The 43,444-nt window shown below is 69.9% G+C and carries 39 protein-coding genes (1 of these 39 running past the window's edge); 18 read left to right on the top strand and 21 right to left on the bottom strand.

Features of this window, described 5'->3' with window-relative positions:
- Nucleotides 1-40: 40 nt before the first annotated feature.
- The 12 genes from ACQ0O7_RS31460 to ACQ0O7_RS31405 all read right to left on the bottom strand — a co-directional run bounded on the left by ACQ0O7_RS31460 (nt 41) and on the right by ACQ0O7_RS31405 (nt 12,358).
- On the bottom strand, nt 41-1,540 hold the full coding sequence (locus ACQ0O7_RS31460; protein WP_430787377.1) for a gamma-glutamyltransferase: 1,500 nt from the start codon (nt 1,538-1,540) through the stop codon (nt 41-43).
- Nucleotides 1,540-2,175, bottom strand: coding sequence for a cyclase family protein (locus ACQ0O7_RS31455; RefSeq protein WP_430787375.1), 636 nt, complete (start codon nt 2,173-2,175; stop codon nt 1,540-1,542). The genes ACQ0O7_RS31460 and ACQ0O7_RS31455 overlap by 1 nt, the downstream gene beginning before the upstream one ends.
- A gap of 11 nt (nt 2,176-2,186) precedes the next feature.
- Nucleotides 2,187-2,942, bottom strand: a complete 756-nt coding sequence (locus ACQ0O7_RS31450) for a creatininase family protein (RefSeq protein WP_430787373.1) — start codon at nt 2,940-2,942, stop codon at nt 2,187-2,189.
- Between the two features lie 20 nt (nt 2,943-2,962).
- On the bottom strand, nt 2,963-3,364 hold the full coding sequence (locus ACQ0O7_RS31445) for a cytidine deaminase (protein WP_430787371.1): 402 nt from the start codon (nt 3,362-3,364) through the stop codon (nt 2,963-2,965).
- Nucleotides 3,365-3,390: 26 nt separating this feature from the next.
- The gene (locus ACQ0O7_RS31440) at nt 3,391-4,149 is read right to left on the bottom strand and encodes an amidohydrolase family protein (RefSeq protein WP_430787369.1); all 759 of its coding nucleotides are present in this window, start codon (nt 4,147-4,149) and stop codon (nt 3,391-3,393) included.
- A complete protein-coding gene (locus ACQ0O7_RS31435) occupies nt 4,146-5,123 on the bottom strand; it encodes an ABC transporter ATP-binding protein (protein ID WP_430787367.1) in 978 nt (325 codons plus the stop codon). The genes ACQ0O7_RS31440 and ACQ0O7_RS31435 overlap by 4 nt, the downstream gene beginning before the upstream one ends.
- Nucleotides 5,120-6,136: an ABC transporter ATP-binding protein gene (locus ACQ0O7_RS31430; protein ID WP_430787365.1), complete on the bottom strand. Its 1,017-nt coding sequence runs from the start codon at nt 6,134-6,136 to the stop codon at nt 5,120-5,122. The genes ACQ0O7_RS31435 and ACQ0O7_RS31430 overlap by 4 nt, the downstream gene beginning before the upstream one ends.
- Nucleotides 6,133-6,804, bottom strand: coding sequence for an alpha/beta fold hydrolase (locus tag ACQ0O7_RS31425; protein ID WP_430787363.1), 672 nt, complete (start codon nt 6,802-6,804; stop codon nt 6,133-6,135). The genes ACQ0O7_RS31430 and ACQ0O7_RS31425 overlap by 4 nt, the downstream gene beginning before the upstream one ends.
- 1 nt (nt 6,805) lies before the next feature.
- Nucleotides 6,806-7,843, bottom strand: a complete 1,038-nt coding sequence (locus ACQ0O7_RS31420) for an ABC transporter permease (protein WP_430787361.1) — start codon at nt 7,841-7,843, stop codon at nt 6,806-6,808.
- A complete protein-coding gene (locus ACQ0O7_RS31415; RefSeq protein ID WP_430787359.1) occupies nt 7,840-8,703 on the bottom strand; it encodes an ABC transporter permease in 864 nt (287 codons plus the stop codon). The genes ACQ0O7_RS31420 and ACQ0O7_RS31415 overlap by 4 nt, the downstream gene beginning before the upstream one ends.
- Nucleotides 8,696-10,324 (bottom strand): ABC transporter substrate-binding protein, encoded by a 1,629-nt coding sequence (locus ACQ0O7_RS31410; protein ID WP_430787357.1) that lies wholly within the window; start codon nt 10,322-10,324, stop codon nt 8,696-8,698. The genes ACQ0O7_RS31415 and ACQ0O7_RS31410 overlap by 8 nt, the downstream gene beginning before the upstream one ends.
- A gap of 117 nt (nt 10,325-10,441) precedes the next feature.
- Nucleotides 10,442-12,358: a primary-amine oxidase gene (locus ACQ0O7_RS31405; protein WP_430787355.1), complete on the bottom strand. Its 1,917-nt coding sequence runs from the start codon at nt 12,356-12,358 to the stop codon at nt 10,442-10,444.
- Between the two features lie 135 nt (nt 12,359-12,493).
- Between ACQ0O7_RS31405 and ACQ0O7_RS31400 the strand changes: the two genes are divergently transcribed.
- A complete protein-coding gene (locus ACQ0O7_RS31400; RefSeq protein ID WP_430787353.1) occupies nt 12,494-13,180 on the top strand; it encodes a GntR family transcriptional regulator in 687 nt (228 codons plus the stop codon).
- A gap of 286 nt (nt 13,181-13,466) precedes the next feature.
- Here the strand turns inward: ACQ0O7_RS31400 and ACQ0O7_RS31395 are convergent, their stop codons facing one another.
- Genes ACQ0O7_RS31395 through ACQ0O7_RS31380 form a run of 4 tightly spaced genes read right to left on the bottom strand, consistent with a single transcriptional unit; the run spans nt 13,467 to nt 19,990 of the window.
- Nucleotides 13,467-15,743 (bottom strand): aminotransferase class V-fold PLP-dependent enzyme, encoded by a 2,277-nt coding sequence (locus tag ACQ0O7_RS31395; protein ID WP_430787351.1) that lies wholly within the window; start codon nt 15,741-15,743, stop codon nt 13,467-13,469.
- Nucleotides 15,744-15,799: 56 nt separating this feature from the next.
- A complete protein-coding gene (locus tag ACQ0O7_RS31390) occupies nt 15,800-17,224 on the bottom strand; it encodes an aldehyde dehydrogenase family protein (RefSeq protein ID WP_430787349.1) in 1,425 nt (474 codons plus the stop codon).
- 41 nt (nt 17,225-17,265) lie between these two features.
- Nucleotides 17,266-18,684 (bottom strand): glutamine synthetase family protein, encoded by a 1,419-nt coding sequence (locus ACQ0O7_RS31385; protein WP_430787347.1) that lies wholly within the window; start codon nt 18,682-18,684, stop codon nt 17,266-17,268.
- Nucleotides 18,677-19,990 (bottom strand): Rieske 2Fe-2S domain-containing protein, encoded by a 1,314-nt coding sequence (locus tag ACQ0O7_RS31380; RefSeq protein WP_430787345.1) that lies wholly within the window; start codon nt 19,988-19,990, stop codon nt 18,677-18,679. Before ACQ0O7_RS31380 ends, ACQ0O7_RS31385 begins: the two co-directional genes overlap by 8 nt.
- A 165-nt stretch (nt 19,991-20,155) precedes the next feature.
- Between ACQ0O7_RS31380 and ACQ0O7_RS31375 the strand changes: the two genes are divergently transcribed.
- From ACQ0O7_RS31375 to ACQ0O7_RS31365, 3 genes are read left to right on the top strand one after another with little or no spacing between them, the layout of a single operon-like run.
- Complete coding sequence (locus ACQ0O7_RS31375) at nt 20,156-20,626, top strand: hypothetical protein (protein WP_430787343.1); 471 nt, start codon at nt 20,156-20,158, stop codon at nt 20,624-20,626.
- Nucleotides 20,623-20,931, top strand: a complete 309-nt coding sequence (locus ACQ0O7_RS31370; protein ID WP_430787341.1) for a winged helix-turn-helix domain-containing protein — start codon at nt 20,623-20,625, stop codon at nt 20,929-20,931. Before ACQ0O7_RS31375 ends, ACQ0O7_RS31370 begins: the two co-directional genes overlap by 4 nt.
- A 33-nt stretch (nt 20,932-20,964) precedes the next feature.
- Entirely contained in the window at nt 20,965-24,225 is a 3,261-nt protein-coding gene (locus tag ACQ0O7_RS31365) for a DUF4132 domain-containing protein (protein ID WP_430787339.1), read from the top strand.
- Nucleotides 24,226-25,867: 1,642 nt separating this feature from the next.
- Here the strand turns inward: ACQ0O7_RS31365 and ACQ0O7_RS31360 are convergent.
- Complete coding sequence (locus ACQ0O7_RS31360) at nt 25,868-26,884, bottom strand: hypothetical protein (protein ID WP_430787337.1); 1,017 nt, start codon at nt 26,882-26,884, stop codon at nt 25,868-25,870.
- A gap of 103 nt (nt 26,885-26,987) precedes the next feature.
- Between ACQ0O7_RS31360 and ACQ0O7_RS31355 the strand changes: the two genes are divergently transcribed.
- The 9 genes from ACQ0O7_RS31355 (at nt 26,988) to ACQ0O7_RS31315 (ending at nt 37,182) form a co-directional block, all read left to right on the top strand.
- Nucleotides 26,988-27,398, top strand: coding sequence for a helix-turn-helix transcriptional regulator (locus ACQ0O7_RS31355; RefSeq protein ID WP_430787335.1), 411 nt, complete (start codon nt 26,988-26,990; stop codon nt 27,396-27,398).
- Nucleotides 27,395-27,808, top strand: coding sequence for a VOC family protein (locus ACQ0O7_RS31350; protein WP_430787333.1), 414 nt, complete (start codon nt 27,395-27,397; stop codon nt 27,806-27,808). The genes ACQ0O7_RS31355 and ACQ0O7_RS31350 overlap by 4 nt, the downstream gene beginning before the upstream one ends.
- Before the next feature lie 15 nt (nt 27,809-27,823).
- On the top strand, nt 27,824-30,166 hold the full coding sequence (locus tag ACQ0O7_RS31345; protein ID WP_430787331.1) for an ATP-binding cassette domain-containing protein: 2,343 nt from the start codon (nt 27,824-27,826) through the stop codon (nt 30,164-30,166).
- A 200-nt stretch (nt 30,167-30,366) separates the two neighbouring features.
- Nucleotides 30,367-31,650: a hypothetical protein gene (locus ACQ0O7_RS31340; protein ID WP_430787329.1), complete on the top strand. Its 1,284-nt coding sequence runs from the start codon at nt 30,367-30,369 to the stop codon at nt 31,648-31,650.
- A gap of 561 nt (nt 31,651-32,211) precedes the next feature.
- Complete coding sequence (locus ACQ0O7_RS31335; protein ID WP_430787327.1) at nt 32,212-33,657, top strand: APC family permease; 1,446 nt, start codon at nt 32,212-32,214, stop codon at nt 33,655-33,657.
- A 271-nt stretch (nt 33,658-33,928) separates the two neighbouring features.
- Complete coding sequence (locus ACQ0O7_RS31330; RefSeq protein ID WP_430787325.1) at nt 33,929-34,696, top strand: hypothetical protein; 768 nt, start codon at nt 33,929-33,931, stop codon at nt 34,694-34,696.
- Nucleotides 34,697-34,700: 4 nt separating this feature from the next.
- Complete coding sequence (locus ACQ0O7_RS31325) at nt 34,701-35,975, top strand: histidine decarboxylase (RefSeq protein ID WP_430787323.1); 1,275 nt, start codon at nt 34,701-34,703, stop codon at nt 35,973-35,975.
- 40 nt (nt 35,976-36,015) lie between these two features.
- Nucleotides 36,016-36,501, top strand: coding sequence for an AAA family ATPase (locus ACQ0O7_RS31320; RefSeq protein WP_430787321.1), 486 nt, complete (start codon nt 36,016-36,018; stop codon nt 36,499-36,501).
- A 45-nt stretch (nt 36,502-36,546) separates the two neighbouring features.
- Entirely contained in the window at nt 36,547-37,182 is a 636-nt protein-coding gene (locus tag ACQ0O7_RS31315) for a lysophospholipid acyltransferase family protein (RefSeq protein WP_430787319.1), read from the top strand.
- Here the strand turns inward: ACQ0O7_RS31315 and ACQ0O7_RS31310 are convergent.
- Entirely contained in the window at nt 37,172-37,864 is a 693-nt protein-coding gene (locus tag ACQ0O7_RS31310) for a hypothetical protein (RefSeq protein ID WP_430787317.1), read from the bottom strand. The genes ACQ0O7_RS31315 and ACQ0O7_RS31310 overlap by 11 nt on opposite strands.
- A 74-nt stretch (nt 37,865-37,938) precedes the next feature.
- Between ACQ0O7_RS31310 and ACQ0O7_RS31305 the strand changes: the two genes are divergently transcribed.
- Entirely contained in the window at nt 37,939-39,093 is a 1,155-nt protein-coding gene (locus ACQ0O7_RS31305) for an FAD-dependent oxidoreductase (RefSeq protein ID WP_430787315.1), read from the top strand.
- Here the strand turns inward: ACQ0O7_RS31305 and ACQ0O7_RS31300 are convergent.
- Complete coding sequence (locus ACQ0O7_RS31300) at nt 39,086-39,448, bottom strand: nuclear transport factor 2 family protein (RefSeq protein WP_430787313.1); 363 nt, start codon at nt 39,446-39,448, stop codon at nt 39,086-39,088. The two genes, ACQ0O7_RS31305 and ACQ0O7_RS31300, sit on opposite strands and share 8 nt — an antisense overlap.
- A gap of 100 nt (nt 39,449-39,548) precedes the next feature.
- On the opposite strand from ACQ0O7_RS31300, the gene ACQ0O7_RS31295 reads away from it, so the two are divergent.
- Nucleotides 39,549-39,770 (top strand): hypothetical protein, encoded by a 222-nt coding sequence (locus ACQ0O7_RS31295; RefSeq protein WP_430787311.1) that lies wholly within the window; start codon nt 39,549-39,551, stop codon nt 39,768-39,770.
- Between the two features lies 1 nt (nt 39,771).
- On the opposite strand, the gene ACQ0O7_RS31290 is transcribed toward ACQ0O7_RS31295, so the two are convergent.
- Nucleotides 39,772-40,524 carry a MerR family transcriptional regulator gene (locus ACQ0O7_RS31290; RefSeq protein WP_430787309.1) on the bottom strand — a complete coding sequence of 251 codons (753 nt, stop codon included), beginning with the start codon at nt 40,522-40,524 and terminating at the stop codon, nt 39,772-39,774.
- Between the two features lie 70 nt (nt 40,525-40,594).
- Between ACQ0O7_RS31290 and ACQ0O7_RS31285 the strand changes: the two genes are divergently transcribed.
- On the top strand, nt 40,595-41,113 hold the full coding sequence (locus ACQ0O7_RS31285; RefSeq protein ID WP_430787307.1) for a hypothetical protein: 519 nt from the start codon (nt 40,595-40,597) through the stop codon (nt 41,111-41,113).
- Nucleotides 41,114-41,205: 92 nt separating this feature from the next.
- Here ACQ0O7_RS31285 and ACQ0O7_RS31280 read toward each other — a convergent pair whose 3' ends face one another.
- The gene (locus ACQ0O7_RS31280; protein WP_430787305.1) at nt 41,206-42,438 is read right to left on the bottom strand and encodes an MFS transporter; all 1,233 of its coding nucleotides are present in this window, start codon (nt 42,436-42,438) and stop codon (nt 41,206-41,208) included.
- Between the two features lie 267 nt (nt 42,439-42,705).
- Here ACQ0O7_RS31280 and ACQ0O7_RS31275 point away from each other — a divergent pair, with 267 nt between their 5' ends.
- Together ACQ0O7_RS31275 and ACQ0O7_RS31270 are read left to right on the top strand one after the other, a co-directional pair.
- Nucleotides 42,706-43,140 (top strand): Panacea domain-containing protein, encoded by a 435-nt coding sequence (locus ACQ0O7_RS31275; RefSeq protein WP_430787303.1) that lies wholly within the window; start codon nt 42,706-42,708, stop codon nt 43,138-43,140.
- A gap of 11 nt (nt 43,141-43,151) precedes the next feature.
- Nucleotides 43,152-43,444, top strand: partial view of a hypothetical protein gene (locus ACQ0O7_RS31270; RefSeq protein WP_430787301.1) — the 5' portion only. It continues 181 nt past the right edge of the window; only the first 293 of its 474 coding nucleotides appear in the window; the start codon lies at nt 43,152-43,154; the stop codon falls past the right edge of the window.

The following is a 43,444-nucleotide window of genomic DNA, read 5'->3' as shown; positions in this document are numbered from 1 at the left end:
CACGAACGGGGACCGGGGCCGAGTCGGGGCTGGAGGTCGGCTACGTGATGACGGTTGTGCCGTCCGCTCGGGGGTCGCTTGCTGCGGACAACGCGCCGTTGCGTAAGCGGGACACCTGGATGTGGCCGGCGTCGTCGTGCGGGCCCGCTGTGGTGTCCACCGCCAGATCCAGCGACTCGGCGGTGGTGGTCAGGGTGGGGGCTGAGGGGATTCCGGGTTCCATCACCAGGGTGGGGACCGGGCGGTCGATCTCCCGGGCCCCGATGATCCAGCGCGGGCGGGCCAGCAGGGCGGGCAGGTCGGGGGAGGTCAGGGCTTCGGGAGCGACCTGCGCGAGGATCCACGGCTGGGAGCGGCCGCCCTGGCAGCCGAGCGCCACCACCGTGTCCCCGGCGACGGCGACTGTGGGGCAGAGGGTGTGGGGTGGGCGTACCCCGGGGGCGATCCGTCCGGGATGTGACGGGTCCAGGCTGAAGGATGAGCCCCGGTTGTGCAGGACGATGCCGGTGTCCGGTTCGAGCATGCCGGAGCCGAAGCTCTGGAAGACGCTCTGGATCAGGGTCACCGCTGTTCCGGAGGAGTCCACTGCGGTCACCGCCACCGTGTCGCCGGCCGGTTTGACCGGGTCGGACGGGGCGGTGGTCACCGGTGAGGAGCGCAGCAGCAGGCCGTCCAGGTCGATCGGGCCGTTGCGGGGGTCGCCGAGCAGGGCGTCCCGGGCCAGTTGGGCGTGGCGCGCGTCGGTCAGCAGGTCGGCGGAACCGGCGATCGCCAGGAAGGTGGCTCCGTGGACCGGGGGCGGGGCGGCGTACCAGCAAGTGTCGTCGATGACCGTCACCAACGGTGACGTGATCTCGGCCTGGTGGGACGCGAAGTCGGCCACCGACAGGGGACTGCCCAGCTTGGTGAGGCCCGCCACCAGGCGATGGGCGAGGTGACCGCGGTAGAAGGAACGCCAGTTGCGGCCGATCTCGTCCAGGGTGGCGGCCAGGGCCGGCTGACGGAGGGTGGTCACCGGGTTTCCGGCGCCGTCCAGGAGTAGCGCGGTCAGGCCGGGGTCGGTGCGGATGCCGTCGAGCCGGCCGAGGATGGCCCGGTGCAGGCCGGCGCTGACCGGTACGCCGTCCGCGGCCAGCGCCCGCGCGGGGGCCAGCAGGTCGGCGAGCGGCAGGGTGGCGCCGAGACCGTGCAGGGCGGCCCATCCGGCGACCACCCCGGGGACGGTCACGGTCTGCGGGCCGCCGAACGGCATGCGCGGGCCGGCGGCTCGCAGCGCGTCCACGTCGACGGCCGTGGCGGCGGCGCCGATGGAGAGCACGGCTTGCGGTTCGCCGCCGGCCGGGCGCACGACGGCGACCAGGTCACCCCCGGCAGAGCATTGATGGGGGTACGCCACGGTCAGCGCCGCCGCGGCTGCCAGCGCCGCGTCGAGAGCGTTGCCGCCGTGCGCTATCACGGCCTGAGCGGCCTCGATCGCGGCGGGATGCGGTGCGGCGACGGCGACCCGCGAGGCGCCGGGAGAAGAGGCGGGGGACGACATCAGGCGTCCCGCTTGATCAGGACGGTGCGGGCGAACGAACCGTCCGCGTCGACCAGCTTGGCGGGCAGGCAGACCAGCTCGTATTCGCCGGGCGGGACCGCGTCCAGGTCGGCGTTCTCCAGGATGATCAGCCCGGCGCCGAGCAGCACGTGGTGGGCGTCCCAGGTCTCGGTACGGGTGAAGCTCTCGATCGTCAGATAGTCGATCCCGATCAGCTGCACACCCTGGTCGATGATCCACTTCGCGGCCTCGGGGGACAGGCCGACCCACGACGGGGCACGGTCCACCTCTTTCAGCGGCCCGGCCGAGTTGGAGGTCTTGAGCAGCACCCGGGTGTGCCCGGCGACCCCGGCGGCCACCAGGTCGTCGACGCTGATGTCGCCGGTGACCCCGGTCAGGTCGGCGACGATGGCCGGGCCGATCAGCGAGTGCAGGTCGAGCTTGTCGACGGGGGTGGCGCCGTCGACGAAGTGGGCGGGGGCGTCCACGTGGGTGCCGGTGTGGGTGCCGAGCCGCCAGCGGGTCACGTTGGACGGGTCTCCGGCGGCCAGGGACTCGACGATCTCCACTTCGGGTTTGCGGCCCCAGTGCAGCATCTTCGGGTGGATCGGGAGGGTGATGTCGAAGATCTCCACGAGGATTCCTTTCAGCAGGGGCGGTGGGCGGAGGACGGCCACGGCTCGCGGACGGCGGCGGCGACGGCCTCGGCGGTGGTGCGGACGCAGCGTTCGAATTCGGACCTGCCGTGGCCGGCGTCGGCTTCGGCGACGTCACGCCCCCACACGCCGGTCTCGCTGACCTGGTCCATCCGGTAGTCCCAGAACGAGTCGACGTCGAGGTGCGAGGTGGCCTTCTCCATCCGTACCAGGTCGGGCCGCAGGTGCAGCATGACCGAGGTCTCGAAGAAGTTGGCGTGCATCAGCCCGCGGCCGAACTGGACCCGGCCGTTGACCTCCGGCCCGGGGTACATGGTGACGTAGCCGAGGGCGCGGATCCGGGAGTCCTTGTGCCGCACGCGCAGCTTCTCGGCGGACACGTCGAGCGAGCCGTTGTTCCAGATGTGCCCGTTGAGCAGGATGAACTGGCGGACTCCGCTGGCGTGCAGCGAGTCGATCACGTCTTCGACCACGGCGATCAGGGTTTCCGGGCGCAGTGCGATGGTGCCGGCGAAGTCGCCGTGCGAGCCGGATACCCCGTAGCTGAGCGGCGGGATGGTCGGGACGCCGGTGACCCGGGAGACCTCTTCGGCGACGGCCTGGCAGATCACCGTGTCGACGTTGAGCGGCAGGTGCGGGCCGTGCTGTTCGATCGCGCCGACCGGGATGATCACCGCGTCGGTGGTCTCGGTGACGGCGCCCGCGTCCGGCCAGGTCATCTCTTCCCAGCGGTTCGGCTTGCTCATGTCTTCTCCTTCGGTGGTCGTCACCAGAGCCGCCGGGACTTCGAAGGCAGCAGGTCCAGCGCGCGTACGGCGATGACCTCATCGGTGTCGGGCGCGGTCAGCCAGACGGTGGCGTCCGGGCTGTAGTCGCTGATCAGTTCGCGGCAGACGCCGCAGGGTGCGATGACCCGTAAGGTGTCGGCCGGTTTGATCTGCACCGACACGACGGTGGTCACCGACGACAGGGGGACACCGGCGGCGCGGGCGGTGCCGAGAGCGACCCCTTCGGCGCAGATCGAACTACGACGGCAGGACCCTTCGACGTGTACGCCGGTGAAGACGCTCCCGTCAGTGGTCCGCAGTGCGGTGGCGACCTCGTGCCGTCCGTGCACCCACACCCGGCCCAGGATCTCCTCCGCCCGTCGCAGCAGTTCGAGATCCATCGAAGGGGGCGCCGATACCGGGGTGATCACAGGCCCAGAATCCTGGCCATGTTCCCGCCCTCGACCAGAGCACGGTCCGCGTCATCCGGAATCGCCTTGGCGATCTTCATCCGCTCCAGGTCGAAGTCGGAGCCCGGCCATTCGCTGCCGAGCAGGATCTGGGCGGCCCCGATCCGCGCGTACGCCCGCCGGACGTCGGCGATCAGGGTCGCCGACGTCTCCAGGTAGATGTGCGGGTTGCGCTCGGCCACGATGATCGCCTCGGGCACGTTCCAGACGGCTCCCATGTGCGCGATGATCGTCGGCACGGTCGGGTGTCCCTTGGCGATCTCCTCGATGGCCAGCGGCGCGCAGAACGCGTCGTCGAGCGCGTTGATCAGGACCGGCATGCCGAGTTCGGCGCACTTCTCGAACACCGGGTCGAGCAGCCCGTGGTCGGCGACGTGGTAGCCGTGCATGGACGGGTGCAGTTTCAGGCCGGAGATGCCCAGGTCCTTCATCCGGGCGATCTCGTCGAGCGCGTCGTCGGCCTGCGGCATCACCTGGCCGAACCCGATGAACCGGTCCGGGTGCTTCTCGACCAGCCCGGCGATGAAGTCGTTCTCGATGCGCTGGGCGAGCGAGCAGACCATCGCCATGTCGACGCCGGCCGCGTCCATCCGGTCCAGGATGCGGTTGGGGTCGAACGGGGTGTACGGCGGCGGCGCCTGCCCCGGCCGGGCCCCGGTGAGGTAGTCGGAGCGGCCCCGGACGTCCTGGGTGGTGTTGTACGCGTCGATGATCATGCGGCACTGCCTTTCACAGGGATCAACGGCAGGTGGCAGCGGACCTGACGGCCCGGCTGGACCTCCCGGAGGGCGGGAGCCTCGGTGCGGCACACGTCGGTCGCGTACCGGCACCGGGTGTGGAACGTGCATCCGGCCGGAGGATCGGCCGGGTCGGGCAGTTCCCCGGTGAGTTCGATGCGTTCCCGGTGCGGCACCTTCGACAGGGCCGGAACGCTGGAGAGCAGGGCTTCGCCGTACGGGTGGGCGGGGCCGGCGAAGAAGTCGTCCCGGGACGCGATCTCGATGATCTGCCCCAGATACATCACGGCGATCCGGTCGGCGATGTGCCGTACCACGCCCAGGTCGTGCGAGATGAACAGCATGGTCAGCCCGCGGTCCCGGATCAGGTCGGACAGCAGGTTGATCACCTGGGCCTGGATGGACACGTCGAGGGCGGAGACCGGCTCGTCGGCGACCACGAACTTCGGGGACGGCGCGAGCGCGCGGGCGATGCCGATGCGCTGGCGCTGCCCGCCGGAGAACTCGTGCGGTTTGCGGGCGCCCGCCTCGCGGCCGAGCCCGACCTGGTCGAGCAGGTCGTCGACGATCCTCCGGGCCTGGTCGCGCGGGGTGTCCCGGGCGCGCAGCAGCGGCTCGGCCACGATGTCGGCGATCGTCCGGCGCGGGTTGAGCGAGCCGAACGGGTCCTGGAACACCATCTGGAGGTCGGCGCGGGTCTTGCGGAAGACGGTGCCGCGCAGTCTGGTGATGTCCGCGCCGAGGTAGCGGATCGCCCCGCTGGTCGGTTCGGTGACCCGGACCATGGCCCGGCCGAGTGTCGACTTGCCGCAGCCGGACTCGCCGACCAGGCCGAGCGTCTCCCCCTCGTAGATGGTCAGGTCGACGTCGCGGACCGCGCGCACCCGGCGCCCGGCCGAGCCGGCGAACTCCACCCGCAGCGCTTCGATCTCCATCAACGGTGTCGGTTTCACGGCGCCACCTCCTCCAGGGCGCCCCGCGCACGGGCCCGCCCCGCTTCGTCGAGCACACAGGCGTCCAGGTGCGCGGGTCCGCCGTACCGCCGCTCCAGCGCCGGAGTGGCCACACAGTCGGAGTGGGCGAAAGCGCAGCGGGGGGCGAAGGCACAGCCGTCGGGGCGGTGGACGCCGCTGAGCGGGCTGCCGGGAATGGCCGGCAGCCGGGACACGGCCGGGCCGTCGACGCGGGGGACCGAGGAGAGCAGACCCATGGTGTACGGGTGCTGCGGGTCGAACAGCACCTCGTCGCGGGTGCCCTGTTCGATGATGCGGCCCGCGTACATCACCGCGACCCGGTCGGCGACCTCGGCGACCACACCCAGGTCGTGGGTGATCAGCACGATGGTGGTGCCGTGCACGGTCTGCAGCTTCTTCAGCAGCCTCAGCACCTGCGCCTGGATGGTGACGTCGAGCGCGGTGGTCGGTTCGTCGGCGATCAGCACCGACGGGTCGTTGGCCAGCCCGATGGCGATCATCACGCGCTGCCGCATGCCGCCGGAGAGCTGGTGCGGGTAGGCGCGGGCGGCCTGTCCCGGGTTGGCGATGCCGACTTCGCCGAGCAGTTCCACGGCACGTTTCGACGCGTCCCCACGGCTGATCCTGCGGTGCGTGCGGAGCATCTCGGCGACCTGGTCACCGACGCGCTGGGTGGGGTTCAGGGCGGCCAGGGCGTCCTGGAAGACCACGGCGATGTCCTTACCGCGTACCTCCCGCAATTCCTTCTCTCCGGCCTGGACCAGGTCCCGGCCGCTGAACAGGACCTGCCCGCCGATGTGGGTGCGCGGCCCGCGGTTGAGCCCGACCAGGCTCATCGACAGCGCCGACTTGCCGGAGCCGGACTCGCCGACCAGGGCCAGGATCTCGCCCCTGCCGAGGGTCAGGTCGATGCCGGCGACGGCCGGCAGCCGCCCGCCGGGCACGTCGAACCCGACGGTCAGGCCGCGGATCTCCAGGAGCGGCCCGCTCACAGCGCGTCCAGGGCCCGGTCGATCACGGCCAGCACGTCGGCGGGCCGGACCCGCGGGGTGAAGTGGCTGCCGGGCACCTCGCTGGTGATCGCGCCGGCCCGGGCGGCCATGTCCCGCTGGATGCCCGGGGGCAGGGTCTTGTCCTCGGCCGCGACGAGATACCAGGATTTCCTGGTACGCCACGCCGGTACGCCGGTCGCCTCGGCGAAGATCCGGTTGTCGCTCTGCCGGGACTCGCTGTCCCAGATGTGCCGCTGGTCGACGGGCACGTCCCAGCCGATCTCGGTCCAGTACTCCTCGGTGTGCTCGGACCTCCACTCGCCGTTGGGGCCGCGCCGCATGTATTTGGACACCTCGGCCGGGGGATACCGTTCGACGATGCCGTTGACGGTCTCGCCCTCGTCCGGGGCGAACGCCGCCACGTAGACCAGGCCCTTGACCAGGTCGGACCGGCCCACGTTGGTGATCACCGCGCCGCCGTACGAGTGCCCGACCAGCAGCACCGGCCCGCCGATCGACTCCACCACGCCGAGGGTGTGCGCCACGTCGTCGGTGAGCGAGGACATCGGGTTGGTGACCAGGGTGTGCGGCCGGTCGCCGAGCAGCGGGACCAGTTCGGACCAGGTGGTCGGGGTTCCGCCGGCGCCGTGGACGAGGACGATGTGCATGTCAGGCCTTCCTCAGGCGTGGGTCGAGGGCCAGGTACAGCAGGTCGACCGCGACGTTGACCAGGGTGAACAGCAGGGCGATGGCGAGGGCCGCGCCCTGCACGATCGGGTAGTCGCGCTGGAGGATCCCGTTGATCAGCAGGTTGCCGACGCCGGGATAGCTGAACACCGTCTCGGTGATCACCGACCCGCCGAGCAGCGAGCCGAATTGCAGGCCCAGCACGGTGACGATCGGCAGCGACGAGTTGCGCAGCACGTGCCGGCGCAGGATGGCCCCGCCGGACAGGCCCTTCATCCGGGCGGTGCGCACGAAGTCGTCGCCGAGCACCTCCAGCACCGAGGCCCGGACGATCCGGGTGATGAACCCGGCCATCGACAGCGCCAGGGTGGTGGCCGGCAGCAGCAGGTGGGTCAGCCAGGGCATGATCAGCTCGGGCCGGTTCTGGAAGATCGCGTCGAGCAGGATGAAGTTGGTGAACGGCTGATAGTCCAGATGGTTCGGCAGCCGCCCGATCACCGGCAGCCAGCGCAGCCACACCCCGAAGACCACGATGGACAGGACGCCGAGGGCGAACCAGGGCAGCGAGAAGCTGACCGTGCCGACGGCCCGGGTGGTGGTGTCGATCCAGGTGTCCTTGCGAAGCGCCGCCACGATGCCGGTGAGCACCCCGAGCAGGATCGCGATCAGCATGGCCGCGACGGTCAGCTCGATGGTGGCCGGCAGCGAGTCGGCGAGCAGCCCGGTGATCGAGTTGCCGCCGTAGAACGAGCTGCCCAGGTCCAGGGTGAGCAGGTCACCGAGAAAGCTGAAGTACTGCTCGCGCAGCGACTTGTCCAGGCCGAGCGCCTCGTTGATCTTCGCGGCGTTCTCGGTGATCTCGGCGGCCGAGGTGTTCCCGGAGGCGCCACCGGCGGCCAGGGTGGTGGCCGGTGAGCCGGGCAGCATCCGCATCGCGATGAAGACCATGGTGCTCAGACCGAGGAGCACCAGGGGTACGGCGGACAGGCGCTTGACGATGAGCCACGGTGTGCCCCTCATCGGGTGGCCCGCGGGTCGAGCGCGTCACGCAGGTCGTCGCCGACGAAGTTGCAGGCCACCACGAACAGCAGGGTGGCGGCGGCGGGCAGCACCACGAGGCGTGGCGCGGTGTAGAGGAACTCCTGTCCGGCCTGCACCATGTATCCCCAGTCCGGTGTCGGGGGCTGGATGCCCAGCCCGAGGTAGGAGAGGCCGGCGGCGAACCCGGCGGCGACCGACAGGGTCATCACCACCTGGGCCAGCATCGGGCCGGCGATGTTGGGCAGCATCTCCTGCACCAGGATCCGCGGCCCGCGGGTGCCGCCCAGCTTGGCGGCCAGCACGTAGTCCCGGCGGGCCTCCCGGGCGGCCAGGGCCCGGGCCAGGCGGGCCAGGCCGGGGGCCAGCGCCACCCCGATGCCGGCGACCAGGCTGCCGACGCCGGGCGACCACGCCGTGACGATCAGGATGATCAGCAGCATCGACGGGAAGGCCAGGGCCAGGTCCATCAGCCGCATGATCAGCCACTCGACCCAGCCGCCGACGTACCCGGCGATCAGTCCGGCCCCGATGCCGAACACCGCGGCCAGGGCGGTGGACAGGAACGAGACCAGCAGCAGCGGCCGGGCGCCGTGCACCAGCCGGGCCAGCTCGTCGCGGCCCAGGTCGTCGGTGCCGAGCAGGTGCCCGGGGACGCCCATCGGGAACAGCGTGTCGTTGGTGTTGCGGACCGGATCGCCCGGCACCAGCCACGGCCCGACGATCGCGGTGAGCACGAAGACCGCCACCACGATCCACGACCCTGCCGCGAGGGGGCCGCGGCCCAGCCTCCGCCCCGCGAACGCGGAGCGGAGACCGGACGTGGCGGTTGCTTCAGACACTCGCGTTTTCCATGTAGGTGCGGTGCGAGCCGAGCGCCTTCCAGTTCATGTTCTTCACGTTCGCGCCGCTGACCACCGGGTTCGCGGCGTTCACCAGCATCGAGAGGGTCATGTACTTCTCCGCCCACTCGCGCTGGATCTCCGAGTAGCGGGCCTTGCGGGCCGCCGTGTCGGTGATGTTCTTGGCTTCGAACAGCTTGTCGTTGTACGCCTCCGACCCCTCCAGGGTGTTGAAGCCGGAGACGAAGTCGCCGTACACGCCGGACGGCCGGGCCAGCGAGCCGATCATGTCGTCGGCGTCCGGGTAGTAGCCGTTGCGCTCCCAGATCATCAGGTCGTGGAACTTGTCGTCCGGGGCGAGCAGCCGGTTGAAGTAGGCGGCCGGGTCCACCGAGTCGGTCTCCACCTTGAGGCCGATGTCGGTGAGGTTCTGCGCGATGATCTGCGCCGCCTTCGGGTGCCAGGAGTCGCTGGCGGCCATCATCCGGACCGTGCGGCCGGTGGCGCCGGCCGCCTGGATCAGCCGCTTGGCCTCCTCGACGTCGGTCTTGGACAGGTCGGCGAGAGAGGGGTCGTGCGCGTCCTGGCCCGGCGGGATGGTGTAGCCGTCGGGCAGCACCGCCGCGCCGAAGAACGCCTGGGCGATCAGGGCCTGACGGTCGATCGCCAGGTTGATGGCCTTGCGCACCTCCAGCTCCGGGATGCGCCGCACGTCCATCATCACGAACGCGTCGAAGCTCTTCGGGGTGTCGTACACAGTCACCGATTCGTCGCTCTGCAGCTGGCCCAGCGAGGAGTACGGGGTGAACTGTGTGGCCGACACGTCCCCGGACAGCAGCGAGCTGACGATCGTGGACGGGTCGGTGACCTGCTGCAGGACCAGCCGGTCGATCGGCGGCTTGCCGAGCCGGAAGCCGTCGAACGCGGTGAGCGTGACGTTCTGCCCGGAGGTGGCCGAGGCGAACTTGAACGGCCCGGTGCCGACCAGGTTCTTGCCGATGTCCTTGCCGTGTTTCTCCAGCGCCGCCTTGGAGATGATCCGGGCGCCGATGTCGGAGAGCCGGCCGAGCAGGGTACGGTCCGGCTTGAGCAGGGTCATCACGAAGGTGTTCGGGTCCGGGGCGGTCATCTCCTTGAGGTTCTGGCCGACCGAGCGCAGTGGCCGTGACGAACCCTCCGGCAGGGTGGCGTTCTTGTCGTTGAACTGCCGGTCGTAGCTGGCGATCACGTCGGCCGAGGTGAACGTGGTGCCGTCGTGGAAGGTGACGCCCTGGCGCAGCTTGAAGGTGTAGACCAGGCCGTCCTCCGAGACGGTCCAGCTCTCGGCCAGGTCGGGGGAGGGTTCGACACTGTCGTACGAGATGAAGGTCAGGCCGCGGCAGATGCAGTCGACGACCATCCAGTCGCCGAGGGTGGTGTAGAAGGCGGGGTCGTTGACGGCGCTGGTGCCGTCGATGGCGAGGGTGAGGGTGCCGCCGCTCTTGGCGGTTCCGCCGGTGGAACCCTCCTCGGCGGCGATACCGCACGCGGCGAGCAGGCCGGTGAGGCCGGCGCCCATGCCGAGTATCGAGGCGCCGCGCAGAAGTTGACGACGGGAGACTGCCTGGTTGCCGATTTCCATGTGGCACTCCGGGGGGTGTATTAAAGTCTGCCGATTTGGGATGTCATCGAGGGAAGATTGGATCCAATTGTTGGGTCCGCTTGTCGCGGGCGCGTATCCCGAATATGAACGTGATGTTTACGAGCAGCAGTCGTCGCCGCGGGCCGCGGCCGGGTCCGGGATGTCCATGGCCGGATTGCGGTCGAAGAAGCCGTCCGGCTCCAGGACCAGGTGGATCGCCTCCACCGGCATCACCGGCCACTGCTCCGGGCGCGGCAGGTGATGCACCCCGAGGACCGGCCAGACCACCAGCGGCACCCCGTCGATCGAGCGCTGCTGCTCCTGCCAGACGTGCACCCCGTCGTCACCCGGCTCGGCATGGTTCGGGTACTGGCCACCGATGAACTGCTCACCGGAGTCGTACGGGGTGGCCCACACGTGCTGGTGGATGAACGGCGCACGGCGGGCCATCACCGACTCGGGGAGGCCGAAACTGCGCGTGGTGTTCGGGATGGCCAGGCGGTACGCGGTCGGCTCGCCGTACCGGTTCGTCTTGTCGGCGCTCTCGATCCGCCAGTGCCGGGCGATGCTCGGGTCGTTGCGCTGCGCGCCCTCCACGGTCATCGGCTCCCGGACGTACCGGACCGCGTTGCCGTACGGGTTGAGCGCCGGATCCGGCTCGGTCTCGGCGTGCTCCTCGACCAGCCGGTTGTTCACCCCGTCGATCGCGGTGTCCAGGCGGATGCCGAAGTAGTGCTGGTGGATCGGGGTCTGCACGTTCTTGGCGACGATCCGGCCGTACGGCGCCTCGTCGCCCTCGTTGATCCCCGAAGCCGACAGGATCCCGGTCAGCTTCACCTCCAGCTCGATCCGGCCGTCCTGATAGAGCGACCAGTAGAAGCCGTAGTCGTAGTTCGCCACCGTCTGGAAGTTCGAGATGATCAGCCGGCGGCTGCGGCGCACCTCGGACACCCCGCGGCGCAGGTCGTTGTGCTTCCAGAGGATGCTGTCGTCCTCCTCGTGCATGCAGATGGCGTTGTCGATGTTGACCGGTTCGCCGTAGCCGCCGAGGTGGATGCCGTTGAAGTAGTGGATGACGCCGAGACAGTCACAGCCCAGGGCCAGGCTGTTGGTCAGCGGGCCGGCGCCGTACTCGCCCCAGTCGAAGAAGTTCTTCCGGTACTGGGTGGAGTTGGAGTCGAGGTAGGGCACGTACATCTCGTTGCACGCCGCCCGCTTGAGCACCGACCGGCCGAGGAACTCCAGGTCGTAGAGGACCAGGCCCTCCCGGTGGGTGAAGCCGACCCGGAACGTCCAGCCCTGCCAGTCCACCTTCCAGCCGTCCACCGAGAAGCTCGGCCCCTCCGGCTGCTGCACGTCGAGCGTCTTGAGACCCGGGCGGTCCGGGCCGAAACCGCCGGTGGTCAGCGGGCCGGCCTCCTCGGACACCGGGATCACCCCGTGGTCCTCGACCTCCAGGACCTCCATGGTGTTCATGTCGATGATCGGGACGACGCCCTGCACCGGGCGGGCGTAGCCGTTGTCCTCGACCTCGGTGCGGTGCCAGACGGTGCCCCAGGTGACCCGGCGGCCGGCGTACTCGCCCTCGAACCCGCCCATCGACTCGGCGTCGATCATCACGAGCGAGACGTCGTGGATGCCGCGGCGGGCCATCACCTCACGGAACAGCTCGCTGTCCCGGCAGGCCTGGGCGGCGGCGCGGGCCTCGTCGGAGGTGATGCCGGGGCGGCGCGGGTCGACCGGGCGCCAGTCGGCGGCCTCGGCCTTGTCCCCGGTGACCAGGACGTCGATCTCCCACGCGGAGGTGCCACCGGTCGCGATGGCGACCAGAGTGAGCAGCACGCCGGTGGCCTGGCCGACGACGACCCGGCGGGCGTGCTCCTCGTCGAGGGTGGCGCCCCAGAACCGGGGCCGTTCACCGAGCCGGCCGTCCGTGCGAGCCGCGTCGACCGCCAGGTTGATCTCGATGGTGGTGGGCGGGTCCAGCGGGTGTGAGCGCAGGACCGGTGAGGCCGTGGTGTGGCACACGCTCATCGGTGGCTCCTTTCGTGGTATGACCATAGGTGATTTCGGGATACGAAGATAGAGTGATTGGATCCAGAATGCGGACCGTTGCGGTTGCTAGAGTGACGGCCGCTTCCCCCCGACTCCGCTTCAGACGAGGCCACCATGGACCCCGCACTTACCAGCGCATCGAGCGCGCTGGTCGACGAGACCGCCGCCGCCATCCGCGCCCGGATCATGTCCGGTGAGATCCCGATCGGTGCCCAGCTCCGGCAGGCCGAGTTGGCCAAGACGCTCGGCGTCAGCCGCACCCCGGTCCGTGAGGCGCTGCGCCAGCTGCAGACCGGCGGCCTGATCGAGGTGGTACCCAACCGCGGCGCGGTGGTCCGGGTGCCGGCGCCGTGGGAGGTGCGCGAGGCGTACGAGGTGCGCGCCGAGCTGGAGGGCCTGTCCTGCGCCCGCGCGGTCCGCCGGATCACCCGGGACGGGCTGGCCGAACTGCGCGCCACCAACGAGCTGCTGCGCCCCGGCGACACCCCGCCGGACGCCGCCTCGCACGCCGCCAACGACCGCTTCCACACGCTGATCCACGACATCGCCGGCAACGAGCGCCTGGCCCGGGTGATCAAGGAGATCAACGAGGCGTTCCCGCGCAACGTGTCCGCGCTGGTGCTGCAGGAGCACCCCCGGCACCGCGACGACAACTTCGCCGAGCACGAGCGGATCCTGGCGGCGCTGGCCGCCGAGGACGTGGAGACCGCCCGCCGCGAGATGCAGGCCCACGTGATCGAGGCCGGCGAACAACTGGCCCGCTGGTACGAACGCCGTTCCGCAACGGTCTTCCGCGGCTGACCCCACCCCGCGTGCCACATTGCGGCGCGCTCCGCCCCAAAAGTAACCACGAGGTTCGGCCCGGCGCCGGTGTGCCGCGTTGTGGTGCGTTCCGCGCCGGAAGTTGGCACGCGGTCTGGCCCGGCGCCCGTGTGCCGCGTTGTGGTGCGTTCCGCGCCGGAAGTTGGCACGCGGTTCGGCCCGGCGCCGGTGTGCCGCGTTGTGGTGCGTTCCGCGCCGGAAGTTGGCACGCGGTTTGGGCTGGGGCTTGTGTGTCGCGTTGTGGTGCGATTCGTGCCGGAAGTCGTCACGCGGGGTGGCCCAGCGCGCCGGGGGACAGGAAGTCCAGGTCGGGACGCTGCTTGCCGAGGGCCAGGTCGGCGAGGGCGGCGCCGATCGCCGGGCCGAACTTGAAGCCGTGCCCGGAGCAGGCCGCCGCCACCAGCACCTGCGGCGTGTCGGGCAGGGCTCCGACCGCGAACCGGTTCCGCGGCGCCATGGTGTACCGGCACGCCACCGAGTCGACCACGTCCCCGTCCGCCGCGGGCAGGAATCGGCGGGCCAGGGCCAGCAGATCACCCGCCTCGGCCGCGGTCACCGGCGTCTGCGGGCCGAGCCCGTCGGCCGGCCCGTGATCGAGGCCGATCTTCACCGGGCTGCCGTCGAACGCGGGCAGCCCGTACAGCAGGCCGACCCCGGGCGCCTCGACCGAGAACGGCCCGAGAGCCGGCGGTGCGAGCTTCGCCGGATCGGAGGCCCCGATGAAGATGTTGACGATCCGGACGACCTTCAAAAGATCAGCGAGCGCCGGTACGAGGGAGCCGGTCCACGGCCCGGCCGCGATGATCAGGCGATCGGCCCGCAGCACACCCTCGGAGGTCCGGACCGTGACTCCGTCACCGTCGGGGTCCCAGCTCCGCACGGTGACGCCGGCCCGCCGGTCCACCCCGTGCGCCAGGCCGAGTTCCCGCAGCGAGCCCATCGCGGCGGCGGCGTCCAGCACCCCGGCGGCCGGGTCGAAGACGGCGGTGAACTCGGGTCCCAGTGACAGCCCGGCGAACCGGGAGGACGGAACGTTCTGTACGCCGGGACCGCGCAGACCGGGGGTGCCGTCCGAGGCGGGCCGGGCGTACAGGCCACCGGTGGTGGTCAGCAGCTTCCGCCCGGCCGCCGCGGACAGCTCGGACCAGGCCAGATACGCCCGGTCGACCAGGTCGTCCCAGACCGGGTCGGGGTAGGCGCGCCGGATCATCCGGGTGTGCCCGTGGGAGGAGCCTTCGACGTGCCCGTCCGGGAACCGGTCCAGGTGCACCACGCTCACCCCGCGCTGGGCCAGGTGCCAGGCGGCCGACGAGCCGTGCACCCCGGCGCCGACCACGATGGTGTCGGCGCGTGCCCCGGAGGAGATCAGCGCGGGCGCGCCCTTGCGCACCGGCAGCGCCCCGGCCAGTGCGTCCACATCGCTGTCGTCGTTGTAGACGTGCACCGACGCGCGGACCACCGCGTCCAGGCCGCGGCGTTCCAGGTCCCAGCGGCCGTGGCTGGCCGGCACTGACACCAGGTGCACCCCGGCCGCGCGCAGCCGGCGGACCGTGTCGACGGGTTTCTCGCCGTCGATGACGAACGTGACGATCGCGCCGCCGCTCGCGAGCGGGTCGGTCAGGCGTACCCCGGCAATTGAGGTGAGCTCGGACCGCAACCGGTCCGCCAGCGTCGTGGTCCGCCGGTGGATCTCCTCGATCGTCAGATCGAGGGCCTCGCGCAGCGCGGTGCCCAGGCCGAGACGCAGCGCGTGCGCGGACTCCCAGGATTCGAAGCGGCGGGCGCCGGCGGCCAGTTCGAAGTCGTCGCCGCTCTGCCAGACCGCGCCGCGCACGTCCGGGTGGGCCGGCCGCATGATCTCGCGCATCGCGGGGGAGACGTAGAGCAGGCCGGTGCCGCGCGGGCCGCGCAGGAATTTGCGGCCGGTGCCGACCACGATGTCGACACCTGCCACGTCCAGGGGGATCTGGCCGAGTGACTGGGTGGCGTCCAGCAGCAGCGGCACCCCGGCGGCCCGGGTCGTCGCGGCGATCTCGGCGACCGGTTCGATCAGCCCGGACGAGGTCGGCACGTGCGCCACGGTGACCAGGGCGGCGGGGCGGCGCAGCGCGTCGGCGAGGGCGTCGGAGTCGACGGTGCCGTCCGGGGCGCAGGGCAGCACCTCCACCTCGATGCCCCGGGACCGGCGCAGTTCGAACAGGTGCAGGGCGGAGCTGACGTAGCTGGAGGCGGCGGCCAGGATCCGGTCGCCGGGTTTCAGCGGCAGCGCGTCGAGGGCCTTGTGCCAGGCGACGGTGGCGCTCTCCATCAGGGCGATGTCGGCGGGTTCGGCGCTGAGCAGCCGGGCGGCCAGGGCGTAGACCTCTTCGGAGCGTTCCTTGGCGGCCTCGGCGGCCTCGTAGCCACCGATCCGGGCCTCCAGGCGCAGGTGGTCGATGACGGTGCCGAGGACGGCTTCGCTGGGCAGGGCGGATCCGGCGGCGTTGAAGTGCCGGGCGTGCCGGGCGCCGGGGGTGGCGGCGCGCGGGGCGGACGGATTCATCGCGCCGTCTTGGATGTCAAGTTCACGGAATTGGATCCCATCATGCGAAGTGGTGCTCATAGCGCGATCACGACGCCCTTGCGCTCGCAGTACGAGTACAGAGCCTCGTCGCCGAGGTCGCGGCCGAGCCCGGAGTCGCCGACACCGCCGAAGGACAGCGCCGGGTCGAAGATGTTGTAGGTGTTCACCCACACCGTTCCGGCACGCAGCGCGGACGCCATCCGGTGCGCGCGGGACAGGTCCCGGGTCCAGACACCGGCGGCCAGGCCGTATGAGGTGTCGTTGGCGATCGCGACCGCCTCCGCCTCGTCCTCGAACGCGATCACCCCGGCGACCGGCCCGAAGATCTCCTCGCGGGCGATGGTCATGCTGTTGGTGACCCCGGTGAACAGCGTCGGCTCGACGAAATACCCCGGCCGGTCCGGCACGGTGCCACCGGTCGCGAGCGTGGCGCCTTCGGCGAGACCTTGATTGATGTACGCCAGGACGATGCCCCGCTGCTCCTCGGAGACCAGTGGCCCCACCGACACGCCACCGTCCAGCCCGTTGCCGACCGGCACGTTACGGGTCGCCGCGGTGAGCCGCTCGACCATCTCGTCCAGGATCGAGCGCTGCACCAGGATCCGGCTGCCGGCCGTGCACATCTGCCCGGAGTGCCCGAAACTCGCGCGCATCGCGGTCACCGTGGCGGCGTCCAGATCCGCGTCGGCGAAGATGATGTTCGGGCTCTTGCCGCCCAGCTCCAGGGTGATCCGCTTGGTGGTGGCCGCCGCCGACACCATCACCTTGCGGCCCACCTCGGTGGACCCGGTGAACGACACCTTCGCCACGCCCGGGTGCGCGACCAGCGCGGCCCCGGTGCGCCCGTCGCCGGTGAGCACGTTCAGCACCCCGGCCGGAAGTCCGGCCTGTTCACACAGTTCGGCCAGCCGGAGCATGGTCATCGGGGTCTGCTCGGCCGGTTTCACCACCACCGGGCAGCCGGCCGCCAGGGCCGGGGCCAGCTTGTGGGCGGCCGTCATGATCGGGAAGTTCCACGGCAGGATCAGCGCGGCCACCCCGACCGGCTCCAGCACCGAATAGACGTGGTGTGCGCCGCCGTCGATCGGCACCACGGTCCCGGTCAGCCGGCCCGGGGCGCCGGCGAAGTGCCGGAAGTCCTTGGCGGCGAACGCGGTGTCGGCGCGGGAGCGTTCGATCGGCTTGCCGTTGTCCCGGGTCTCCAGGACGGCCAGCTCCTCCAGGTTCGCCTCGATCAGGTCGGCGATCCGGGTCAGGATCCGGGTGCGTTCCAGTGGGGCGAGACCGGACCAGCGGCGGTCGGCGTGGGCTCGCTGTGCCGCCCGTACCGCCAGGTCGACGTCCTCGCCGGTGGCCTGGGCGATGGTGGCGATCAGCTCGCCGGAGGACGGGTCCAGGACCGGGATGGTCTCCCGGTCGCCGAGCCCGATCCAGTCGCCGTCGATGAGTAAGCTACGCATGTCTGAAATATCCTCTCAGAAGGGGCTTCGGAAAACGGGCTTCAGAAGAGGTCGAAGTATTCGCGCTGCTCCCAGTCGGAGACGTGCGCCAGATAGCGGGCGAACTCCTCGCGCTTGATCCGGGCGTACCAATCAATCGTTTTCTGACCTAGAGCCGCGGCGAAGACCGGATCGGCCTCCAGCGCGGTGATCGCCTCGCCCAGGGACTGCGGGAGCAGGACCGCCTCGGTGGTGTACGGGTTCTCGGTCGGCGGGCCCGGATCCAGGGCCTTCGCCAGACCGTCCAGGCCGCTGACCACCTGCGAGGCGATATAGAGGTACGGGTTGGCGGCCGGCTCACCGGACCGGTTCTCCAGCCGGCCACTCACCGCCCGGACCATCGCGCCCTTGTTGTCCGCGCCCCACAACACCCGGTCCGGAGCCAGCGAATATGGCAGGTAGCGCTTGTATCCGTTCACCGTCGGCGTGGTGAACGCGGCCGCTGCCGGAGCGTGTCTCAGCAGGCCACCCAGCCAGTGCTTGGCCGTGCTGGACATCAGTGTCTCGTCGGCGGACGGCTCGAACGCGGCCCGGCCGGTGGCCCGCTCGCGCAGCGACTGGTGCAGGTGCCAGCCGGTGGAGGCGGTCTTCGCGCCGGCCGGGCGGGACATGAACGTGGCGTGATAGCCCCGGCGGCGGCACATCTGCCGGATCGCCGAACGCAGCAGGGTGACGTGATCGGCGGACTCGGTGGCGCTGCCGGCCTGGAGGGTGATCTCCAGTTGGTCGGCGCCGAACTCCAGCTCGATCGACCGGAGTGGCAGGTCGAGGCTGCGCAGGCCGCGTTGCAGCAGTTGCACGATGTCGTCGTAGTCGTCCAGCCCCTCTTCGAGGAGTAGTTGGCCGCCGGTCCTGGATTTATCGGTGTAGACGTGGAATTCGAGTTCCACGCCGACTGTCATGTCGTACCCAAATTGGGTCAGTTGTTTGATTTGTTCCTTCAGCATGGTGCGAGTGCAGTAGGGGACCGGCTCGCCGGTGGGAAACCGCAGGTCACAGAGCACCCAGCCGGTCTTCTCCGCCCACGGCAGCACCCGGAAGGTGGCCGGATCCGGCACCAGCACCACGTCACCGGCACCGGCGAAACCCGGCTCGGCGTCAGCGGTGAACACCGGCAGCACCGACCGGCCGGACGAGTCCTTCAGCAGCAGCGAACTCGGCGCGGTCAGCCCGTCCCGCAGCGCCCCCGGCACCGCCGCCCTGGTCAGGGTCTTGCCGTGCAGGATCCCGTGCTGGTCGGCGAAGGAGAACCGGATCAGCTCCAGGCCCAGCTCGTCGATCACCCGGCGGATCTGGCCGGCCGCCGCGTACTGCTCGTTGCTCCACAGACCGTGCCGGTCGATGAACCCGCCACGCTCCGCCGCCAGCATCGGCCGGGCGTCCCAGCCGCCACCACCCTCGGCGACCGGCCGCTCATCCACGCTGCGCAACGCTCTGCCTTCCGGCCCACGGAGACGCGTCCCGGCGCTCCTGCTCCCGGCGGCGCCAGGTCGCCTCCCAGTCCGCGGTCGGCGCGATCGTGTCCACCGCCAGCGGCCCGGAGAGATCGGTGCCGCGGGCCGGCAGCGCCCCACCGTCCTCGAACGACTCGATCGCCCGCAGCAGCATCCGGCGGTTGGCGGTCACCGCCCGATCCGACACCCCGAGCCGCTCCACGGTGCGATCCTGGACGCGGCCCATGCTCTCCACCGCCCACTGGTCGTGGACGTTGATGTCCAAACCCATGCCGGTGTACGTCAGATCACGCTGCTCGGCCGGGTCGTACCCCCAGTTGTTCTCCCGATTGCGCAGTGGGCGGTAGTCGGGCAGCGACACCTCCTTGAGCCGCTGCTCCAGAAGCGTCGCCTTGTCGGTCTCCTCGGCGAAGTCGTAGAAGATCATGTACCAGTAATGGCTGAAGTCGTCGACCGGCACATGCCACTGGATGAACACCTTGCTGTTGCCGAACGGCACCACGAACGCGTTCGGGAACACCAGATTCGTGATGCGCACGTGCTTCACCTCCTCGGTGAGCTGGCGCAGCGCGTACACCCGAAGCCCGTGCTCGGCCTCCTCCACCTCGATGTCCGGCCGGTACGAGTCACCCACCAGCTTCGACAGCTTCTGCCCGGTGCCCTCGACGATCTCGCTGAACTGCTGGCCGTACACCTCACGCGGGTCCTCGTCGATGAACCGGTGCAGGAAACTCACGTGGCTCGGGTCGATGCCACCCTCCAGGCCCTGCAACCAGTTGCACTCCCACATGCCCTTGAAGGCGAACGTGTACTCGTCCGGAGCGTCGAACGCGTCGTAACCCGGCAGTGGCGGGGGATCACCCTCACCCAGGTAGGCGAAGACGATGCCGTTGCGCTCCACACACGGGTAGCTCGGAATCCGCACCTTGTCGGCGAACCGGCTGTGCGCGGGCTCGGCCGGCTGCTCCTTGCAGCGGCCGTCCGCCCCGTACAGCCAGCCGTGGTAGAGGCAGCGCAGGCCACCCTCCTCGTGGCGGGCATAGGCCAGGTCGACGCCGCGGTGCGCGCAGAACCGGCCGACCAGACCCCAGGTCTTGTCCGGTTTGCGGAACAGCACCAGATCCTCGCCGAGCAGTCGTACCGGTTTGACCTGCCGCTCCGGGCTCATCTCGGAAACCAGGGCGGCGGGCTGCCAGTAGGCGCGCATCAGCCGGCCGAGCGGCGTGCCCGGCCCGCTGCGGGTGATGCGTTCGTTCTCCTCGCGCTTGAGCACAGGCCCTCCCATCGTTGTTGGCATACGATCCCAGCAAGATTGGATCCAATCCTGGCATGGTTTGGATCACGGCGGAAGGGCCGACCCGTCCTGGAAACTACTTGCCTACCAGGAAAGTGCTCGTATACTTTCCTGGTAGGCAAGTACATTCCTAAGGGGGAAGCCATGACCATTCCACCGGCCGACGCCGCCCGCGCCCTCGCCGAGATGCAGGCCCGCCGCGAGCAGGTCGTCGACTCCAACCTGGTGCCCGGCTGGTTCTGGCCCTCCGTCGGCGGCCTGATGATCCTGTTCACCGCCGCGATCGAGAGCGCGACACCGTGGCTGATCGCAGCCGGCACTCTGACGTACGTGATCGGTCTCGGTCTGGTGATCTTCGGGGTGGTCCGTCACTCCACAGTGCAGGTCCGGCTCGACCTGATCGGCCCGCGTGGCATCCTGACCATCCTGGGCTTCTCCGCGGTCCTGATCGTCATCGGTCTGGCCCTCGGGTTCACATTGGAGGCGATGACCGTGCCGTTCCCGGCGACCCTGGCCATGCTCCCGGTCGCCGCCGGGATGGCGTTCGGCGGCCCGCGCCTGATGACCCACCTGCGCGGCCTGATGACGTCACGCCCGCTGGCGGGCCCCCGGTGACCGGATTCGACGACCTGATCCACGCGCCGACCAGGCTGTCCCTGGTGAGCCTGCTGGCCGCCACCGAATGGGCCGACTTCAAGTTCCTGCGGGACAGCCTGGCGATGTCCGACTCGGCGCTCTCCAAACAGCTGACCACCCTGGAGGAGGCCGGCTACCTGGAGATCCGCAAATCCTTCGTGGCCAAACGCCCCCGCACCTCGGCCCGCCTGACCACCCGCGGACACGAGGCGTTCGCCGGCCACGTGGCGGCGTTGCAGCAGATCGTCGCGCGGGCCGGACTTTCTGTCGTACCACCCTCCTAGACTTCCGGCATCGAGACCGATGGAGGTTGGTTGATGTCGGATTGGGTGGTCCCCGACCAGTGGCGGCGCACGGTCATCCCACGCCGGGGTGGGATGACCGTCCCGTGGCCCGCGCCACCCGCCGACGCCGTCGAGCAGTTGAGCGGCCGGCTCGCCGACCCATCGTTCGGCACCGTCGAGGACGCCGAGTTCAACCCCGGCCCGCGTGCTGAGGGTCTGGACTTCGCGGCCGCCTGGATCCGGGGCGGCCAGGTCACCCCTCGTGGGGCGGCGGTCGCCGCCCTCCTGGCCGGTGACTACAACGGCACCCTCACCGCCGAGGCCTGGGTGGCCCGCTGCGGGGTGGCGTTCGCGGCCCGCGCGGTCGCCGAGATGATCACGCTGACCTTCCACCCGGACCACCGGGACGAGACGGTCTACGCCCGTTCCCTGGAGACGTTCGACCCCTCCGAGTGGAACCATCCCGAAACGCGGCGGACGAACGAGGACGTGCAGACCGTCTTCACCTGCGCCACGGTCGTCCGGGCCAGTCTCGCGACCGCCACCGACGATGATCACGCCGCGGCCCTCACCGCCCTCGGCGAGTTCCGTGCCGGACCGCTTCCGCAGCGGGTCGTCACGTCGTTCCTGGCGCCGGCCCGGTCCGAGTGGATCGACGCCGACATCGCCGCGCTGGCCGAGGGCCCCTGCCGCGGGCTGGCCGGCAAACTGCTCACGCTCCTCGTGCTCGCCGCCGGCACGCCCGCCCAGTTCCGTGCCCTCGGCGAGAGCCAGGCCGACGTCTACTCCTACTGGCTCCCCCCGGACCGGATGCTCGGCACCCTGGCCGACGTGCTCGGGTCCGGCCTGATGGAGATCCTGGAGCGGCGGTGGTACCGGGATCTGGCCGGCATCCGCTCCAGCTACACGTCCGGCCTGACCGACGAGGCCCTCGCCACCCTCGGCGTGATCCCCGCCGACCGGGCGGTGCGGGTGATCGTCGCGGAGTCCTTCGGCACCCACATCGCCGGTTTCGTGCGCAGCGGTGTGCTGACCCGGGACCCGGCACGGACTCTGCGCGTGCTGGCCCAGGACCATCGGCCACCCCAGCCGGAGGGAGAGCCGTGGCTCGCCCCGATCCACCGGGACGTCATCGCCACGGTGCCCGCCGCCGTCCTGGACGGTCTGCCGGTCGAGGACCGTGCCCTGGTCGACGAGGTGCTCGGCGACGGTGCGGGCCTCGGCCGCGGCTTGGCGGACCGGCTGGACAAGGGCGAGCGGTATACGACGGTCTTCTCCCATGCCGCCGACCGCAAACAGGCGATCACCTGGCTGGCCGCGATCCGCACCGACGAGGCGCTGGGGCTGCTGGCCGAGCGGGCCGACCGGAAGAACGTGATGCCCGCCCTGCTGAAACTGACGAAGAAGGACCCGGCCCGGGCTCTCCGTGTGCTCGCGTCATGGGAAGCCGAGGACGATCATCGGCGCGGGGTCGTGGCCGGCGTGCTGCGCAACCACGTGCTCGCCCACCCGGAGACGGCGGCGGCCGCCCTTGCACCGCCCTCGCCCACCTCTCCCGCGTCCACCTCTTCTTCACCTGCTTCCTCCTCGCCCGCCTCGTCCTCACCCATCTCTCCCGCGCCCACCCCTTCTTCACCTGCTTCCTCTTCTCCCGCCTCGCCCTCACCCGCCTCGCCCACGCCCTCGCCTGCCTCTCCCGCATCCGCCTCTTCGTCGGCCGCTTCCTCCTTGCCCGCCTCCCTCTCGCCCTCTTTTTCCTTGCCCGATTTGTCCTTCTCGGGGGTCGGTGTTCTCGGGGCGGCCGCGCGGGAGCGGGTGGAGCGGATTCTCGCCGAGACCGCCTCGTCCGCACCGATCGCCGACCTGGCGGACGTGCCCGCGGCACTGCGTACCGGGGTGAAGGCCAAGCGGCTGCCCGGCTGGCTGGTCGTCGGCGCGCTGCCCGGGGTGGCGCTACGCGACGGGACCGTGCTGCCCGAGCCGGCCGTGCGGGAACTGATCGACCTGATCGCGCGATCCACCTTCACCGCGCCGCAGCCCGGTCTGGCCGAGGTGCGGGAGGCGTGTGACCGGGCGAGCCTGGCCGCCTTCGCCTGGGGGCTGTTCACCCAGTGGCGGGCCGCCGACCATCCGAGCGCCGACAAACAGGCCATGCTGGCGCTCGGCCTGCTCGGCGACGACAGCACCGTGCCGGCGGTGTCCGCGCTGTTCGGTGAGTGGGCGTTCGGCGCCGCAGCCCGGGTCCGCACCGGCATCGAGGTGCTCGGTGCGATCGGCTCCGACGTGGCGCTCACCCATCTGCGGCGGGTGTCGCGCAAGGCGAAGCAGAAGGGTTTCCGCAAGCTCGCCGAGGACAAACTGGACCGGATCGCCGAGGCGCGCGGCTTCACCCCCATCGAACTGGCCGACCGGATCGTCCCCGACCTGGACCTGGGCGCCGACGGCCGGCTGCTGCTCGACTACGGTCCACGCCGGTTCGTGGTCACCTTCGACTCGTGGCTCACCCCGCAGATCCGCGAGGAGAACGGCCGGGCGCTCACCCGGCTGCCGCGCCCGGCCGCCACCGACGACGCCGCGCGGGCCGCCGAGGCGCAGGAGGCGTACAAGACGGTGAAGCGGGAGGTGAAGGACATCGCCGCCGAACGGTTGCGCACCCTGGAGGAGGCGATGCTGACCGAACGCTCCTGGACGGCCGCTGACTTCCGCACCCTGATCCGGGACCACCCACTGGTCCGGCACATCGCCCGTGGCCTGATCTGGCGGGTGGTCGGCGGCCCGGCGTTCCGGATCGCCGAGGACCGGACGGCGGCCGGTGTCGAGGACGACGAACTGGTGCTGGACGAGACCGCCAGGATCGGGCTGTACCATCCGGCCACCGGCGACCCCGCGCTCACTCAGGCCTGGGCGGCGATCCTGGACGACTACGACCAGTCGCAGCCGTTCCCGCAGCTCAGACGGGAGGTGTTCACGCTGTCGCCGGAGCAGGCGGCGGCCGTCCGGATCGACGATTTCGCCGGATCCAAGGCGGCCACCGGACTGCTCTACGCGATGGCGTCCCGGGGCTGGCGTTTCACCGAGGGGCACGGCGCCCTGTCCCGGGACTGGCCGTCCGGCCACACCGTGACGATCGAGTTCTTCCCGTGGTACGACCCGATGTCCTACGACACGGACGAACCCCGCGAGCTGGGTGCCGCGATCATCTCCGGCCCACCGGACACCCCGTTCGGTGCCCTGGGTCCGGTAGCCGCCTCAGAAACCCTACGAACCCTGCACCGCCTGGCCGCCGGAGACTGAACCGCCCGTTTCCGCCCGCTGCCGGTCATGCGCCGTCTTGGTCGCACCGGCGCGGGCGGCGACCGGAACTGGTGACGTTGCTCCGAACGCGGCTGGTCCGGCCGTTCCCAGCGGATGATCACGCGTGCGGCAACCGGTCCCGGTAGGTCTTGCCGGTCTCCGGTAAGGCTGGTCGGTTTCCGGCAGGCGGTCGGTCGCGGTGGGTGGCCGATTCGGCGGATCCGGACCCGGATCACGGTTGTCGGGCCTGTTTCGGCAGGTGGTTGATCGCGATGGGTGGCCGATTCGGCGGATCCGGACCCGGATCGCGGTTGTCGGGCCTGTTTCGGCAGGTGGTTGATCGCGATGGGTGGCCGATTCGGCGGATCCGGACCCGGATCGCGGTTGTCGCGCCCGTTTCGGCAGGTGGTTGGTCGCGGTGGGTATCCATGGCGGAGTGGGTGGTGCTCGGTATCCGCGCGCCGCTGCGGGTGGGCCGGGCACGAGGTTTACTGCCGGTGCCGGGTGGCTTCATGGTCACCGTTGTGGTCTGACGCCGGTTCGGGCATATGCACGCCGAACGTGTGCTTGCGTCGGTGCCCAGGAGTCTTCCTCTGGGCTGCTGGCCCATCCGCGGTCAATTCCCGCGCGAGTGTCCGCCTTCCGGCCCCGCCCTTGCCGATCTTGGCGGCTTTTTCACCGGATAGAGCCTTGCTCTCGGCCGCCTGATCGCTTGCGGTCAATCCCTCGCGCGGGCGACTCGCTCAGCAGAGATCTTGGGGGATTTACCACCGAAAACGGTGGTAAATCCCCCAAGATCGGCCGGGGCGGGGCCGAAAGGCGGACACTCGCGCGAGGAATCGACCGCGAGCGGGCCAACAGCTGAGAAGAAGGCTCGATAAGGTGGTGAATCCGCCAAGATCTCGGCTGGATGGGTTACCCGCGCGAGGGATTGACCGCGAGTGATCGGGCAGCCGAGAACCAGACTCCCAGGGCCCGCCAAGGCGCCGCAGTCCAGACAGCATGTGGCCGCGAGGGTGCGTCGGCCCCGGTGGGAGCGTGTGTTCTCTTGGCCCCGGCGGGAGGTCTCGGTCGGACCGTGCGTGTTTCCGCTGGTGTCGCCTGCCCAGGTAAGGCGCGGCGGTCCGCGATCGTGTGGTCGAACCGGCGTCAGATCGCTACGGCGAGCCCGCCACCCGCCCGGCGCCGGCAGTAAACCTCGTGCCCGGCCCACCCACAGCGGCGCGCGGATACCGAGCACCACCCACTCCGCCATGGATACCCACCGTGACCGGCCACCTGCCTAAACAGGCGCGACAACGACCATCCGGGCCCAGACCTGCCGTGTCGGTTACCCACCGTGACCGACTACCTGCCTAAACAGGCGCGACAACGACCATCCGGGCCCAGGCCTGCCGTGTCGGTTACCCACCGTGACTGATCGCCTGCTGAAACAGGCGCGACAGCCGTGATCCGGGGCCGGATCCGCTAGGCCGTCGGTCGCCCATCGGGACCGACGGCCTGGCGGAACGGGGCGCGACAGCCGTGATCCGCGACGAGCCCCACCGTGGTCACCGATCGTGAACGGGGCACTCGGAGAGCGCCGATCCCACGATGGCAACCGCTCGTGAATCACCACCCGCTGTGACGGGATGTCGTGTGGTCAGTCGACTGTGGTTGGGAGGGACTGGGCGGCCTTCAGGGCCGCGGCTGCCGCTGAATACGGGTTGTGGGTGTAGGTGCGGGACAGGGTTCCCGTGCTGCTGAAGTACGTCGCCGCCAGCTTGGCCGGGTCGGTGGCGATTTCGCCCCGGTTCACCTGGTCGTTGCCGTCGTCCCAGCCCCAGGGGGCGTTCGCCGAGTCGGCGTTGCACCGGTAGGTGCCTGATCCGCAGCCGCCGCTGGTGTCGCCGGCGAAGGTGCCCAGGGCTGCGAACAGGCTGGTGTTGTCGCGTTCGGCCCACATGCCGCCGGGGGTGAAGATGTCGATCAGCTGGTAGCGCACGTCCCGGTCGTCGGCGTTCGCGGGTGCCTCGGAGACGGTCAGCGACGGGTAGTAGACGATGCCGTCGCCGTTGATGTCGTACTGCGGCCAGGCTTTGAAGCCGTGCCCACCGCGCTCCTGGGCGGTGACCGGATGCTGGAACGCGTCGTGCGGCGACGGTTTGAACCGTAGGGTGCCGTCGATGGTCTCGGTGCCGTCGGCCCAGGTGCTGCCGGCCGGCTTGTAGGAGAAGAAGTCGGCGTGTGCCACGGTCACCGCGGCTTTGAGGCTGCCGTATTCGGAGCCGTCCTTCTCGACGATCTCCAGGATGCCCTCGCCGTCGTTCTCGTGTTCGGTTTCGAAGAACGGGTGGTCGATCCAGTCGCGCGGGTGGAAGAAGAAGTATGTGAGGTAGTAGTGGGTGCTGGTTTCCAGGACCGAGTAGTAGGCCGCCGCGTCGGTGTTCTTTCCGGTGTTGTCCCAGTTGTCGCGGCCGTTCAGGTTGCCGTCGAAGTCGTACCGGGTGATGTGGTCGCTCTTGCCGCCGAGCGCGTGCCCGCCGGTGGTGTCGACGTCCTGGTAGTGGATCGGCGCCCAGCGCAGCGCGATCTCGGCCCGGCTGGGGGCGGCCCGTGCCGGGGTGGTCAGTCCGGCGGCCAGCAGGGTTCCGGCGATGACAGCGGCGACCTTGCGCACTCGTCCTCCTTGAGATCGGTGCGCGTGAATATAAAGGAAACTTCACTAATTCCGGTAGTACGCTCACCGGGTGTCCGACCCACGTTTACGTGAACTCGTGTTGATGCGCCGTGTCCGTGACCGCATCGACCGTGACTACGCGCAACCGCTGGACGTCGAGGCCCTCGCCCGGCACGTGCACCTGTCCGCGGGGCACCTGAGCCGGCAGTTCAAGGCGGCGTTCGGCGAGTCGCCGTACAGCTATCTGATGACCCGCCGGATCGAGCGCGCGATGACCCTGCTGCGGCGCGGCGACCTGACTGTCACCGATGTCTGTTTCGCTGTCGGCTGTTCGTCACTGGGCACCTTCACCACCCGGTTCACCGAGCTGGTCGGCATCTCGCCGGGCGCGTACCGCAAGCTCGGGGTTGATGATCTCGAGGGTCTGCCGGGATGTGTCACCAAACAGGTGACCCGCCCGGTCAGGAATCGAGAAGCCGCGGCGGCCCGGCCGTCTCTAGCATCGAGAGCATGAGCAGCCTGGTCATCCACTCCACGTTCCTGCCCGCCGACGACCCCGAGAAGTCCCTGGAGTTCTACCGCGACGGCCTCGGCTTCGAGGTGCGCAACGACGTCGGTTACGGCGAGATGCGCTGGATCACCGTCGGCCCGCCCGGCCAGCCGCAGACCTCGATCGTGCTGCACCCGCCGGTCACCGACCCGGGCATCACCGACGACGAGCGCCGGGTGATCGCCGAGCTGATGGCGAAGGGCAGTTACGCGGCGATCATCCTGGGCGCCTCCGATCTCACCGAGGCGTTCGACAAGCTCCAGGCCACCGGCGCGGATGTGGTGCAGGAGCCGGCCGATCAGCCGTACGGTGTGCGTGACTGCGCGTTCCGCGATCCCGCGGGCAATCTGGTGCGTATCAACCAGCTGACCTGAGCGACGGAGACAGAAATGACCGCCCACCGCTCGATCCGCGTGCACGGCGCCCGGGTCAACAACCTCAAGGACGTCTCCGTCGAGATCCCGAAACACCAGCTCACGGTGTTCACCGGGGTCTCCGGCTCGGGCAAGAGCTCGCTGGTCTTCGGGACGATCGCGGCCGAGTCGCAGCGGCTGATCAACGAGACGTACAGCGCGTTCGTGCAGGGTTTCATGCCGTCGCTGGCCCGGCCGGACGTGGACGTGCTGGAGGGCCTGACCACGGCGATCATCGTCGATCAGGAGCGGATGGGCGCCGACCCGCGATCCACCGTCGGCACCGCCACCGACGCCAACGCGATGCTGCGGATCCTGTTCAGCCGGCTCGGTGACCCGCACATCGGCTCGCCTCAGGCGTACAGCTTCAACGTCGCTTCGATCTCCGGCGCCGGCGCGGTGACCTTGGAGAAGAACGGCGGCACCGTCAAGGAGCGGCGCGAGTTCAGCATCACCGGCGGCATGTGCCCACGATGCGAGGGTCGGGGCAACGTCAACGACTTCGACCTGACCCAGTTGTACGACGCGGGCAAGTCGCTGAACGAGGGTGCGATCAGCATCCCCGGGTACAGCATGGACGGCTGGTACGGCCGGATCTTCCGGGGCAGCGGCTTCTTCGACCCGGACAAGCCGATCGGCAAGTTCAACAAGCGGGAACTGAGCGACCTGCTGTACAAGGAGCCGACCAAGATCAAGGTCGACGGCATCAACCTGACGTACGCCGGTCTCATCCCCTCGATCCAGAAGTCGTTCCTGGCCAAGGACGTCGACGCGATGCAGCCGCACATCCGGGCGTTCGTCGAGCGGGTGGTCACCTTCACCCGCTGCCCGGAGTGCGACGGCACCCGGCTGTCGGAGGCGGCCCGTTCCTCGAAGATCAAGGGGATCAGCATCGCCGACGCGTGCGCCATGCAGATCAGCGACCTGGCCGTCTGGGTGCGCGACCTGGACGAGCCGTCGGTCGCCCCGCTGCTGGAGAAGCTGCGGCACACCCTGGACTCGTTCGTCGAGATCGGACTGGGCTACCTGTCGCTGGAGCGCCCGGCCGGCACCCTGTCCGGTGGTGAGGCCCAGCGCACCAAGATGATCAGGCATCTCGGGTCGGCGCTGACCGACGTCACATACGTCTTCGACGAGCCCACCATCGGCCTGCACCCGCACGACATCCAGCGGATGAACGACCTGCTGCTGCGCCTGCGCGACAAGGGCAACACGGTCCTGGTGGTGGAGCACAAGCCGGAGGCGATCGCGATCGCCGACCGGGTGGTGGACATCGGGCCGGGTGCGGGCACGGCCGGCGGCACGATCTGCTTCGAGGGCACGGTGGAAGGGCTGCGGGCCAGCGACACCATCACCGGCCGGCACCTGGACGACCGGTCCCGGCTGAAGGACACCGTCCGTACGCCGTCCGGCGCCCTGGAGATCCGCGGCGCGGACACCCACAACCTGCGGCGGGTGGACGTCGACATCCCGCTCGGCGTCCTGGTGGTGGTGACCGGGGTGGCCGGGTCCGGCAAGAGTTCGCTGATCCACGGTTCGGTCGCCAAGCGCGACGGGGTGGTGGCGATCGACCAGACCGGGATCAAGGGTTCCCGGCGCAGCAACCCGGCCACCTACACCGGCCTGCTCGAACCGATCCGCAAAGCCTTCGCCAAGGTCAACGGGGTGAAACCGGCCCTGTTCAGCGCCAACTCGGAGGGCGCCTGCCCGACCTGCAAGGGCGCCGGGGTGATCTACACCGATCTGGCGATGATGGCCGGGGTGGCCACCCCGTGCGAGGAGTGCGAGGGCAAGCGTTTCGCGGCGTCGGTGCTGGACTACGAGTTCGGCGGCAAGGACATCAGCGAGGTGCTGGCCATGCCGGTGACCGAGGCGGAACGCTTCTTCGCCGAGGGCGGCGCGAAGCTGCCGGCCGCACACACCATCCTGAAACGGCTGGCCGACGTGGGCCTCGGCTATCTGACCCTGGGCCAGCCGCTGACCACCCTGTCCGGCGGCGAGCGGCAGCGGATCAAGCTGGCCACCCACATGGGGGAGAAGGGTGGCGTCTACATCCTCGACGAGCCGACCACCGGTCTGCACCTGGCCGACGTCGAGCAGTTGCTGGGCCTGCTGGACCGGCTGGTCGACTCCGGCAAGTCGGTGATCGTGATCGAGCATCATCAGGCGGTGATGGCGCACGCCGACTGGATCGTCGACCTCGGCCCGGGGGCCGGGCACGACGGCGGACTGGTGGTCTTCGAGGGCGCTCCGGCGGATCTTGTCGCGAGCCGCTCGACGCTTACCGGAGAACATCTCGCGGAGTACGTCAAAGCGTGACGCACGTCATTGATGTTAATGGCTGATCGGTCGGAGATTCCCGTCGATCAGCCGGATCGGCGCTGGTCAGCGAAAGTGTGGTGAATGCCGGGCGACCCGGGAGAGGTAATGGGCGCGCGGGCCGTTGATAGATGGTCCTACACTCCCAAACCGCGGCACGGGGGAGTGTCGCGTAGCCCCTCGAATGGAGATCTCCGCGCATGAAGCGCTTTCTGGCCGGCACTCTCGCCGGTGTCACCGCCCTCGCCGTCACGGCCGGGTGTGCGAACCAGTTCCAGCAGCTCGAGCCGAAACTCGAACTGCGCCAGGCTGCGGAGAAGCTCGGTGCGACCGGCAAGTCCGGTTTCACCGTCAAGGCGGGCGGCAACGTCGACGACCTGATCGCCCTGGCGAAGAAGGACGACAGCACCTTCTCCGAGGACGACGCCGAGATCCTCCGCAAGCTCTACAACTCGTCGTTCACCATCGCCTGGGACAAGGCGGGCGAGGGTGTGGCCGACGACAAGGCCCTGATCAACGCCACCGTCGACGGTGTGACCGGCGCCGAGGTCCGGGTGGTCGACCAGATCGCCTACGTCAAGGTGCCGGTCAACGACCTGGTCACCAAGTTCGGTGGCACGCAGGCCGACGTCGACCAGGTCGCCAAGGAGATGGGTACCGCGATCCCGGGCATCGACACCCTGATCGCCGGCGGCTGGGTCTCGGTCGACGCCAAGGAGCTGCAGAAGTTCGCCGAGACCACCACCGGTGTGGCGCCGAGCGCTGCCGCCGCCGACGCGGAGCAGAGCGAGAAGCTCGCGGCCGAGCTGAAGACCAGCGCGACCAACCTGCTCGAGGGCGCCGAGATCGTCCGCGACGAGAAGGACAAGACGCACCTGGTCGCCACCACCTCCACGGTGAAGGCGTGGACCGAGGGCAAGCGGTTCATCGAGGCGGCGGCGAAGCTGGCCGGTGAGGGCACCGGTTCGATGCTGAACGAGACGCTCGGCTCGGAGCTGGAGAAGGCCCCGGCCGACAAGCCGATCGTGCTGGACCTGTGGGTCGACAACGGGACGTTCAAGGCGTTCGAGATCGACTTCCTGCAGTTCGTCGAGGGCAGCACCGGCCGGGCCACGCTGCGGGTCGACGTCGCCGAGGGCGCCGACATCGCCGCCCCGGGTGACGCCACGAAGCTCGACGTCACCAAGATCATCGAGTCGATCGGTGCCGCTGCCGGTGGTGGCGCCCCGACCGGCCTCGGTGGTGGCGACGCCAAGACCTGGGCCGATCTGCTCGGCTCGCAGGTCGTGCTGAAGGCGCTGACCGATGGCGGCAAGCCGCAGGCGCACCTGAAGGACGTCGCCGCCGAGATGGACATCCCCGGTGTCACCGTCAAGGTCGTCGGCGCCCGTAAGGCGCAGGTGACCTCCGGCAGCAGCGTCGTCTGCCTGACCGTCCCGGCCTCCACGTCCGGTGACGCGAAGGTCGTCGACGGCACCTGCTGAGGTCGCCCGGACGGCTGAATCCGAATAGATCGGCCCACCGCTCATGTGAGCGGTGGGCCGATCTCGTTTGTGCGGAAGTCCGCGGGCGTTGAGATCACGAGAAGGCAACTTCGGATGGCGGTTTCCGAGCGATATTCAAAAGTGATCAACCGCATCTATCCGACTGCTGTCACGGTAAGTATCTATCGAACACCTGTGCGTCGTGACGATGCGTTAAGGCTACTGATAGGTAAATGGATGGGCGCCAGGTGGGGGCCGTATCGAATCTTCTCTCCGCGAGCTCTTTGGTGAGGTCGAGTCGGCCTATCGAGCATGTTGGTGACGGAACGTGAACAACGGTGCTAACCGCCCACCGTGCGCATTGAATCCCACTGATAGCCATACCGGGGTATCTCCGCGTAAGGTGCATCGGGCTTGTTGATCTAGGGGGCGGTCCCGCCCCCTTCGGGGAGATCGGAAAGCGCGTTCTATCCTGCTCGCTGTTCGTCCACATAGGACGAACGGTGAACTCCCGATCCCCCCTCAGGAGATAAGAAACTCATGGCTACAGTAGCGGCGGCTATGGCTCGCCGAACGGTGACGGCGGGCGCCGCATGGGCCCTCGGCGCCACCACATCGGCACCCATGGTCGTGCTCGTCGGCGGTATCGTCGCGACCTACGCAGGATCCGAGGCCACCGCGCTTCCCCTGCTGTTCGTCCTGGTCGGTGCGGTGGTCACCCTGCTTCTGGTCGGCTACGCGGCCATGGTCCGCGCGGTGCCCCACTCCGCGCCCTACTACGCGATCACCGCGCGCGGCCTCGGCGCCACGCCCGGTGTGGCGGCGGGCTTCGTCGCCCTGCTCGCCTACAACGCCCTGCAGATCAGCCTCTACGGCCTGTTCGGCGCGATCATGTCCGGCATCACCGGCTTCGCCGCCTGGTGGTTCTGGGCGGCGGCCGCGATCGCGGTCGTCACGGTGCTCGGCACCCGCCGCATCGTGCTCTCCACCCAGATCATCCTGGGCGTGCTGATCCTGTCGTTCGTGGTCGTCGGCCTCTTCGTGGTGGTCGGCTTCCTCTCCCCGGCCGGTGACGGCATCCCGGTGGCCGCCTTCGACCCGGCCGGTCTGAGCGTCCCCGGTCTCGGCCTGGCGGTCGCGCTGACCCTGGCCGCGTACACCGGCCCGGAGGGCATGGCCGCCTTCATCGAGGAGGAGGACAGCGGCGCCGGCCGGCACGGCCAGGCGATCAGCCGCGGCATGATGGCGTGTGCGCTGACCCTGATCGCGGTCTACACCGCTGCCGCGTGGGCGCTGGAGGCCGCCACCGGCGCGTCCGAGGTGGCCGCCGCCGCGGGCAACGACCCGAACCTGCCGCTCACCGTGCTGTCCGACAAGCTCCACCCGGTGGTCGGCATCGCCGGCACCGTCGTCCTGGTGCTGGCCATCCTCACCTCGCTGATCAGCTTCCACAACATCATCAACCGGTACGCGTTCGCGATGAGCCGCGAGCAGGTCCTCCCGCAGTACCTCTACAAGACCGGCAGCGGCACCGCGGCGGACGCCCCGGTCGGCGCCAGCCGGGCCCAGAACATCCTGGCCGCCGTCGTCGTCGCGGTGTTCGCCGTGCTCGGCGCCGACCCGCAGGCCACCCTCTTCGCCTGGGCGTCCACCCTCGGCGCCATGGGCCTGCTGTCCCTGCTGATCATCGCCGGGGCGTCCGCCCTGCGCTACTTCGCCCGCACCCCCGACTCGGGGGAGAAGGGCCTGGTCACCACCGCCGCTCCGCTGTTCGGGGTGGCGTTCGGCATCGCCATCCTGGTGACGATGCTGCTCCAGCTCGACCAGCTGCTCGGCATGTCGTCGAGTTCGCTGCTGCCGTACGCCGTACCGGCACTGCTCATCGCCGCGGCCCTGGCGGGGGCCTGGCGAGCGGCCGCTCTGAAGCGGTCGAAGCCACAGATCTACGACGGCATCAGTCACGGCGTTCCCAGCGTCTACGCGGTGCCCGACCGGATCGACCTCTGACCCCCTGAGAAGGGAAGCCCCCCGCCCCATGTCGTACAACCCGTCCGGCCGACATGCCCAGCCGTCCTGGGACGGTAGTCCTCAGACCCCACCCTGGGGACCCGACACTGCCCCCCAACAGCAGAGCTACCCCCCGTCGGGGTACCCGCCGCAATATCCATCCCAGGGCGGCGGGTACCCCCAGCAGTACCCGCAACAACCACAGCAGTACCCGCAGCAGTATCCGCAACAGCAGCAGCAACCCCCGTGGCAGCAGCCGCCGTCCCCACCGGTGGCCGCTCAGTGGGAACGCAACAACGCCGGTCCGAGTCCGGACGACCGGCGCTGGGCGTACCTGCGGCACAGTGCCGGCACCAGCCTGCGCGGCACCAACGCCATCCACGTCACCCGGGCGCTGGAACGGCTGAACAACAAGCAGCAGCCGCTGGCGCCGCACGGGATAACGCTGTTCTTCGTGGTCGACGCGCCGAGCCAGCATCTGGGCTACCAGGTGCTGTCGGCGTCGCGATGGGGGTACTCCGGCCCGGAGTACGACAACCTGCTGGCGTTCCTGACCGGGATGAAGGCGACCGCGGAAACCTTCATCACCCAGCACGAGAAGCAGAAACGCCAGTGGGACCCCCGGGATCCGGACTTCCTCATGGTGAACGTCGGTGACATAGAGCGTGGTGACCAGCCGGCCCGGTTCGTCGGGCTCGGCATGGAGACGCTCAACACCGACGCCCGCCAGTGGTACGAGGTGGTCCCGGTGCTGCAGAGCTCCGGCATCAGCAGTCTCCAGGCGATGAGTTACGTGCCGGGGGAGGGGGCGATCCGCCTCGTCGACGGGTCGGAGATCCGGGTCATCCGGGACGACACCCGCCGGGGCCGGGGCAACGACCTGATCTGCAACCAGCCGCTGGACGCCACCCAGATCTACTCGGTGACCCAGAACGTCCCGGACAAACTGGGCGTCCAGCTGCGGCAGGCCTGGCCGGCGTTCCTGGATCTGGCCAAGACGCTGGGCGACCATCTCAATCCCAACGGTCAGGTCTGGTGAAAATGTGACACCCTCTGTCATACCGCCGGAGGACTGGGCCGAGGCGATAAAGCTGGGGCGCGCCCCCGCGATGATCGACGTCGAGGCCGTCATCGACACCCTGGTGACCAGGGCGAACCGGGCGCAGCGGCGGACCATCGGGTTCCCCGCGGCGACCGACATCGACTGGTCCCGGACGCGCGGACTGTTCAGCCGGCTGTTCAACAACGTCGGCGATCCGTCCACCGCGCCCGGCGGCGAGGCGCACACCAACTCGCTGGAGGTCGAGGTCGTCCAGTGGTTCGCCGACCTGGTCGGCCTGCCACAGAGCGACAGGTGGGGCTATGTCACCTCGGGCGGTACGGAGAGCAACATCGCCGCGTTGCGGGTAGCGCGTGACCGCTACCCGGACGCGGTGCTCTATCTGACCCACGCCTCGCACTACTCCATCCGCAAGACCGGCGACCTGCTCGGCCTGCACCCGTCGGACGTGGTGCTGGTCGAGGACGGCCGGTACGGCGAGATGGACTACGAGCACTTCGAGTTCCTGGTGGCCCGCAACCGCAGCCGTCCCGCGATCGTGGTGGCCACCGCCGGCACCACGCTCTGGGAGGCCGTCGACCAGACCGACCAGATCGAGGCGATCCTGCACGGTTACGGGGTGGCGCGGCGGCACGTGCACGTCGACGCCGCGCTCTCCGGGATCCCGCTGGCCCTGGACGGCATGCTCGGGCTGGGCGCCGGCAGCCCGGTCGACAGCGTGTCCATCTCCGGGCACAAATTCCTGGGTACGCCCATCCCGTGCGGTGTCGTGGTGATGCGCGACAGCGTGCGGGTGTCCAAGGGCGAACACGTCAACTACGTCGCGACGGTGGACAGCACCATCTCCGGCTCCCGCTGCGGGCAGGCGTCCGCCCTGCTCTGGGCGGCGATCGCGATGTACGGCCGCAACGGCCACCAGGAGCGGGCCGAACGCGCCCGGACGGTGGCGGCGTACGCGGTGGAACGCATCAGCGCACTCGGCTGGCCGGTCTACCGGCATCCGGCCGCGTTCACCGTGGTGATGCAGACGCCCCCGCCGTCCCTGGTGTCCGAGTTCGGCTGGGTGCTCTCCACCGACGGGGACCTGTGCCACATCATCTGCATGCCGGGGGTGCAGCGGGACGTGATCGACGACTTCGTCAGCGACCTCGGACGGGTGATCGGCCGTCCGGTCCTCGTCCCGCACCGCCGGAACACCCGCTCCGAGCTGGCCTGGCGGGCCGCGGTGGCCGGAGAGGACTCACTCTTGTCCGGCTGAACGGTGTCCCGGGGAGCGCGCGTTTGACAGCATTCTTCCCGTGGCCCACCGGCTGATCCTCGTCAACGGTCTTCCCGGGTCCGGCAAGAGCACTCTCGCCGGGCGACTCGCGCCTGCCCTCCGCGTACCCTTGATCGGCAAGGACGCCCTGAAGGAGGCGATGGCGAAGGCGGCACCCGGGGTGCCGCCGGACGCCTTCGGGCCGGTCGCCGCCGCGGTGATGTGGGAGCTGGCCGCCGCCACCCCCGGTGTGGTGATCCTGGAGAGCTGGTGGTTCCGGCCCCGCGACCTGGAGTTCGTGACCGAGGGCATCACCCATTGCGGCGCTGTGAGCGTGGTCGAGATCTGGTGCTCGGTGCCGCCGGAGCTGGCCCTGGCCCGCCGGCCCCAGCTCTACGACCAGCCGCAGTGGATGGCCGAGGCCGGGCCGCTCGGCGTCGGACCGGTCATCCACGTCGACAACGACCGCCCGGTGATCGCCACCGCCCTGATCGAGGCGATCAGTCAGAGCATCGGCGGCGTCTGAAGAGTCGTTGCAGAAGCAGAACGAGCGCGAGGGAGAGGCTGGCACGTGTACGAACTGGTCAAGAGGGTCGTCCGGATGCGGGTGGAGGGCGCCGAGAACGTGCCGGCGAGCGGGCCGGTGCTGCTGGCCTCCAACCACCTGTCGGTCACGGATTCGACGTTCCTGCCGATGGCCCTGGGCCGGCACGTCACCTTCATGGCGAAGGCGGAGTACTTCACCGGCCGGGGGCCGTGGGGCCGCCTGGTGTCCTGGTTCATGAGCCGGGACGGGCAGGTGGCGGTGGACCGGGACGACACCCGGGCCGCGGTCCGCTCGCTGGACTCGTGCCTGGAGGTGCTGGAGAAGGGCGCCGCGTTCGGCATCTACCCGGAGGGCACCCGGTCACCCGACGGCCGGCTCTACCGCGGCCGGACGGGGGTGGCCTGGCTGGCCCTGAAGTCGAAAGCCCCGGTGGTGCCGGTGGCCATGTTCGGCACCGACCGGGTGCTGCCGCCCGGCTCGATCGTGCCCCGCCCGGCCCGGGTCCGGGTGGTCTTCGGCAAGCCGGTCCAGCTGTCCGCGATCGGCACCGACCCGGACAGCGCCCGCGACCGCCGGGCCGCCACCGACGCCATCGTGGCCGCGATCGCCGAGATCTCCGGACAGGACTACGTGCCCCGGTACGCCCGGGTCACGGCGTGATCGCGCGGCCCTCGCGCAGGTCCTCGATCGCGGTCAGCACCGCCGGGGCGCCGCCGTTCTCCGTCAGCCAGCGGCTCACCACACACGCCGCGAGCAGGTAACCACGGTCGCTGCCGCCGGCCGTCGCCGTCGCCCAGTCCACTTCGGTCACCGGTGCCGCCTCCTCGTACGGGACGCGGCACCGGTCCGGCTCGCCCGCCGGTTTCAGGTAGCGCTCGTCGTCGGAGATCACCACGGCCAGGCCCTCGTCGAACCAGCGCGGCACCCGGTCGTACGACGATCCCAGTCTCTTATGCATCTCGATGTGGGCCAGCTCGTGCGACGCGATGGTCTCGTCGGCCCCGTCCGGCGACAGCATCAGCGCCCAGCGACCGAACGCGCGGCCCTTCTCCCCACCGCCGCCGATCCCGCGGTAACACTCGGCGGTGGAGCAGATCAGCACCCGGGCGTCCGAGGTGCGCTCCCCGTAGAAGGCGGCCACCCGCCGCTCCGCCGCCGCGACCATCGTCCGGTGCGCGGGATCGTCCCGATCGCTGTAGACCCCGTCCCCGCGACTGCCCAGGCCGTAGCACTGTGGACAGGCCATCGCCGCGATCGCCGGCGCCGCGAACACCGTCCCGCCGATCACCAGCCCCAGCAGCCCGGCCACCACCCCGGTCACGATCCACCGCCGTTTCGGCACTCTTCCCCCTCATGGCCCATCGACAGTCGCCCGACAAGACTCCACTATGGCCTGGAGATCGCCAAGGAGAATTCATGACGACATACGACGTGATCGTGGTGGGGGCCCGCTGTGCCGGGTCGCCGCTCGCGATGCTGCTGGCCCGGCGTGGGCTGCGGACGCTGCTGGTGGACCGGGACACGTTCCCCAGTGACACCGTCTCCACCCACGTGCTCCATCCGCCGGGTGTCTCCGCGCTCCAGCGCTGGGGCCTGCTCGACCAGGTGGTGGCCACCGGGGTGCCGCCGGTCGGGCGGTACTCCTTCGACTTCGGGCCGGTCACCCTGGCCGGTGAACCCGGCACCCCCGAGCAGCCGTACGCCTACGCGCCCCGCCGTGTCCTGCTCGACAAGATCCTGCTCGACGCGGCCGCCGCCGCCGGAGCCGAGGTGCGCGAGGGCTACACCGTCGAGGAGATCCTGACCGGCGACGACGGCACGGTCACCGGGATCCGTGGCAAGGACGGCACCGTCGCGCACGCGCCGCTGGTGGTCGGCGCCGACGGGCGGAACTCCACAGTGGCCAAGGCGGTCGGGGCGGCCGCGTACGAGGACCGGCCCCCGCTCACCGTCGGCTACTACGCGTACTTCAGCAACCTGCCGACCGACACCTTCGAGGCGTACAGCCGGCCCGGCCGGGGGTGGGCGGTCTGCCCCACCAACGACGACCTGACCATGGTGATCGGCGGGTGGCCGTACGAGGAACTGGCCGCACACCGCAACGACATCGACGCCACCATGACCGCCATGTTCGCCACCGCACCCGGCTGGGCGGAGCGGTTCGCCGAGGCCAAGCAGGAGAGCCGCTGGGTGGGGGCGTCGGTGCACAACTACTTCCGGGTGCCGTACGGGCCGGGCTGGGCCCTGGTCGGTGACGCCGGCTACAGCCGTGACTACATCACCGCGCAGGGCATCACCGACGCGTTCCTGGACGCCGAACTGCTCGCCGACGCGATCGCCGCCGGTGACCTGCCCGGCTACCAGACGGCTCGCGACGCCCGTGCCATGCCGCACTACCAGATGACTCTGGGCATCGCGTCGCTGCAGCCGCCGGACGAGCAGATGGTCGCCCTGGTCGGCGCGATCGCCGGCAAGCCCGACAAGATGGACGCCTTCATGCGGCTGAACTCGGGCGTCACGTCACCGGCCGAGTTCTTCGCCCCGGAGAATCTGGGCCGGCTGCTCAGCTGACCGAGATCTGGGCCGCGACGATCCGCCATTCATTGTCGTACGCCCAGGTCCGCGCGTACCGGAGGCGGGCCGTGAGCGGCTCGCCTCCGAGGGTCCCGCGCACCGTGCACAGGGCGAACGTGGCCCCGGTGGTCCCCGACACCACCACCTCCAGATCCTCCTCGACCAGGCTCTCCACCACCGAGCCACCGGTCCGGTAGGCGTCCAGGTCGTCGGCCTTGCCGAACCTGGTGCCGTCCGGCCCGATCGCCACCAGGGCGTCGTCGAGCAGCGCGTCCAGGGCGGCCACGTCGCCGTCCCGCTGAGCCTGCTGCAGGCGGTGCTCGGCGGCGAGAAGTTCGTCGCGGCTGCTCATGGTGAGTCTCCGTTCAGTCGGGGGAGACCCCTGAGGGCCACCCGGTCAAGATCCGTTAAGCTCCCCGGCCGGAAGATCCATTGTCGACATCGGAGGAAAAGTGGCTGTCACCGCCGACCTGAGCAAGGTTCTGGACAAGGCTTACCAGGACAAGTCCCTGGAAGAGATCCTGGACGCGCCGGTGGAGGCGCTGGCCGGCGTCAGCGCGAACGGCGGCAAGCTGATCCGCGAGGCCCTCGGCGTCAAGACCATCGGTGAGCTGGGCCGCAACAAGTACTTCGTCGCGGCCCAGGCCCTGGCCGCCCTGGCCGACGCCCGCTGACCTAGGCGCCGGACGGCGGGGTCCCCGGACCGGGGGCCCCGCTTCCCAGACGGTCCAGGAAATCCCGCTGGACCTGATTGAAGACCGCTTGCTGGTACGCCACCACCAGCGCCCCGGTCCGCACGTCGACACTCTCGAACCGTTCGTAACCCAGATGGCCCAGCGTCCGGTGGTAGGAGTCGGCCAGCTCGTCGATCTCCTCGGCGGTGCTGTGCGGGCCCAGCGCGGCGAACCGGAGTGCCAGCTCGTTCGCCTCCGGCAGCAGCGCCGGATCCACCACCCGGCCGACCAGATCCAGCATCGCCTCCCGGCCGTGGTCGTCCAGACCGTGATGCAGCAGCAGCATCATCTCCCGGTCGTGCCGGGCCAGGTCCGGTGGCATGTCCGGGCCGGTGACCGCGACCAGCTCGGCCAGATCCGGTGGGATGTCCGGGCCGGCCCCGGCCGCGCGCAGCCGGGCGATCACCGCCCGCCGTTCGGTGAGGCGTTCGATCTGTCCGGCGAGCTCCCGGTCCAGGTCGTCGAGCACACTGTCGGCCCGGCCCGGGTCGTCGAGCAGCGGCGGGATCTCGTCCAGCGGGATACCGAGCTCGGTCAGCCGCCGGATCCGCAGCAGCAGGACCAGATCACGGACCGAGTACTCCCGGTAGCCGTTCGGCCGGCGCACCGGCTCGGGCAGCACCCCCACCTGGTGGTAGTGCCGCAGGGTGCGGACGCTGACCCCGGCCGCACGGGCGATCTCACCGCTGTTCACGACGGCCAGCCTACGAGCCCCGCGGTCCGTCAGGTCCGGGCGAGGAGAAGCCCGGCGGCGATCGGAGCGGATGGTGTGGCACCCGGACCCGGAGATCAACCGGCAGCGCGCGGAAAACGTCGAACGGTGGAGGCGGGAGAAGGCGGGCCTGCCCCCGAACGCACCGGGCGCCTGGCTCGCCGCGATCGCGGTGCCGTTCGTGGTGCTGTGGATCTGTTGTGGCAGCCCGTTGCAGAGCCTGTTCGGTGACCACGAGGAGCCGGAGGAGGTGGTGCGGGCCTACGTCCGGGCCACCCTGATCGAACCGGACGACGCCGAAGCCAGCCGCCTGACGTGCAGCGGGCCGCTCGGGCACGCGTTACTCGACTGGCGGCCCCAGCTCGACGCCATCCGGGCTCAGCATGGTCGGTCCGCGCTCCAGGTGGAGATCACCTCGTACCGGGAGACCGTGACCGGCATCGAGGCGAGCGCCGACGTCACGATCGCCGCGACGATGAAGACGAACGGTCAGCCGGCGGCCCGTACCACCAGGTCGTTTCACTTCGAACTCAGTGACCTGTCCAGCTGGAAGGTCTGCACCGTGGTCTGACGCGCCTCCAAGGTCAGCGTTTCTCCCGGTCCGCGCCCGGCGACCCGCAGATGTCCGCACCCGAACCGGCGATCGCGCGCGCCGGGAGGGCGTCACATCGCGTGGTTGTCTTCGGACACGGCACCCCCGGCGCTGAAGCTGTCCGTGCGCTCCAGATCGCGCAGCGGGCGGACCCACAGGGCGATCACGCCGGTGACCGCCCAGATCACGGCGAGGACCGCGGCGGCGACACCGACCCCGGAGTTCTCGGTGAGGATCGCCGCGCCACCCATGCCGGCCGCCGGGGCCAGCGTGATCGCCGAGTTCTGCACACCCATCACCCGGCCGCGCACGTCGTCCGGAATGCGCTCCACCATCAGCACCCCCATCAGGCTGCCGAACAGTCCGTTGCCCAGCCCGACCAGCGCCGCCCCGGCGAACACCACCCACGGCTCGGCGAGAGTGGCCAGCACCCCGATCCCGGCCACGGCGATCAGCAGCCCGGTGACGAACCAGGTGCGCCGGCGGCCCCGGCCGGCCAGCACCGCGTAGGTCCCGCCACCCACGAGCAGCCCGACGGCGAGGGCGCTGAGCACGAACCCGAGCAGTTCCGGCCGGCCCTCAAGGGTGAAGTGCACCGGCAGCACCAGCGCCTGGAACGCGCTGATCACCAGGATCAGGCTCATGCTGACCAGGGTGGTGGTGCGCAGGAACGGCGACCGGACCAGGGTGTGCCAGCCGTCCCGCAGCCGGATCCGCTCCGGCGCCGCCCCGATCTCCCCGGCCTGCCTCGGGATCAGCATGGTGACCGCGGCGGCCGCCGCCGACGTGCCCGCGGTGATCCACAGGACGGTGGTGCCGTCCAGCACCGCCATCAGCGTGCCCGCCGCGGCCGGCCCGGCCAGCATGACCAGCGCACCGAGTGCTTCCCGCAGCCCGAGCAGCCGTTCGGCGCTCATCCGCCCGGCCCGCACCACCCCCGGGATCATGGCTTCGCGGGCGGTCAGCCCCGGCACGTCCCCGAACGACCCGATCACCGCGAACAGCACGAACCATCCCACCGCCAGCCCGGCGGTCGCGTCCACCAACGGCAGAGCGGCCACCGACAGCGCCGACACGACATCGGTGAGCACCGAAGCGGTACGCCGGTTGATCCGGTCGATCACCACCCCCATGATCAGCCCGGCCACCGCGGCGGGCAGCGCCGACGCGACCGCCACGGCCCCGGTGGCCAGCGCACTGCCGGTGATCTGCAGGACGAGGAGCGGCAGCGCGACACCGGCGATGGAGTTCCCCAGCATCGACAGCACGTAGGAGGTGAGATAGGCGATCGGCACGCGGTTCATGACCGTTATGGCAAACCATGACGTTACGTCGGGGTCAAGGTCCGGGGTGTGCGGGCCGCTGAGTCAGTCATCGGACATCGAGGTAACGCGAACGAGGACTGTTCCGGTGCGGAGCAGGGGCGAAGGATGGAACACCGGAGTTTCTCAAGATCGCGGTTGCGCGGTAGGCGCATCGGTTAGGGACGTAAGATGTCACACCTCATCGCTAAGCTCGTAGGCGGACGAGCGGTCCGAAAGCCCAGCTCGGGAGGTGTGACAGTGGCAACCGTGCATGACGTCGCCGCCTATGTTCTGTCCCGGCGCGGGCCGATGTCGGCGATGAAGTTGCAGAAGTTGCTGTATTACGCGCAGGCCTGGCATCTGGTGTGGGACGACCGGCCGTTGTTCGACGAGCACATCGAGGCTTGGGCGAATGGCCCGGTCATTCCCGCCCTCTACGCGGAGCACCGCGGTCAGTTCTCGATCGAGGTGTGGCCGTCCGGTGATCCGGACGGGTTGTCGGAGGGCGAGCGCGAGTCGGTGGATGTGGTTCTTGAGTTCTACGGCGACATGACCGCGCACCAGCTGTCCGAGTTGACCCACAGGGAGGGCCCGTGGCGCGATACCCGTGAGGCTGCGGGGGTTGCGCCGATGGAACGGTCCAGCGCGGTGATAACACCGGCGGCGATGCAGGAGTATTACCTGTCGGTCTACGACGCCTGAGCGGGGCGCCGGTGAGCGGCAATCGTAAGAGGCGCATTCCGGGTGCGGCGAGTGCGGCCAGTCCCAAGAAGTCTGTTCCCACGGCGGCGAAGCAGGCGTTGACCGCGACACTGCGGCTGCCGATGGCGGGCAGGCTTACGGTGCGCTGGACCAGATTTGACTACGACGGACCGTTCTGCCTGGGTGCTTCGGCCATCGGCACGATCGTGCAGATGTTCAAGGCGGTCAGCCATCTGGAGACGATGACCCCGGCCGAGGTTTTCAACGGAGGTGTCGGTAAGGATTACGGTGATCCGGCCGGCTT

The organism is Actinoplanes sp. G11-F43 (genome assembly GCF_050589265.1).
Taxonomy (GTDB): Bacteria; Actinomycetota; Actinomycetes; order Mycobacteriales; family Micromonosporaceae; genus Actinoplanes.
The sequence above is the reverse complement of the archived record's forward strand: the minus strand, read 5'-3'. Positions and strand labels throughout refer to the sequence as shown.

Bases quoted from the DNA above. Each gene is read 5' to 3' on its own strand.
- ACQ0O7_RS31460 (WP_430787377.1), bottom strand. From the start codon at position 1,540: ATGTCGTCCCCCGCCTCTTCTCCCGGCGCCTCGCGGGTCGCCGTCGCC.
- ACQ0O7_RS31450 (WP_430787373.1), bottom strand. From the start codon at position 2,942: ATGAGCAAGCCGAACCGCTGGGAAGAGATGACCTGGCCGGACGCGGGC.
- ACQ0O7_RS31445 (WP_430787371.1), bottom strand. From the start codon at position 3,364: ATGGATCTCGAACTGCTGCGACGGGCGGAGGAGATCCTGGGCCGGGTG.
- ACQ0O7_RS31440 (WP_430787369.1), bottom strand. From the start codon at position 4,149: ATGATCATCGACGCGTACAACACCACCCAGGACGTCCGGGGCCGCTCC.
- ACQ0O7_RS31425 (WP_430787363.1), bottom strand. From the start codon at position 6,804: ATGCACATCGTCCTCGTCCACGGCGCCGGCGGAACCCCGACCACCTGG.
- ACQ0O7_RS31420 (WP_430787361.1), bottom strand. From the start codon at position 7,843: ATGAGGGGCACACCGTGGCTCATCGTCAAGCGCCTGTCCGCCGTACCC.
- ACQ0O7_RS31410 (WP_430787357.1), bottom strand. From the start codon at position 10,324: ATGGAAATCGGCAACCAGGCAGTCTCCCGTCGTCAACTTCTGCGCGGC.
- ACQ0O7_RS31405 (WP_430787355.1), bottom strand. From the start codon at position 12,358: ATGAGCGTGTGCCACACCACGGCCTCACCGGTCCTGCGCTCACACCCG.
- ACQ0O7_RS31400 (WP_430787353.1), top strand. From the start codon at position 12,494: ATGGACCCCGCACTTACCAGCGCATCGAGCGCGCTGGTCGACGAGACC.
- ACQ0O7_RS31395 (WP_430787351.1), bottom strand. From the start codon at position 15,743: ATGAATCCGTCCGCCCCGCGCGCCGCCACCCCCGGCGCCCGGCACGCC.
- ACQ0O7_RS31390 (WP_430787349.1), bottom strand. From the start codon at position 17,224: ATGCGTAGCTTACTCATCGACGGCGACTGGATCGGGCTCGGCGACCGG.
- ACQ0O7_RS31375 (WP_430787343.1), top strand. From the start codon at position 20,156: ATGACCATTCCACCGGCCGACGCCGCCCGCGCCCTCGCCGAGATGCAG.
- ACQ0O7_RS31365 (WP_430787339.1), top strand. From the start codon at position 20,965: ATGTCGGATTGGGTGGTCCCCGACCAGTGGCGGCGCACGGTCATCCCA.
- ACQ0O7_RS31355 (WP_430787335.1), top strand. From the start codon at position 26,988: ATGCGCCGTGTCCGTGACCGCATCGACCGTGACTACGCGCAACCGCTG.
- ACQ0O7_RS31350 (WP_430787333.1), top strand. From the start codon at position 27,395: ATGAGCAGCCTGGTCATCCACTCCACGTTCCTGCCCGCCGACGACCCC.
- ACQ0O7_RS31345 (WP_430787331.1), top strand. From the start codon at position 27,824: ATGACCGCCCACCGCTCGATCCGCGTGCACGGCGCCCGGGTCAACAAC.
- ACQ0O7_RS31340 (WP_430787329.1), top strand. From the start codon at position 30,367: ATGAAGCGCTTTCTGGCCGGCACTCTCGCCGGTGTCACCGCCCTCGCC.
- ACQ0O7_RS31335 (WP_430787327.1), top strand. From the start codon at position 32,212: ATGGCTCGCCGAACGGTGACGGCGGGCGCCGCATGGGCCCTCGGCGCC.
- ACQ0O7_RS31305 (WP_430787315.1), top strand. From the start codon at position 37,939: ATGACGACATACGACGTGATCGTGGTGGGGGCCCGCTGTGCCGGGTCG.
- ACQ0O7_RS31300 (WP_430787313.1), bottom strand. From the start codon at position 39,448: ATGAGCAGCCGCGACGAACTTCTCGCCGCCGAGCACCGCCTGCAGCAG.
- ACQ0O7_RS31285 (WP_430787307.1), top strand. From the start codon at position 40,595: ATGGTGTGGCACCCGGACCCGGAGATCAACCGGCAGCGCGCGGAAAAC.
- ACQ0O7_RS31280 (WP_430787305.1), bottom strand. From the start codon at position 42,438: ATGAACCGCGTGCCGATCGCCTATCTCACCTCCTACGTGCTGTCGATG.